This window comes from Streptosporangium sp. NPDC049376 (assembly GCF_044466505.1).
Classification (GTDB): Bacteria; Actinomycetota; Actinomycetes; order Streptosporangiales; family Streptosporangiaceae; genus Streptosporangium.
In genome coordinates this window covers 1-56,946 of record NZ_JBITMT010000013.1, presented here as the reverse complement: position 1 = coordinate 56,946, position 56,946 = coordinate 1, and the positions used below count along the sequence as shown (strand labels likewise).

Annotated in this window: 49 protein-coding genes and 1 pseudogene (1 of these 50 only partly in view); 28 read left to right on the top strand and 22 right to left on the bottom strand. The window is 70.2% G+C overall.

Features of this window, described 5'->3' with window-relative positions; translation table 11 throughout:
* Positions 1-735: the 5' portion of a LysR family transcriptional regulator gene (locus ACIBVQ_RS28055; RefSeq protein WP_399181050.1), read on the bottom strand. It extends 162 nt beyond the left edge of the window; the window shows 735 of its 897 coding nt (coding positions 1-735); the start codon lies at positions 733-735; its stop codon lies beyond the left edge, outside the window.
* 150 nt (positions 736-885) lie between these two features.
* On the opposite strand from ACIBVQ_RS28055, the gene ACIBVQ_RS28050 reads away from it, so the two are divergent.
* Together ACIBVQ_RS28050 and ACIBVQ_RS28045 are read left to right on the top strand one after the other, a co-directional pair.
* Positions 886-1,713, top strand: coding sequence for an NAD(P)H-binding protein (locus ACIBVQ_RS28050; RefSeq protein WP_399181048.1), 828 nt, complete (start codon positions 886-888; stop codon positions 1,711-1,713).
* A gap of 17 nt (positions 1,714-1,730) precedes the next feature.
* Positions 1,731-2,345 (top strand): DUF1772 domain-containing protein, encoded by a 615-nt coding sequence (locus ACIBVQ_RS28045; protein WP_399181046.1) that lies wholly within the window; start codon positions 1,731-1,733, stop codon positions 2,343-2,345.
* A 27-nt stretch (positions 2,346-2,372) separates the two neighbouring features.
* On the opposite strand, the gene ACIBVQ_RS28040 is transcribed toward ACIBVQ_RS28045, so the two are convergent.
* The 8 genes from ACIBVQ_RS28040 to ACIBVQ_RS28005 form a co-directional block, all read right to left on the bottom strand.
* Entirely contained in the window at positions 2,373-3,638 is a 1,266-nt protein-coding gene (locus ACIBVQ_RS28040) for an MFS transporter (protein ID WP_352015029.1), read from the bottom strand.
* Positions 3,635-4,990: a hypothetical protein gene (locus ACIBVQ_RS28035; protein ID WP_399181044.1), complete on the bottom strand. Its 1,356-nt coding sequence runs from the start codon at positions 4,988-4,990 to the stop codon at positions 3,635-3,637. The genes ACIBVQ_RS28040 and ACIBVQ_RS28035 overlap by 4 nt, the downstream gene beginning before the upstream one ends.
* Entirely contained in the window at positions 4,987-6,816 is a 1,830-nt protein-coding gene (locus ACIBVQ_RS28030; RefSeq protein ID WP_399181042.1) for a phenylacetate--CoA ligase family protein, read from the bottom strand. The genes ACIBVQ_RS28035 and ACIBVQ_RS28030 overlap by 4 nt, the downstream gene beginning before the upstream one ends.
* Complete coding sequence (locus ACIBVQ_RS28025; RefSeq protein WP_399181040.1) at positions 6,813-8,084, bottom strand: acetyl-CoA carboxylase biotin carboxylase subunit family protein; 1,272 nt, start codon at positions 8,082-8,084, stop codon at positions 6,813-6,815. Before ACIBVQ_RS28025 ends, ACIBVQ_RS28030 begins: the two co-directional genes overlap by 4 nt.
* Positions 8,081-9,043, bottom strand: coding sequence for a 3-oxoacyl-[acyl-carrier-protein] synthase III C-terminal domain-containing protein (locus ACIBVQ_RS28020; RefSeq protein WP_352015033.1), 963 nt, complete (start codon positions 9,041-9,043; stop codon positions 8,081-8,083). Before ACIBVQ_RS28020 ends, ACIBVQ_RS28025 begins: the two co-directional genes overlap by 4 nt.
* Positions 9,043-9,885: a TauD/TfdA dioxygenase family protein gene (locus ACIBVQ_RS28015; RefSeq protein WP_399181038.1), complete on the bottom strand. Its 843-nt coding sequence runs from the start codon at positions 9,883-9,885 to the stop codon at positions 9,043-9,045. The genes ACIBVQ_RS28020 and ACIBVQ_RS28015 overlap by 1 nt, the downstream gene beginning before the upstream one ends.
* Before the next feature lie 30 nt (positions 9,886-9,915).
* A complete protein-coding gene (gene hemA, locus ACIBVQ_RS28010; RefSeq protein ID WP_352015035.1) occupies positions 9,916-11,115 on the bottom strand; it encodes a 5-aminolevulinate synthase in 1,200 nt (399 codons plus the stop codon).
* 445 nt (positions 11,116-11,560) lie between these two features.
* Positions 11,561-12,430, bottom strand: coding sequence for an NAD(P)-dependent oxidoreductase (locus ACIBVQ_RS28005; RefSeq protein WP_386194883.1), 870 nt, complete (start codon positions 12,428-12,430; stop codon positions 11,561-11,563).
* A 125-nt stretch (positions 12,431-12,555) separates the two neighbouring features.
* On the opposite strand from ACIBVQ_RS28005, the gene ACIBVQ_RS28000 reads away from it, so the two are divergent.
* The 8 genes from ACIBVQ_RS28000 to ACIBVQ_RS27965 all read left to right on the top strand — a co-directional run bounded on the left by ACIBVQ_RS28000 (position 12,556) and on the right by ACIBVQ_RS27965 (position 23,774).
* Positions 12,556-14,115, top strand: a complete 1,560-nt coding sequence (locus ACIBVQ_RS28000; protein ID WP_352015037.1) for an MFS transporter — start codon at positions 12,556-12,558, stop codon at positions 14,113-14,115.
* Positions 14,116-14,564: 449 nt separating this feature from the next.
* Positions 14,565-15,845 (top strand): hypothetical protein, encoded by a 1,281-nt coding sequence (locus ACIBVQ_RS27995; protein WP_362915656.1) that lies wholly within the window; start codon positions 14,565-14,567, stop codon positions 15,843-15,845.
* Positions 15,846-15,874: 29 nt separating this feature from the next.
* Entirely contained in the window at positions 15,875-17,632 is a 1,758-nt protein-coding gene (locus tag ACIBVQ_RS27990) for a hypothetical protein (RefSeq protein WP_399181035.1), read from the top strand.
* Complete coding sequence (locus tag ACIBVQ_RS27985) at positions 17,629-19,584, top strand: hypothetical protein (protein ID WP_399181033.1); 1,956 nt, start codon at positions 17,629-17,631, stop codon at positions 19,582-19,584. Before ACIBVQ_RS27990 ends, ACIBVQ_RS27985 begins: the two co-directional genes overlap by 4 nt.
* A gap of 35 nt (positions 19,585-19,619) precedes the next feature.
* Positions 19,620-20,612: a MinD/ParA family protein gene (locus ACIBVQ_RS27980; RefSeq protein WP_352015041.1), complete on the top strand. Its 993-nt coding sequence runs from the start codon at positions 19,620-19,622 to the stop codon at positions 20,610-20,612.
* Positions 20,612-21,367 (top strand): hypothetical protein, encoded by a 756-nt coding sequence (locus ACIBVQ_RS27975; RefSeq protein WP_352015042.1) that lies wholly within the window; start codon positions 20,612-20,614, stop codon positions 21,365-21,367. Before ACIBVQ_RS27980 ends, ACIBVQ_RS27975 begins: the two co-directional genes overlap by 1 nt.
* A 17-nt stretch (positions 21,368-21,384) precedes the next feature.
* Positions 21,385-23,022, top strand: coding sequence for a hypothetical protein (locus ACIBVQ_RS27970; protein WP_399181030.1), 1,638 nt, complete (start codon positions 21,385-21,387; stop codon positions 23,020-23,022).
* On the top strand, positions 23,022-23,774 hold the full coding sequence (locus ACIBVQ_RS27965; RefSeq protein WP_362779564.1) for a glycoside hydrolase family 16 protein: 753 nt from the start codon (positions 23,022-23,024) through the stop codon (positions 23,772-23,774). The genes ACIBVQ_RS27970 and ACIBVQ_RS27965 overlap by 1 nt, the downstream gene beginning before the upstream one ends.
* 2 nt (positions 23,775-23,776) lie before the next feature.
* On the opposite strand, the gene ACIBVQ_RS27960 is transcribed toward ACIBVQ_RS27965, so the two are convergent.
* Together ACIBVQ_RS27960 and ACIBVQ_RS27955 are read right to left on the bottom strand one after the other, a co-directional pair.
* Complete coding sequence (locus tag ACIBVQ_RS27960; RefSeq protein WP_352015045.1) at positions 23,777-24,346, bottom strand: NAD(P)H-dependent oxidoreductase; 570 nt, start codon at positions 24,344-24,346, stop codon at positions 23,777-23,779.
* A 221-nt stretch (positions 24,347-24,567) separates the two neighbouring features.
* Positions 24,568-25,062: a GNAT family N-acetyltransferase gene (locus ACIBVQ_RS27955; RefSeq protein ID WP_399181258.1), complete on the bottom strand. Its 495-nt coding sequence runs from the start codon at positions 25,060-25,062 to the stop codon at positions 24,568-24,570.
* 331 nt (positions 25,063-25,393) lie between these two features.
* On the opposite strand from ACIBVQ_RS27955, the gene ACIBVQ_RS27950 reads away from it, so the two are divergent.
* The 3 genes from ACIBVQ_RS27950 (at position 25,394) to ACIBVQ_RS27940 (ending at position 30,922) form a co-directional block, all read left to right on the top strand.
* On the top strand, positions 25,394-26,722 hold the full coding sequence (locus ACIBVQ_RS27950) for an LCP family protein (RefSeq protein WP_362915666.1): 1,329 nt from the start codon (positions 25,394-25,396) through the stop codon (positions 26,720-26,722).
* A 24-nt stretch (positions 26,723-26,746) separates the two neighbouring features.
* Complete coding sequence (locus ACIBVQ_RS27945; protein ID WP_399181027.1) at positions 26,747-29,446, top strand: AAA family ATPase; 2,700 nt, start codon at positions 26,747-26,749, stop codon at positions 29,444-29,446.
* A gap of 114 nt (positions 29,447-29,560) precedes the next feature.
* Positions 29,561-30,922, top strand: a complete 1,362-nt coding sequence (locus ACIBVQ_RS27940) for an ATP-binding protein (protein WP_399181025.1) — start codon at positions 29,561-29,563, stop codon at positions 30,920-30,922.
* A gap of 6 nt (positions 30,923-30,928) precedes the next feature.
* Here the strand turns inward: ACIBVQ_RS27940 and ACIBVQ_RS27935 are convergent, their stop codons facing one another.
* Positions 30,929-32,008 (bottom strand): peptidoglycan-binding protein, encoded by a 1,080-nt coding sequence (locus tag ACIBVQ_RS27935; RefSeq protein ID WP_399181023.1) that lies wholly within the window; start codon positions 32,006-32,008, stop codon positions 30,929-30,931.
* A 101-nt stretch (positions 32,009-32,109) separates the two neighbouring features.
* Here ACIBVQ_RS27935 and ACIBVQ_RS27930 point away from each other — a divergent pair, with 101 nt between their 5' ends.
* On the top strand, positions 32,110-33,105 hold the full coding sequence (locus ACIBVQ_RS27930) for a helix-turn-helix domain-containing protein (RefSeq protein WP_362779553.1): 996 nt from the start codon (positions 32,110-32,112) through the stop codon (positions 33,103-33,105).
* Here the strand turns inward: ACIBVQ_RS27930 and ACIBVQ_RS27925 are convergent.
* Positions 33,077-33,445 carry a metalloregulator ArsR/SmtB family transcription factor gene (locus tag ACIBVQ_RS27925; RefSeq protein ID WP_352015051.1) on the bottom strand — a complete coding sequence of 123 codons (369 nt, stop codon included), beginning with the start codon at positions 33,443-33,445 and terminating at the stop codon, positions 33,077-33,079. The genes ACIBVQ_RS27930 and ACIBVQ_RS27925 overlap by 29 nt on opposite strands.
* Positions 33,446-33,538: 93 nt before the next feature.
* On the bottom strand, positions 33,539-34,981 hold the full coding sequence (locus ACIBVQ_RS27920) for an MFS transporter (protein ID WP_352015052.1): 1,443 nt from the start codon (positions 34,979-34,981) through the stop codon (positions 33,539-33,541).
* A 424-nt stretch (positions 34,982-35,405) separates the two neighbouring features.
* Between ACIBVQ_RS27920 and ACIBVQ_RS27915 the strand changes: the two genes are divergently transcribed.
* On the top strand, positions 35,406-35,924 hold the full coding sequence (locus ACIBVQ_RS27915) for a hypothetical protein (protein WP_362915676.1): 519 nt from the start codon (positions 35,406-35,408) through the stop codon (positions 35,922-35,924).
* A gap of 402 nt (positions 35,925-36,326) precedes the next feature.
* On the opposite strand, the gene ACIBVQ_RS27910 is transcribed toward ACIBVQ_RS27915, so the two are convergent.
* Genes ACIBVQ_RS27910 through ACIBVQ_RS27900 form a run of 3 tightly spaced genes read right to left on the bottom strand, consistent with a single transcriptional unit; the run spans position 36,327 to position 39,135 of the window.
* Entirely contained in the window at positions 36,327-36,629 is a 303-nt protein-coding gene (locus tag ACIBVQ_RS27910; RefSeq protein ID WP_362915678.1) for a hypothetical protein, read from the bottom strand.
* Positions 36,626-37,222: a hypothetical protein gene (locus ACIBVQ_RS27905; RefSeq protein WP_399181020.1), complete on the bottom strand. Its 597-nt coding sequence runs from the start codon at positions 37,220-37,222 to the stop codon at positions 36,626-36,628. The genes ACIBVQ_RS27910 and ACIBVQ_RS27905 overlap by 4 nt, the downstream gene beginning before the upstream one ends.
* Positions 37,219-39,135, bottom strand: coding sequence for a hypothetical protein (locus ACIBVQ_RS27900; RefSeq protein WP_399181018.1), 1,917 nt, complete (start codon positions 39,133-39,135; stop codon positions 37,219-37,221). The genes ACIBVQ_RS27905 and ACIBVQ_RS27900 overlap by 4 nt, the downstream gene beginning before the upstream one ends.
* 576 nt (positions 39,136-39,711) lie before the next feature.
* On the opposite strand from ACIBVQ_RS27900, the gene ACIBVQ_RS27895 reads away from it, so the two are divergent.
* From ACIBVQ_RS27895 to ACIBVQ_RS27875, 5 genes are read left to right on the top strand one after another with little or no spacing between them, the layout of a single operon-like run.
* Entirely contained in the window at positions 39,712-40,671 is a 960-nt protein-coding gene (locus ACIBVQ_RS27895) for a ketoacyl-ACP synthase III (RefSeq protein WP_352015057.1), read from the top strand.
* 14 nt (positions 40,672-40,685) lie between these two features.
* On the top strand, positions 40,686-41,417 hold the full coding sequence (locus tag ACIBVQ_RS27890) for a glycosyltransferase (RefSeq protein ID WP_352015058.1): 732 nt from the start codon (positions 40,686-40,688) through the stop codon (positions 41,415-41,417).
* Positions 41,414-42,535, top strand: coding sequence for a cytochrome P450 (locus ACIBVQ_RS27885; RefSeq protein ID WP_386194910.1), 1,122 nt, complete (start codon positions 41,414-41,416; stop codon positions 42,533-42,535). The genes ACIBVQ_RS27890 and ACIBVQ_RS27885 overlap by 4 nt, the downstream gene beginning before the upstream one ends.
* Positions 42,532-44,229 (top strand): class I adenylate-forming enzyme family protein, encoded by a 1,698-nt coding sequence (locus ACIBVQ_RS27880; protein ID WP_399181015.1) that lies wholly within the window; start codon positions 42,532-42,534, stop codon positions 44,227-44,229. Before ACIBVQ_RS27885 ends, ACIBVQ_RS27880 begins: the two co-directional genes overlap by 4 nt.
* A gap of 47 nt (positions 44,230-44,276) precedes the next feature.
* Positions 44,277-45,194, top strand: coding sequence for an NAD(P)-dependent oxidoreductase (locus ACIBVQ_RS27875; RefSeq protein ID WP_352015061.1), 918 nt, complete (start codon positions 44,277-44,279; stop codon positions 45,192-45,194).
* Here ACIBVQ_RS27875 and ACIBVQ_RS27870 read toward each other — a convergent pair.
* Positions 45,159-46,046, bottom strand: a complete 888-nt coding sequence (locus ACIBVQ_RS27870) for a hypothetical protein (protein ID WP_362915690.1) — start codon at positions 46,044-46,046, stop codon at positions 45,159-45,161. The genes ACIBVQ_RS27875 and ACIBVQ_RS27870 overlap by 36 nt on opposite strands.
* A gap of 218 nt (positions 46,047-46,264) precedes the next feature.
* Between ACIBVQ_RS27870 and ACIBVQ_RS27865 the strand changes: the two genes are divergently transcribed.
* The 5 genes from ACIBVQ_RS27865 to ACIBVQ_RS27845 all read left to right on the top strand — a co-directional run bounded on the left by ACIBVQ_RS27865 (position 46,265) and on the right by ACIBVQ_RS27845 (position 51,145).
* The gene (locus ACIBVQ_RS27865; protein ID WP_399181013.1) at positions 46,265-47,641 is read left to right on the top strand and encodes an LCP family protein; all 1,377 of its coding nucleotides are present in this window, start codon (positions 46,265-46,267) and stop codon (positions 47,639-47,641) included.
* A gap of 319 nt (positions 47,642-47,960) precedes the next feature.
* Positions 47,961-49,037 (top strand): ABC transporter substrate-binding protein, encoded by a 1,077-nt coding sequence (locus tag ACIBVQ_RS27860; RefSeq protein WP_399181011.1) that lies wholly within the window; start codon positions 47,961-47,963, stop codon positions 49,035-49,037.
* Positions 49,038-49,075: 38 nt separating this feature from the next.
* Positions 49,076-49,867, top strand: coding sequence for an ABC transporter ATP-binding protein (locus ACIBVQ_RS27855; protein WP_362779524.1), 792 nt, complete (start codon positions 49,076-49,078; stop codon positions 49,865-49,867).
* Positions 49,857-50,747, top strand: a complete 891-nt coding sequence (locus tag ACIBVQ_RS27850; RefSeq protein WP_352015066.1) for an ABC transporter permease — start codon at positions 49,857-49,859, stop codon at positions 50,745-50,747. Before ACIBVQ_RS27855 ends, ACIBVQ_RS27850 begins: the two co-directional genes overlap by 11 nt.
* A 5-nt stretch (positions 50,748-50,752) precedes the next feature.
* Positions 50,753-51,145, top strand: coding sequence for an Rrf2 family transcriptional regulator (locus ACIBVQ_RS27845; protein ID WP_352015067.1), 393 nt, complete (start codon positions 50,753-50,755; stop codon positions 51,143-51,145).
* Between the two features lie 436 nt (positions 51,146-51,581).
* Here ACIBVQ_RS27845 and ACIBVQ_RS27840 read toward each other — a convergent pair whose 3' ends face one another.
* Both ACIBVQ_RS27840 and ACIBVQ_RS27835 read right to left on the bottom strand, forming a co-directional pair.
* Entirely contained in the window at positions 51,582-51,896 is a 315-nt protein-coding gene (locus ACIBVQ_RS27840; protein ID WP_399181008.1) for a hypothetical protein, read from the bottom strand.
* Positions 51,787-52,140 carry a TetR/AcrR family transcriptional regulator gene (locus tag ACIBVQ_RS27835; protein WP_399181006.1) on the bottom strand — a complete coding sequence of 118 codons (354 nt, stop codon included), beginning with the start codon at positions 52,138-52,140 and terminating at the stop codon, positions 51,787-51,789. Before ACIBVQ_RS27835 ends, ACIBVQ_RS27840 begins: the two co-directional genes overlap by 110 nt.
* Before the next feature lie 55 nt (positions 52,141-52,195).
* On the opposite strand from ACIBVQ_RS27835, the gene ACIBVQ_RS27830 reads away from it, so the two are divergent.
* Positions 52,196-53,224, top strand: coding sequence for a fatty acid desaturase family protein (locus tag ACIBVQ_RS27830; protein ID WP_399181004.1), 1,029 nt, complete (start codon positions 52,196-52,198; stop codon positions 53,222-53,224).
* Entirely contained in the window at positions 53,221-54,753 is a 1,533-nt protein-coding gene (locus tag ACIBVQ_RS27825; protein WP_399181002.1) for an MFS transporter, read from the top strand. Before ACIBVQ_RS27830 ends, ACIBVQ_RS27825 begins: the two co-directional genes overlap by 4 nt.
* 100 nt (positions 54,754-54,853) lie before the next feature.
* On the opposite strand, the gene ACIBVQ_RS27820 is transcribed toward ACIBVQ_RS27825, so the two are convergent.
* Together ACIBVQ_RS27820 and ACIBVQ_RS27815 are read right to left on the bottom strand one after the other, a co-directional pair.
* Positions 54,854-55,408, bottom strand: coding sequence for a TetR/AcrR family transcriptional regulator (locus ACIBVQ_RS27820; protein ID WP_352015072.1), 555 nt, complete (start codon positions 55,406-55,408; stop codon positions 54,854-54,856).
* A gap of 221 nt (positions 55,409-55,629) precedes the next feature.
* A complete protein-coding gene (locus tag ACIBVQ_RS27815) occupies positions 55,630-56,034 on the bottom strand; it encodes a carboxymuconolactone decarboxylase family protein (protein ID WP_399181000.1) in 405 nt (134 codons plus the stop codon).
* Positions 56,035-56,467: 433 nt separating this feature from the next.
* Between ACIBVQ_RS27815 and ACIBVQ_RS27810 the strand changes: the two are divergent.
* A pseudogene (locus tag ACIBVQ_RS27810) lies at positions 56,468-56,946 on the top strand (ATP-binding protein); the annotation flags it as partial.

The window sequence follows — 56,946 nt, the reverse complement described above, 5'->3', positions numbered from 1 at the left end:
GTACTCCGCGGCGTGGGTGGGGACGGGGAAGACGCCCTTGCCCGCGCCGACGAGCGCGCACATCTCCTGGATGGTGCTGAAATCCGGTCCGCGCTCGATGAGCGCGCCACCGGGCGTACGGCGCGGCACCAGGGCCTCGTCGGCGAAGTCGGGCAGCAGGCGGGGACGCAGGACGTTCTCGTGGGCGAGGTCGTCGAGCGTGACCGCGTCGCGGCGGGCGAGGGGATGGCGGGCGGAGACCGCGAGCAGCGGTTCCTCCCGGAACAGGACCGGGCTGGCGCTGAGCCCCGAGCCCTCCTGAGGCGAGAGCACGGCGACCAGGAGGTCGATCCTCCCCTCGTCGAGGAGGGTCGTGCCGTCGCTGTAGGCGTTCTCCCTGACCTGGACCTGGCAGGTGGGGTTGCGGGTGTGGAAGACGTCGGCGACCTCGTAGACGAACCGGCCGACGGCGGTGCCGATGAACCCGACGGTCAGCACTCCGTCGAGGCCCCGGCCCGCGGCGACCGCCCTGGCCACGCCGTCGAGGATCTGCTGGTAGGCGGGGGCCAGGTCCTCGTGCAGGCGACGGCCTACCGGGGTCAGCTCGACCCTGCGGCTGGTCCGTTCGAACAGCCGGACCCCGATGCGGCGTTCCAGCTGCCTGATCGTCTGACTGACCCTGGCCGTGGACACCCGCAGGTTCTCGGCCGTCCGCCCGAAGTGCAGCTCCCTGCCGAGCTCCAGGAAGATCTCCATGTCCCGCCGCTCCACCGCGAACCCCCGTTCGTGAACCTGTGTGTTAACGAACGTTGCATAACACGGCATTGTTCCGGGTTTCAGAGTGAATGATCCTTAAGAGGTCAGCACGTTTCGGAAGACCGAAAAGACCACGGGGAGACGGGGAACATGGGAGAGCACACGCCGACACTGGTGCTGGGCGGCACGGGCAAGACGGGCAGCCGCGTCGTGCGGCGGCTGACGGAACGTCACCTGCCCGTGCGGATCGGCTCCCGCTCCGGTGGGGTTCCCTTCGACTGGGAGAACCGGGAGACCTGGACTCCCGCGCTCCAGGGAGTGCGAACGGTCTACGTGTCCTACCACCCGGACCTGGCGGCCCCAGGCGCGCCCGAGGCGGTCGGCGCCTTCGCCGAACTGGCGGTCGCCCAGGGCGCACGGCGGCTGGTGCTGCTGTCCGGCAGGGGCGAGGAGGAGGCTCAGGCCGCGGAGGAGGCGGTGCGGGCGTCGGGAGCCGACTGGACGATCCTGCGGGCGAGCTGGTTCGCCCAGAACTTCAGCGAGGGGTACCTGCTCGACCCGGTGCTGGCCGGTCAGGTCGTACTGCCGGTCGGGCAGGTGCCCGAGCCGTTCGTCGACGCCGACGACATCGCCGACGTCGCCGCCGCCGCGCTCACCGAGGACGGGCACGTGGGTGAGGTCTACGAGCTGACCGGCCCGAGGCTGCTCACCTTCGCCGAGGCGGTCGCCGAGATCGGCGACGCGTCGGGACGCCATGTCGGCCTCACCCAGGTCTCCGCGAGGGAACACGCCGCCGCGATGCTCGCCGAGGGTGTCCCCGCCGAGGTCGTCGACCTGCTGACCTACCTGTTCACCACCGTGCTCGACGGCCGCAACGCCCACCTGGGCGACGGCGTGCGGCGCGCCCTGGGGCGGCGGCCCCGCGACTTCGCCGACTACGCCCGCGCGACCGCCGCGACCGGCGTCTGGAACATCTGAGACCGGGAGACAACACCATGATCAAGCTTCTGCAGACGGTCTCCCTGCTGGCCGCGACCCTCACCACCGGCCTCATGGCCGGGCTGTTCGCCGCCTTCTCCTACGCGGTGATGCCCGGTCTGGCGCGCTCGCACGACCGCACCTTCGTCGAGGCGATGCAGCGGATCAACGTGGCCATCATCAACGGCTGGTTCATGGTCTGCTTCCTGGGCGGTCTCGCGTTCACCGTCGCGGCGCTGGTGCTGCACCTGAGCACCGGCCGGGAACTCCTGCCCTGGATCATCGCGGCCCTCGTCCTGTACGCGGTCATGTTCGTCGTCACCAGCGCCGTCAACGTGCCGCTCAACGACCAGCTCGCCAAGGCGGGCCAACCCGGTGACATCGCCGACCTGGCCGCCGTACGGCACGCCTTCGAGGCGCGGTGGGTCACCTGGAACATCGTCAGGACGGTCGCGAACGTCGCCGCCTTCGCCGCCCTCATCTGGGCGCTCGTCCTGCACGGCCGGGTCACCGCGACCCCGGCCCCCACGCCGGCTCCCGGCGCCGCCGGGGCCACCCAGGCCGCGCCGTACGGCCAGGCCGTGCCGTACACCCGGGCCGCGCCGTACGGCCAGGCGCCCGGCGCGCGGTGACGCCGGCGGCGGGGCCGTCCGCGGCGGTCAGGCCGGGGGCGCCTCGATCACCGAGGGCCAGCGCAGCAGGGCGGGCAGCGTGAGCAGGGCGACGGTCAGGTGCACCACCCCGCCGACCACCCAGGGGGCCGTCAGGCCGTAGGCGGCGGCGACCAGACCTCCGGCGAGGGCGCCGAGCGGCAGCGCGCCGAAGGCGATCATCCTGGTCGCGCTGCCGACCCGGCCCATCAGCCGGTTGGGGACCAGCCGCTGGCTGAGCGACTGGGCCATCACGTTCCATACGGACAGTCCCGCCGACCAGACGCCGAACAGCGCGACCACCACCACGGGCTGCCTGCCGAACAGGCCGATGGCCACCAGGCTCAGCGCGCTGGCGACCGAGACCCCGATGACCACGGAACGGGTGCCGAAGCGGCCGACGACCCGACGGCTGACCAGGCCTCCGGCGACCCCGCCGATCGCCATCGCGGCCACCAGGACGCCGTAGCCCGCGTCCCCCACGCCCAGGACGTCCCTGGCGAAGAGCACGGTGACCGACTGGGCCATGAAGACGCTGAAGTTGCTGGTCGCGGCCAGCAGGACGACGACACGCAGCACCCGGTGCCCGGCCAGCCAGCGCACGCCCTCCATCATCTCGGCCACCACCCCGCGCCGCCCCTCGGCCGCCTCCGGGGCGGGAGGCACCCTGAAGTGACCGGCCGCGTTGCGGATCCGGGAGATCAGCACGATCGAGACGACGTAGGTCGCGGCGTTCACCCACAGCGGCAGCGGGATGAACAGTACGAACAGCACCGAACCGAGCGCGGGCCCCAGGAACATCCGGCCGAGCGTCTCGGCCGTCACGTTGCGCCCGTTGGCGGTCTCCAGGTCGGCGCCGCGCACGACCGTGGGGATCAGCGCCCGGCTCGACCCCATGAAGAGGATGTCGCCGACGCACAGCCCGAACGCCAGGATGTAGATCATCCAGATCCTGGTGCCGCCCAGCGTCACGATCAACGCGACCGTGACGAGCAGCAGCGTCTGCGCCGTCTGGGCGCCGATCATCAGCAGGCGCCGGTCGTAGCGGTCGACGATCACGCCGCCGACCAGGGCGAGCAGCAGCCAGGGCAGCTCGGTGGCCAGCGGCACCCAGGAGATGAGCCGGGGGTCGTCGGTGAGTTTGCTCGCCAGCAGCGGCAGGGCCGCGATCACCACGCCCTCGCCGAGCGTCTGGATCGAGTAGGCCGAGAGCAGGTAGTTGAAGTTGCGCCCCAGGCCCCCTTCCGCCCGCCGTACGGCCGTGTCCTCGGTCACCACGAGCCGACCCCCTCAACCGCGTCGGGGTAGGTGAGGACGCCCGCGACCTTGGTCTTCGTGCCGGGCCCCAGCGCCCTGATGTCCACCTGGCCGACCTTCTGGAAGCGGCAGCCGCCGCCCGCGTACCCCCCGGCAGGGGTGTAGTAGAGCCCCCAGCAGGCCTCCCACGGCTCGACGCGGCCGGTCACCGGATCGACGACCGGTTCGTGGCGCGGCACGACCCGTTCCTGCACGATCGCGCCCGTCTCCGCCCCGTCCCGCAGGGCCCGCAGCCACTCGCGTTCGCCGACCTCCCAGCCCGCGACGATGCCCCGCCCGCTGTAGGCGTCGTTCGGCTTGAGGATGAGACGCTCCCTGCGCTCCACGCACTCCTCGAACAGGCCAGGCTCCCCAAGGGAGCGGGTCCAGGGCAGCACACGGTCGATCAGCGCCCGTTCCTCGGCGGAGAGCCGTACCCCGAGACCGGGGTCGGACAGCAGCGTCATGCAGGCCTTCTGCCGGTAGATCTCCGTCTCCAGCGGGGTCCAGACGACCACGCTCCCCTCCTCGTGCGCGGCCAGGAGCCGCTCGGTGAGCCGGAGGCCCTCCGGGTGGTCGACGACCTGGTCCACCTCGAAGACGCGGTAGACCACGTCGACCGGGGTGCCACGGAACAGGACCCGGCCGCTCCCGAAGCCCAGGTCGGTGATCTCGCCCAGACGGCAGTCGAGGCCGAGGTCGCGCAGGAGCCGGTGCAGCGGGCGCCAGGCCACGCCGTAGTCGGCCAGCCCGCCCTCCCCCTCGATCAGGGCGACCACCGGATCCCGGCCCCCGGTGACGGCCGCGCCCGCCTCGCGCAACGCCTCGGCCACCTTCTCCGGGGCGTCGACGAAGCCGAGGCGGTGCCGTTCGGCGAAGGCGCGCAGCGCGTCGTGGTCGAGCATGGCCCTGGTCGCGGGACCGACCCATTCGAGGCCGCCGGTCTCGCTGGTCGCGTTGAACTCAAGGATCTTGAACGACTCACCGTCGTGGTAGGCGTCGATCCGGCCGAAGCGGTACGGCCTGGCCCCGCCGAGACGGCGCATGAGCCGGGCCCTGCGCGGTTCGATGCCCAGGGTCCGGCAGAGCCGGTCGAGGTCGCCGTCGTAGAGCCGTTCGGGCAGCGACATGAGGATGTCCACGGCGCGGACCACGTCGTCGGCGAACCGGTTCAGCTCCCCCTCGCCGACGAAGACGGGCCGGTTCAGATACCGGCGGTCGATGCCGGCCAGGTACGGGAAGCGTTCCTCGTCGTGCAGGTCGATCTCCGCGAGGGGGCTGCCGCCGCGTAACAGCTCCTCGTTGTACAGCTCCGTGACGCGATTGGTCATGAGACCGCTCCGGATCCGACGCGCCGGTCGATCACCGGTCTGACCTTCCCGCTCACCGGGTTCCTCGGCAGGCCCCCCTCGGGGTGGCACTCGACGAGCAGCCGGAACACCTCAAGCCCGTCGCCGAAGGCGTGCCGGTCGCTCAGCGCCTCGAACTCGCTCCCCAGCAGGTGCCGTACCTTCTCCGGGTCGAGGTCGAGCGGCGACTCGGTACGGACGACCACCGTGTCCGTGCCGTCGCTCGAAGTGATCTCGACCTGGAGCCGGGAGACCTGGAAGACCGCCAGCGCGGTGAGGATCTCGTCGTACAGGACCGTGCGGGCCTTGACCTTGATCAGGCCGTCCGACCTGCCGAGGTACTCCAGGATCCTGCCGGGGGTCCCGCAGCCGCAGTCACGGCCGGGCAGGACGCGGCCGACGTCGCCGATCCGGTAGCGGACCAGCGGCCCCTCGAACTTCTGCAGGGCGGTGACGAGCAGGTGGCCGGGTTCGCCGTCCGGCACCGGGCGGCCCTCCTCGTCGACCACCTCGATCAGGTTGTAGTCGTCGCACAGGTGGTGCAGCGTGCCGTCGAGGCCGGGGCACTGGTAGCCGAGCTGGGCGCCGTCGTTGGCCGCGAGGATGCTGGAGATCACCCGGACCCCGAGCCGTTCGCGCAGCCACGCCTTGTCGGTCTCGGTCATCGCGGTGCCGCCGTAGACGACCTTCTCCAGGCGCAGGCCGGGATCGCGGGCCGCGGCCTCGCGCAGCAGGGGCAGGATCAGCGCGGGCTGGCCGACGACGGCGTTGACGGAGAAGTTCCGCACCAGCGTGAGCAGGTCGTCGACCGTGATGTGCTGGCCGGTCGTGTAGCACTCGATCGGCATCCGCGACAGCTCGCAGCTGCTGGTGATCAGGCCGCCGTAGAGGCTGCCGCCGAACAGGGCGTTGACCAGCCGGTCCCCCTTCTCCAGGCCGACGCCGTACAGCATGGGCACGGCCTCGCGCACCATGTTGGACCAGTCGGTGAGGGAGTAGACGATGTAGCGCGGCTCCCCGGTGGTCGCCCCGCTGCGCAGGATCTCGCCGCTCGGCGGCGCGTCGCTGGACATGTCCCGGCTGACCGGCGGCGTGTGGGCGTCGAGGACCGTCTTGTCCAGGATCGGCAGCCGGGTCAGGTCCTGCCGCCCGGTGACGGCGGGCAGGTCCCGGTAGTACCGGGTACGGCGGGCCCGCCCGGCCAGGTAGCGAAGCTTCGCCCCGATCCGTCCTGGTTCCTCGGCCGCGTCCCGGCCCCGGGCCACGGCCAGGGAGACACCGGCCAGGTGGTCACGGGTGAACAGCCGCCCGACCCACCCGGCCCTGGCGTCGGCGGCCAGTTCGGCGGCCTGCCTGGCGGCCTCGGTGGGGAAGGCACCCCGGACCCGGGGCGGCGGGACCTCCACGGGCGGCCCCGCCGTCCGGTCGTCCCGGTCCGTCACCGTGACGTCGGGCAGGGGCACGCCCGCCCCGGTCAGCAGGCCGGTCACCGCGAGCCACAGGTCCCGGCGCCCGGTGCGCACGACGACCCGGTTGCCGGTGGCCAGGCCGTACAGCAGGCCGCGCAGGGTGGCCCCCGGCTCCTCGTCGTCCAGCGGCACCGTGCCGACGGGGGCGAACTCCTCGACGTCGCCGTCGGGCAGGGGCCGCCACGGATACCGGCCGAGGCCGTCGAACAGCTCGTCGAGGGCCTCGGTGAGCGCGGTGCCGTTCAGCAGGCCGGTCAGCCCGTGTTCGGCGAGCGCCTCCACGGGATGGCGTTCGGCGTGTTCGACGGCCAGCAACAGGTCGGTCGGGTAGTGCCTCACCGCACGCCCTCCGGCCTGACGAGCGGGCCCTCCGACCGGACAGGCGGGCCCTTCGGCTCGGTGGAAGGGCTTCCCGGCCTCACCGGCGGGCCTCCCGGTCTCACGAGGGGGGCCAGGACGAACTCGCCGAGGATCTGCCTGAGCACGCCGGGGTCGGGGTGTGAGGCCTCGATGAAGACCGGGATCTCCCACTCCTGGTAGGAGATGTGGTCGGGCAGCGGCTGCCTGCCGTCCAGGCTGTGTACCTTGTCCACCCACGGGTGGTTCCTGATGTGGTCGGGCACGTCCACCGTGTAGCCCTCCGCCGGCTTCAGGTGGTGGCCGGGGAAGATGGCGAAACCGTGGTAGCGCCCGCTCGCCGGGCGCGGTCGCGGCCTGGGCCAGCCGAGCCGGATGGCGATCTCGTGCGAGGGCAGGTGCACCCCGGTGTGGCGCAGGTGCGAGGTCACGATGCCCGCGCCGCCGAGCCGGTTGGCGACCTCAAGGAAGACCAGCTCCTGTTCCTTGGTCTCGAAGAACTCAAGGTGGACGCAGCCGGTGTCGATCTCCAGGGCCCTGAGCACCCGTTCGGCGAAGACCCGGTGGCGTTCGTCGTGCTGGATCTGGTGCGAGGCGATCGGCGTCCCCTGCGCGAAGTCCAGCGGCGTCCGCACACACCTGCTGAACACGACGTCGACCAGCTCGCCGTCCTGGACCAGCCCGTCGGCGTGCAGGACGTCGCCGTCCACGTACTCCTCAAGCTCGAACCCGCCGGGGTCGCCGAGCGCGCGGCAGGCGGCCAGCGCCGCCTCGGCCGTCTCGTGGATGACGACCTCCTGGCTTGAGGCGCCCTGCCGGGGTTTGAGGACGGTCCTGCCGCTCCACGGCAGCGAAGCGGGTACGGCGTCGGCCGCCACGAAACGCGGGTGACGAACCCCCGAGCCTTCGAGCGCCTCCTTCATGCTGACCTTGTCGCGCACCCGGCGCAGCCGGTCGAGGGAGGGGCCTTCGATCCCGAGGTGGCGCCGTACCCGCCAGGCCAGCAGGACGCCGTCCTCCGACAGTGACAGCAGCTGCTCGAACCCCTCGGCGGGGGAGACGTTCTCGATGATCCACCCGGCCAGGTCGTCGGCGGGGCCGACCTCAAGTCTCCGGCAGCGCAGTCCCTCGGGCAGTTCGGCGATCCGCTCCGCGCGGCCGACGTAGGTGACGTCGTGGACCTCGTGGTCGATGGCGAGGTGGTAGTCGATCTTCCGGTAGGGAACCTGGTGGACGACCAGAATCTTCATCGCGCGTACTCCAATGCGGTGACTCCCCAGCTGAAGCCCATGGCGCTCGTGGCCAGGAGGACCAGGTCCCCGCGCCGCAGCGCCCGCCGTTCCCTGAGCCCGTCCAGGGCGATCAGGGTGTCGGCGCCTCCCATGTGGCCGAGCCTGTGGTAGTTGAAGACGCTCTTCTCCCGTGGCAGCCCGAGCTCCCGCAGCAGTCGCTCGTGCATCCTCCGGTCACCCTGGTTGATCAGGAAGTGGGCGACGTCGTCCCGTTTGCCGCCGACGGCCCGCAGGGTCTCCTCGACCAGCCGGGTGAAGTTGTCCACGTAGGCGTCGGCGAGCCCGGAGCGGTGCGGCCCCCTGCGGATCACCAGGCGCCCGTCCCGCTGCTCGCCGTGGTAGTAGTCGGCCCAGCTCGGGTCGGTCCGCACCGCGGTGTGCAGCACCTCGAAGACGGCCTCCCGCCTCGACAGCAGTACGGCCGCCGCCGCGTCGCCGAAGTTGAACAGCTCCTTGGACCCCGGGTCGGCGTGGTCGACCAGCTGGCTGAGCCGGTCGGCGACGAGCACCAGCGCGTACCCGTCGCCGCGCTGCCCGGCGAGCCGGTCGAGGGCGATCCTGATCGCGGTCGTGCCCGCGTTGCAGAAGTTGGCCACCTCGAAGCAGTGCGCGTCCTCGACGCCGAGTTCCGCGGCCACCCGCGCCGCCGGTGACCAGAACGGGACGTCCCACTCACCGGAGCCCGCGAAGATCACCTGCCTGACGTCCCCCGGCCGCACCGCCGTACGGCCGAGCAGTGCCCTGGCCGCCTCGGCGGCGAGTTCCCAGGACTGTTCCGTCTCGCCCAGGACGGGGAACTCCTCGGTGTGCGTGATCTCCCTGATGGCCTCGACCGGCACGCCGGAGGCCCGGTGCATCAGGTGGACGGCGGCCCGTCCCCTGGGGAGACGGACCTCGAAGTCGACGATGCCGCCCATCAGTCACCGGACTGGATGCTGACGCGGTGCACCGTCCGCCCGACGCCCGGCTCGACGGCGGTCGCGCAGTGGTAGGTCGTCGCGGTCTTCCAGATGACCAGGTCGTTGGGGGTCCAGCGGTGGGTGTAGACGTGCTCGGGGTCCTGGACGAGCTCGTCGACGATCGCGAAGAAGGCCGCGTTCTCGTTGGCGTCGAAGCCGACCACCGAGTCGAGGTACTCGGGAGAGCCGTACAGGTAGGGGCGTCCGGTGAAGGGGTCCTCGCGCACCAGGGGGTGCTCGACCTTCGGGTGTTCGATGTCGATCAGCGCGCGGAACTCGGCGACCGACAGGCCGACGTGCTCCTTGCCGATCCGCAGGCGCTTGTTGACGGTCGCCAGGGCGTTCCTCCCGGCGATCTTTCGCTTCCACTCCTCGGGGAGGCGTTCGTAGACGTCCACGGCGCTGGCGTAGAGCGTGTGCCCGCTGGTCGAGGGCACGTTCACGCCGTGCAGCATGGTGTAGGGCGCCGGGTCTGCGACGTAGGAGGAGTCCTGGTGCCAGAAGTTGCCGACCCTGGCCACCCCGACCGGTTTGTTGTTCCGCACCTCGTTCGAAGAGATCATGATCTCTTCGAACTCCGGATGGCGATACTCCCTGAGCAGGAAGGGGACGGGTCTGCCCAGGCGTCTGGCCAGGGTGATCTGCTGTTTCGGGGTCAGCTCGACACCGCGCACGACCACGAGTTCGCGCCGTCGCAGGTTGTCCACGAGCTGGTCGAAGAGTTCGGGGCGTTCAAGGTCCTCGTAGGTGACGCCGGTCAGCTCGGCGCCGATGAACGGGGTGATCTCACTGATCGTCATGGTTGGCCCTCTTGTCGGATTCTGAGGCGTTCAGGAGTCCAGGCTCTTGCGCAGCGCGGCCACGAAGTCGTCGATCTGGCCGGAGGTCCTGAAGGGCGGAACGGTGATCCGGAAGCGCTCCGCACCCCTGGGCACGGAGGGGAAGTTGATCGGGGTGACGTAGACGTCGTGTTCCTCGAAGAGCACGCGCGCCACCCGCCTGACGCGTTCGGCGCCGGGCACCAGCACCGGGACCAGATGGCTGTCCGCGTCGAGGAAGCCGATCCCGGCGGCGCGCAGCGCCTGTTTCAGGTGACGCACGTTGTCGGCCAGCGCGCGTCTGAGGGCGTCGCCGTCCTGGATGAGCTCCAGGCTTCTGAGCGTGGCGTCCAGGCTGGAGTGGGGCAGCGAGGTGGTGAAGATGAACCCGGGCGCGTGGGAGCGGACGTAGTCCAGCGCCGCGTCGGGACCCGCCACGTATCCGCCGACCGTCCCGAAGGCCTTGCTGAAGACGCCCTGCACGAAGGTCGGCCTGTTCTCCCCGGCCTCCTCGCACACTCCGGCGCCCGTCGGGCCCCTGGTGCCCACGGCGTGCGTCTCGTCCACGAAGGTCAGCGCGTTGTACTTCTCCGCGAGGTCGCAGATGGCGCGCACCGGGGTGACGTCGCCGTCCATCGAGTAGACGGTCTCGAACACGATCAGCTTGGGACGGTCGTGGTCGTACTGGGCGAGCGCCCTCTCCAGCTCGTCGAGGTCGTTGTGCGGGAAGATGTGTTTCGCGCATCCCGTACGGAGGATTCCCTCGATGAGGGAGCGGTGGTTCTTGGCGTCGGAGAAGACGACGATGCCGGGGAGCGCGGAGATGACGGTGCTCAGCGTCTCGAAGTTGGCGATGTAGCCGCTGGAGAAGACCAGCGCGCGTTCCTTGCCGTGCCAGGCCGCGAGTCTGGTCTCCAGTTCGACGTGGGCCGCGCTGGTGCCCGCGATGTTGCGTGATCCGCCGCTGCCCGTGCCGTGTTCCACGGTCGAGTCGAGTTGCGCCCGGATGACCTCGGGGTGCTGGCTGAGTCCGAGGTAGTCGTTGCTGCACCAGACCTGGACCCGGCCCGCACCGTCTGTGCCGTGTACCGCGTGGCCACGTTCGGCGGCCAGATGGGAGAAGGGGACGAAACTGCGATAAAGCCCGTCCTTTTTAAGTTCTTCGATTTTCTTGGGAAATATCCCCAGCAGCGTGTTCGTGTGCTCCGTCAACGTCCGCATGATGATTCAACCCCGGTTTCTGGAGGAGTCGGCCCAACCTTCGGCCTGTGGCGACGGCGCCCGTGAGACGGACACGGCGATCCGGCGGCCCCGGCCCCAGGGGCACGCGCCACGGAAAACGAAACGGGTCAGCCGCTGCGGCGGCCCCCGGCCTCTCAGCTCTCGGTACAGGTCCGACAGGTGGTGGGCGTGCCACCAGGCTCCGTGCGGGACGTCGCCGCCCCGCGTGCGCCGGAAAGATCAGCTCTCGTTCTTGCCATCGATCTCGTCGCCCCTATCGCGAGAGTGGCCACGGAAGTGCTGTCCCGCACAGACCCTAATCAGGGATATGTGCGCTATTTCCTGTATTACCTACACAGACAGTAGGGATGTTGGGAATTCCTGTCAAGCCGGGGTTTATCAGCGTTTGAAGGAAATCAGCCGTGTTTTCCGGCCGTCACCTGGGGGGTTCCGGACGGCGGCGAACCAGCTCGACGACCGCCGCGATGTCGCGGTCCGCCCAGCCGTTCTCCGCGGCCTCCTCGTAGCGTCGCTCGACCAGCCGGGCGACGGGCAGTTCGAGGCCGAGGGACTCCCCGAGCTCGACGGCCAGCCGTACGTCCTTGGCGCCGAGCGGGGTGGTGAACCAGCCCTTGTGGTCGCCGTCGAGGACGTCGTCGAGCCGGTTGTGCAGGGCGGGGGCCACGGTCGGCCAGCGGCTCAGGAAGTCGCGAAGCCTCTCCTGGTCGAGCCCGGCCGCCTGACCGGTCGCGACCACCTCACCGAGCACGGCGAGCCCGGCCATGAGCAGGTAGTTGCTGAGCAGCTTGAACGTCAGCGCGCCGCCAGGGTCCTCCCCGCAGTAGTGCTGGACCGCGAACAGGTCGCACCAGACGGGGTCGAGGTCGCGGGCGTACTCCCGCTCGCCGCCGATCAGCACCGTGGCCTGTCCCTCGACCACGGCCTGCGGCGCCCCGATGACCGGCGCGGCCACGAAACGGCGGCCGGGCGCGATGTCCCGCAGCTCACGGGAGGTCGAAGGGGAGACGGTGCTCGTGTCGGCGATGACCGTCGCCTCGTCCTGCCCGAGGGAGACGAGCCGTCCCATCACGTCGCGGCTGGCCCGGTCGTCGGCGAGGGACAGCAGCACGGCCTCGGCGTCCAGCGCGGCGTCCAGCGGCGAGTGGACCTCGGTGGCGCCCGCGTCGACCACCTCGGCGGCCCTGCCCGGCGTACGGTTCCAGACCCGCACCGTGTGACCGCGGGCGAGCAGTCGCTGGGCCATCGCCCTGCCCATCCGACCCATCCCGAGCACCGCTACCCGCATTGCCTTCCCCTCCGTCGTCCCCGTTCCCGCCTACCGGAGGGCTTCCCTGATCCACGGAAGCGCAACCGGACGGGCCGTCAGCGTCCGGTCAGCGTCCCGTCAACGCCGTCACCGACGCTCCTCCCATGATCTCCTCCTCCCGCCGGTGGGGCACACTGGCCGTCGCCTGTCTCGCCGTACTGCTCCTCAGCATCGATCTGACCGTGCTCCACCTGGCCGCGCCGAAGCTGACGCGGGACATGCGCCCCTCCGCCACCCAGTTCCTGTGGATCGTCGACGTGTACGGCTTCGCCCTGGCCGGGCTCCTGGTCACGATGGGCAACCTCGGCGACCGGATCGGGCGCAGGAGGCTGCTGCTGGCCGGGCTCGTCGCCTTCGCCTGCGCCTCCGCGCTGACGGCCTACGCCCCGACGCCGGAGCTGCTGATCGCCGCCAGGGCGCTGCTCGGCGTCGCGGGCGCGACCGTCATGCCCTCGACCCTGTCGATCATCCGCAACGTCTTCACCTCCCCCCGCGAGCGGGCCACCGCGGTCGGCGTCTGGAGCAGCGTCTCGGCGCTCGGCTTCGCCCTCGGCCCGGTGATCGGGGGCCTGCTGCTCGACCACTTCTGGTGGGGGTCGGTCTTCCTGGTCAACGTCCCGGTCGCCGCGCTGATCGTCGTCGCCGGCGCCCTCGTGCTCCCCGAGTCGCGCAACCCGAACCCGGGGCGGATCGACCCGGTCAGCGTCCCGCTGTCGATCGTCGGGGTGGTCGCGGTCATCTACGCGGTGAAGAACGCCGCCCACGACGGGGTGACCGCGCCCGGCGTCCTGGTCGCGGCGGTGGTCGGCGTGGTGGTTCTCGCCCTGTTCGTCCGGCGTCAGCGGCGGCTGGCCGAACCCCTCATCGACGTGCGGCTCTTCCACCACCGCGCCTTCTCCGGCGCGGTCGGGGCCAACGTCGTGTGCATCTTCTCCATGCTGGCCGCCTCGCTGGCCTTCGCGCAGTACTTCCAGCTCGTCCTGGGGTGGTCGCCGCTGGTCTCGGGGCTGGCGAGCCTGCCCGGCGGACTCGGCGCGGCGGTCGGCGGCGCCCTGGCGACCCCGCTGGTCGGCCTGCTCGGCAGGGCCCGGGTCGTGGCCCTCGGGCTGGCCCTCGGCGCGACGGCGTTCGTGCTGTACAGCCGGTTCGGGACGGACACCGGCTACCCGTACATGCTGCTCGCCATGGTCCTCGCGGGGTTCGGCAACGGGTTCGCCTTCGCCGTCACCGGTGACACCATCCTGGCCTCCGTCCCCAGGGAGCGGGCCGGGGCTGCCTCGGCCATCGCGGAGACCGGTCAGGAGATGGGCGGCGCGCTGGGCATCGCCGTACTGGGAAGTGTGCTGAACGGCGCCTACCGCGACGGCCTGCGACTGCCCGCCGGGGTGCCGGACCGGGTGGCCGGGCAGATCGGGGAGTCACTCGGCGGGGCGCTGCAGGTCGCGGCCGGCCTGCCCGCCCAGGTCGCGGAGGCCGTCGGGCGGGCCGCGAGGCTGGCCTTCCTCGACGGCATGCGGACCACGCTGGTGACGGGGGCCGCGCTGCTGGCCGTACTGGCGGTGGCCGTGCTGTTCACGCTGCGCGGTGTTCCCAAGGAGATCCCGGAGGTGGTCCTCGACGACGCGGGCCGCGCACAGGACGACGAGCCCGCGCGGATCGGCTGACCGCGCCGGGAAACCCTCGCGCGTTCGGGAAAAGGGACAGCCCCTAATTGTCGTGTTCAGCTCGCCCGATCGGGCGCCTCGAAAGGGCGTGGGCCATTCCGTCCGGCCGCCGGGGGGCCGGGGCGGCGCCTCGGGGCTGGAAACGATTTCCCCCTCCCCGCCCCTACCCTCGGAAAACGGAAATACAACGCAAGGAGAACGGAAACCCCGCTTCAGGGAAATATCAGATCACCAGCAAATAGCGCAGACCAGCGCAAACCTCAGGCCGCGAACCTCTCCAGAGAGGTTCCGGCACCCCCCGTACGGCCTCGACACCCGGCCGCAAAGGAGGGGTTTCGGACAGCACATATCTATGATTATGTATTATTTATAACTTAATAACCATAAGTGCCGATTACCATTGCGCTTTACCTTCCCAATGGATCACGGTCAGTCTAATATTTGGACCTATGTCATGGCGTGCATCAGATTTCCCAGATGAGGAAGCCTGGCCTCCCGGTCGTGGCGGCGCTTCCACCGGAGACGAATCTGAGCACGAGTCCGACTGGCACCCCGAGAGCCTGCCGACGTTCAACTGGCGCCGTGCCGTACTGTTCGGAACCCTCTCCGTGGTCGTCGCGGGCGCGGGCGTCTGGCTGATCAGGGCCAACTCCGCGACCCCGCAGACCCTCGTGGCCGACCCCTCGCCGCAGACGTCGAGCGCGGGCTGGGGAGCGGCGTCGCGGAGCCCCTCGGACACCGACGCCGGCAAGCCCGCCCCCTCCGCCTCGGTCTACGTCGACCGGAGCGGCGCCGGGGACGGCGCCTCCGCCACCGCGCCACCGGGCAAGACCGCCATCGGGACGACCGCGAAGCCCGAGGAGTCCCCCCAGCTCACCGTCCGGCAGGCCTACCGCATCCACGGCTCGTACCAGAAGAACCTGTCGGCGGTTCAGACCCGGATGGATTCGGCGGCCATGGGCAAGCTCGAAGGCGGACTGGCGGTCGAGATGACCCGGGCCAGCTTCAAGACCGCCAAGATGCAGGGCGAAACGGTCGCCTCGGGCACCTGGCCGAACCCGCAGGTGTGGGTGCCCCGGCATGTCGAGGGCTCCCCCGACTGGTTCGTCGCGGTCGCCCACGAGACCGGCATCGCCCGGGTCGTCGACCTGATGAGCTCGACCCCGGCGGGCTGGCGCCTGGTCGCCTCGGGACTCGACACCCGCGCGATCCTGCCCGCCTTCCCCAAGATCGCCACGGACGCCGAAGGCTACGCCACGAGCCTTCCTGAGAACGCCACCGGCCTGGTCGCGACCCCGCGCCAGATCGCCGAGGAGCATCTGGAGAGCCTGGAGAGCGCCAAGCCCGACCAGAGATTCGAGGACGGGCCGTGGACCAGCGAGACCGTGAAGTTCTGGCAGCAGGAACGCGCCCAGCTTGAGGACGCCGGATGGATCCTCAGCCTGACCTACCGTCAGGAGGGCCCGATCCGGGCGCTGCGAACCGGGGACGGGGGCGCCCTGGTCTGGTACTCGGCGCGCTCAACCGACACCCGCATGGCCGAGCGCGCGGGGGCGAAGGTCACCCTGAAGGGTTCCGCCGCAGTCCGCACGCGCAACAAGGCGTTCACCCACTCGGCGAGCGCCACCTATGGACGGATGTACGTGACATATGTACCCCCCGCCGGCTCCACCGACCCCGTCCGTGTACTGGGCGAGTGGAGTGAGGTCCTGGAGAGCCACGGCGACTGACGTCCCACCGGGAGAAGAGGAACGCCCATATGACACCTTCACGTAAGCCCTCACGTGCGACGGTGATCACCGCGAGCATCGCGATCGGCGTGTTCGGTGCCGGCGCCGGGCTGGGAACCGTCATCGCCGCCCGTTCCCAGCCCCCCGCCGAGCAGTCCGTACGGCTGGCCGCGGGGACCTATCACCTGGACGAACTCGCCCAGGCGTGGAAGGCGGGCGAGGCCCCGTCGCTGTCCGGCTCCGACGCGGGCAGCACGATCAGCAAGAAGGGTCCCCTCGGCACGGCCCTGGCCGGTGCGAAGGTCTGCCTGACCGCGACCGCCGACGGGCACGCCGTCTCAGGAAGCGCGGGAGGCTGCATCGGCCTGCCCGTGCTGGCCAGTGCCACGGCCCCGCTCCAGCGTCCCAGCAACCCCAAGTCCGGGACGGCCAAGGACACCAAGGACGCCAAGGACACAGCGCCGAAGGCCGCGCCGCAGCCGACGGTCAAGCCCGTCAAGAACGACGCCCCCCCGAAGAGCAACACGGGCGGCGGGGGCGGAGGTGGTGGAGGCGGCGGCACCACGCAGAAGGCACCCGTCTCCGCCCCGGTCCAGCCCCCGAAGACGAACACCAAGGCCGACCCGCCCCCACCCCCGCCGACGAAGAAGGTCAGCGGGGGCATCTCGGACAACGGCAGCGTGATCGACAAGCCCGCGACCCTCGCGGAGAAGCCGAAGCTCGGCATCGGCGCGGACGCGCCGAAGGTCGCCGACCGTGACGAGAAGCCGCAGCCGGACTCTCCCAAGCCGCCCAAGGCCGACAAGCCGACCGGCGCCCTCAAGCCCGCCCTGCCCAACGGCACGGCCAAGCCGGTCACGCCGCCCAAGACAACCGCCAAGCAGAAGCCCCAGAACCCGGTCAACCAGCCCCAGGACGCCGCTCCCAAGTCCTCGGACGCCGCTCCCAAGTCCTCGGACGCCGCTCCGAAGTCCTCGGGCAAACACCACCCGGACGCGCAGTCGGCGCCCGAGACGACCGACGAGAACGGGGAGGCGTTCACCCCCGAGCAGGAACCCGACCAGACCGTGCTCCAGCCCGCCCCCATGGGAGCGGGAGTGGAGACGCTGCCGGTCTTCAAGGACCCCGAGCTGCTCAAGCGGGCCCAGGAGGCCCTGGGGCTCGACAAGAACATGCGCTACACCGACGAGAACGGCGTGTGGGACCTCAACATCGCCCCGCCGGGAACCCCGCCGTGCCGTGACTACACCGAGGACGAGCTGCGCGAGCTCGGCGCCGACCAGGACGGCGCGGTCATCCCCCGCGACTCCTGCCGGTGGCCCGCCTTCGTCCGCTGGCTCTACGCCGAGCCCGCGCCCGGCGAGGTCAGCAACTGGACCAAGTTCACCGGCCTGCCCGAGCGGAACCTGGAGTTCGTGGTGACGGACCAGGCCCCCGCCCAGTCTCCGCAGGCCCCCGCGCAGCCCGAGCAGCAGCAGCCGGACCAGAACGACCAGTACGACCCCTACGGCCAGGACGACCAGCCCGGTCAGCAGGGCCAGCCCGACCAGCAGAACCAGCAGGGCCAGAACGGCGAGTACGGCCAGCAGCCCCCGGCCCAGCCCGACAAGCACGACCAGTCCGGCGGCCTCGTACCCGCCCAGCCGCAGCCCGACCAGCAGACGAGCCACTCCAAGCAGCAGCGGCGGGAGACCCCGTCCGACGCGGGGCCGTACGAGACCCGTCGCTACATCAAGAACGGCCCCGGCCAGGTCGAGCCGGACCAGGACGGGCCCACCGGACCATGAGCACCTCCACCGGCGCCGGGCGTGTCACGCCCGGCGCCGGCGGCGAGGGGGCGGCGTGGGTGAGCGAACACGGCGCGCACCTGCTGGACTACGCCGCCTCCCACCTCGCCTCAGGCCGGGCGTTACCCGCGGTCGCCTCCGTGCTGACCGCGTGCCTGGCCGAGCCGTCCCCGCCGGAGGGGGTCGGCATCAGAGGACGGCTGTTCTCCGCCCTGCGGCGTGACTGCCTGGCGTCCCCCGACCACCGGGAGATCTACGTCCCCGACACGGGGCCCGGCATGCCGGACGAGGAGGTCACCGAGCGCGTCTGGTCGCTCGTCGAACCGCTGGGCACCGAGACGCTCAGACTGATGTACCGCCACGGACTCACCACCGAGGACCTCGCGCACGTCCTGGCCATGCCGGTCGAGGAGGTAACCAGGCTCGCCACCCGCACCCAGGACCTGCTGGAGATCCTGGCCAGCGGGCTCGACGCCCTCGCCAACCACCGCCGCACCTGCCCCGAGCTGGGCCCCCTCGTCGAGCGGATCTTCCCCGAGGAGGAGTGGACGGCCGCCGACATCGACGCGGAGGCGCGGGGGGACCTGATCTCCCACATGCTGAAGTGCCCGGTGTGCGCGCGGCCGATCAACATCCGTTACACGGTCCCGCAGATGGTCTCCCATCCACGCATCCGCTCGCTTCCCCCGCAGGTCCGGCGTCAGCTCCTGGACGCCCTGCCCGAGCCGCCGCCGTCCCCGCCGAAGCCCCCGGCCAGGCGTTCCCCGGGCATCGCCGGAGCGGGACCGCTCGCCGCGCCCACAGCCGTCGCGGAAACCGGCGCCGAACCCGCCGCCGGGCCCCCCGCCGCCGTGGACCCCCGGACGCGTCCCGCCAGGCAGGACCGCTCCACGATGCCCTACCGGACCGTCCGTCCCGAGGGCGTGAGCCGTACCGGGCCGAAGCAGAGCCCTGACCGCCGGGATCGTCCGGCGCCCGAGACCGAAACCGACCGGCGCAGCCGCCGGGACCGCTCCATGCCGTACGGCCCGGCCTCGGGAGATCGCTCCCCCACGTCCTCCGGGTCTCCCAAGTCCTCCGAGACCCCGAGGTCCCCCGAGCGGCACGGGGACCGTCCCACGCTGCCGTCCCTGCCCGTGCTGTCCACCCCGGGGCCCCCGGTGCCCTCGGGGCCACCACTCGCGCCGCCCGTCCCCGGGCAGAACACCCCGCTCTACGACGCCCTGTTCACCCAGGCGTGGGCGCGGAACACCGCCGAGCGCGAGACGGACGCCTCGGCCACCATGCCGTCCCTGCCCGCCGTCGCCAAGTCCTCCCAGAAGTCCCCCCAGAAGCCCGCCCCGAAGCCCGCGACGGGACGCGAGCCGGACGATACGGAGGGGTATCCCCTCGGGGTCCGCGTCCTGGAGGCGCTCGCCCCCCTCGGGACGTGGCTCAGGAACACCACCGTCAAGGTCGTGATCGTCGTCGTCGCGGGCGCGACGGGCACCCTGCTGGGGATGAACCTCCTGGCGCCCGTGATGGGGTCGCGGGACACGGTGACCTCCCTGCGGACGACCACGCAGAGCCAGACACCCGACCGGCCGACGGCCTCGCCCCAGCTGACGTTCCCCGGGGCCGAGTCGTCCGGGTCCGCCTCGGGAGAGCCGGGAGGGTCGGGGGAACTCGCCAAGCGGGTGCGCGTCCCGCCCCTGGTGACGCTCGACGAGTTCGGTCAGGGGAACATCCTCCTCACCGTGACGGGCTCCCCCCTGCGGTGGCGCGTCACGGCCCCCGGCCTGACGGTGCGCCCGTCGAGCGGCACCACACGGCCGGGCCGCCCCGACGTGATCGCCCTGCGCGCCCACCGCATCCGCCACTGGTGCGGCACGCCCTTCACCGCGACGACCTCCCTGACCGTCCACGGACCCGACGACTCGATCACCACCACGGTGCGCTGGCAGACCTGCTGACCTCCCGCGCTGCCCTCTGTGAAAGGACCCTGGCCATGACGGAGACGTCCCCCCAGATCCAGGCTTCGCCGCCCCCGCAGGGCGAACCGTTCCAGGAGACGGTCCCCCTCACCGCCGAACACCTGCTCATCAACCGACGTCCCGAACCGACCGGCGGCTGGCGCCGCCTGGTGTGGCAGGTCTCCGGCGGGAGGATCACCCCCGCCGAGTCGAGCGCCGAACTGGAACGCCGCACGCTGATCGCCCAGGCCCAGACCCCGGTGGCCAGCGGCCACCACCGGATCGCGGTGATGAGTCTCAAGGGCGGGGTCGGCAAGACCACCACGACCGTCGCCCTCGGCAACACCCTGGCCTCCCTGCGGGGCGACCGGGTGATCGCCATCGACGCCAACCCCGACCGGGGCACCCTCGGGCTGAAGGTCAAGTCGGAGACCGCGGCGACCATCCGCACCATGCTCGCCGAGGCCCCGCACATCATGCGTTACGCCGACGCGCGCGCCTTCACCTCCCAGTCGCCCGCCCGGCTTGAGGTCCTCGCCTCCGACAGCGACCCGGCGGTGAGCGAGGCGTTCGACGCCGACGACTACCGGACGGTCGCCGGGCTCATCGAGCGTTACTACTCCATCTGCATCACCGACTGCGGGACGGGGCTGCTGCACGGCGCCATGGGGGCGACGCTGGAGCTGGCCGACCAGATCGTGCTGGTCAGCCTCGTCGCCGTCGACGGCGCCAACTCGGCCGCCGCGACGCTGGACTGGCTGACCGCCCACGGCCACTCCGACCTGGTCAGGAACGCCATCGTCGTGCTCAACGCCGTCGAGCCCAAGTCCGACGTGGACGTCAGCCTGCTCGAACGGCACTTCGCCGCCCGCTGCCGCTCGGTGATCCGCGTGCCGTACGACCCGCATCTCAAGGAGGGCGCCGAGGTCGACCTCGTACGGCTGCGCCCGACCACCAGGGGCGCCTACCTGCGTCTGGCCGCCGCGGCGGGCCAGGCGTTCGGCCAGCGCCAGGACCGGAGCCGCTAGTGGCCAAGAACGGCGACCTGGACTGGGACCTCGGCCCGCCACGCAACAACCGCAGGATGCTCCTCGTCGTCGTCTCCATGGTCGGGGCCATCCTGCTGGCGGCCGTGATGTGGCGCGTCGTGGGAGGCGGCCAGGAACCCCAGGTGGTCTCGACGGTCTCCACCGCCGAGGACGGAGGCGGGGGCGTCGTGCTCGCGCAGCCGTCCGGCTACGAGAGCGAGGCGGGTTATCCCGTCGGGTTCCCGCACACGGACCTGGGGGCGGCCTCGGCCGCCGCCGCCGCGCTTGAGGGCGCCTGGACGCTGGACGTCGCCCAGGCCGAGCACGCCGCCGTCCTGTACGCCCCGCCGGAGCAGCGGGACACGGCCCTGGCCGGGGCACGGGCGGCGGTCGCCGGATGGCGGCAGACCCTCGGCCTGCCCAGGACCGGGCCGCTGCCCGAGGACGCCGCGATGCGGACCAGGACGATCGGCGTCCAGTGGCGTTCCCGCTCGAAGGACCTGGTCCAGGTCTCCGTCCTGGTCCAGGTGACCGCGACCAAGGGCGTCGGGGACACCGACCCCACCTATTCGAGTCCGTACGCCATGAACCTGCTCATGAGCTGGAACCCCACCATGCGTGGCCCGAGCCAGGGTGACTGGGTCAACATCCCCGACCCGGTCACGACCACGGTGCCCCAGGTCGCCCTGCCCGGCAGTCCCGAGTTCACCGCCGCGGGCTGGAAGCCCATCGCCGGTTCCGACCCCACCCCCTAGATCGAGGAGGACCGCCCATGCCCCGACGCATCCCGTCCCGGCGCGTCACCCTGATGTCAGGCCTGCTGCTCGCCGGGGTCTCCGCGACGGCGGGAGCGGTCGCCGCCCACCCGTGGAGCGCCCTGGCCGAACCCACGAGTGAGACCTCGACCACCTCCCAGACGGCTCCCGAGACCGAGTCGGACACCTCCGCGCTCTCCGACTCGGAGGGCTCGTCGATCTCCAAGGACTCCGGGGGGTCCGGGGACGCTGAGGGGTCCGGGAGCTCCGGGGGGTCCAAGGACTCCGGGGGCTCGGAGGAGGCCGGGGAGGTGGCGCCCGCCGAGGAGTCCGACCCCGACGTTCCGGAATCCGACCAGCCAGCCGATCACTCCGACGGCGGTTCCACCGGCGACTCCGACGGCGGTTCCGACGGCGACTCCGGTGGTGGCTCTGCCGGTGACTCCGACGGTGGCTCCGCGAAGAAGCCCGCCAAGAAGCCCGCCAAGGTGTCCGAAACCGGCAAGGGGACCTCCTCGTCGAAGCCGCTCGCGCGCCCCAAGGCGGCACACAAGGAGCCCTCCTCCGACACGGACGTCCCCACGACGCAGGAGACCCCCGCTGTCACGGCGCTGAAGGCACCCGCCGGGAAGACGAGTGACATCGATTCACTCTCGATCGACGATCCGGCCTCCCCGGTTCCCGCTCCCACCCCGGGTCTCGGCAAGCCCGGCAAGGGTGAGGTTCCGCAGGTGGCCACGACGCCGCCCGCCCCGGCCACGGCGCAGAAGCCGGGCGACGACCTGACCGCCTCCCCGAAGCCGCCGAAGAACTCCACCGGCGAGAAGCCCACGGCGAAGAAGCCCGGCGCGAAACACGACGAGAAGAAGGACCAGGGAAAGAACGACACCGCCAAGAAGGCCGGTGACAAGAAGGGCGGTGCGAAGGCCGGCGCGAAGAAGAGCGGCGGTGAGAAGGCCCACGAGAAGGCCCGGAGGAAGACGCGGCAGAAGGCGAAGACCGGCACGAACCCCGAGTCGACGACCAAGAGCCCCCCGGTCTCCGTCGCCTCCCCACCCGAACCGGTCCCGCCGACCCCGACCCCGGTTCCGACCTCGGCCCCGGCTCTGGCCCCGACCGCCGTACCCACGGCCACGCCGGACGCGGCCGCCGTACCCACGGCCACTCCCGCTGTGCCGGCCACAGTGCCGACCACGGTGCCGACCGCGATACCCGCCACCGTGCCGTCCGAGGTGCCCACCGTGACACCGACCGCGGCACCCGCCACAGCACCGTCCGAAGTGCCCGCCTCCGGACCCACTGCCGGATCCACCACTGGGCCCGCCGCTGTGCCCTTCCCCTCGTCCCCCTTCTCCGTGGTCGTCGTCCCGTTGCCGCCGTTGCGGCACTCCATCGGTTCCGGGGTCTGCGGCGCCGACCAGCTCGCCGCGTGCTGGAGCCTCGGGCCGTGGCACAGCCGTACCTCCGAGTTCCCCACCGCGGCGGCGAACACGCCGTGGTCGGCGGCCGTGACCTCCCGGTGGGCCTTCGGGCCACCCGCCGGGCGTGAGGGCCGTCCCGCGAACCCGTCCGGGACCTGGTCGCCGAAGGCACCGGGTTGCTGGAGCTTCAGTCCTTCCGCGCTCTGCGCCAGACCACAGGAGCGGCGATCCTGATGTCCAGGTCGAACCTACGATTAGCCGTGCTCAGCCTGGTGGCCGCGCTGGCGGTGAGCACCCTCACCGTCGCGCAGGGCCAGGTGCTGTCCGGTGCCGACTGCTCCCCCTCGGAGAACGCCGAGGCCCTCGGCTGGGGCGCGCCCACCTGGTGCGCCGAGTTCGACGACTACCTCGACGAGGACGAGTGGGTCGTCTACGACTCCCCGGGACACGCGGGCAACGGCCGCCGCTCCCCGGACCAGCTCTTCCTCGGTGACGGCGCCCTCTACCTGTACGGCCGCGCCGACGGCACGACCGCCGGGCTGGCCGCCCGCCACGTCCAGACCTACGGTCGCTGGGAGACGCGCATCCGGCTGTACCCGGGGGCCGGGTCCTACCACCCGGTCGCCCTGCTGTGGCCGCAGGAGGGCGGCGGGAACGTGCGCAGTTCCACCGGGGAGGAGATCGACTTCCTTGAGGTCATCAACGACCCGCAGCGGCAGCGCCCCAACTTCTTCCTGCACACGCCGCAGGGCCAGGAGCAGGCGCACGCCCAGGTGGACATGACCGACTGGCACACCTACGCCGTGGAGAACACCTCGGAGGGGGTCGTCGGCTACCTCGACGGTCAGGAGTGGTTCCGCTCGCCGAACGCGGCCCGCAGCCCCATGTCGGTCTGCCTGCAACTGGACTGGTTCCCCGGCCAGGGCGACCAGGGCGAAGCCTGGATGGAGGTCGACTGGCTACGCGTCTACCCCCTGGAGTCCTGAGTTCAGGGCGTGTACGGCCTGGCCTGGCGGCCCTGTTTGAGGGTGGTCGCCCACCAGATGAGCTGGTCGAGCATGATCTTGACCGCGCCGTCGGCGCCGTCGCCCCCGGTCGGTCTGTCCTCGGCGTCGAACAGCACGGGGGTGTGGTGGAAGCTCACCGTCTCGCGCAGGGACACCACGTGCAGTTCGGCGAAGACGAGGCGGAGCTGTTCGACCGCGCGCAGGCCCCCGGAGCGACCGCCGTACGAGACGAACCCGACGGGTTTGGCGGCCCACTCGTGGCGGACCGCGTCGATCGCCAGCTTCAGGCAGGCGGGGTAGGCGTGGTTGTACTCCGGGGTGATGACCACGAAGCCGTCGGCGGCGGCGATCCTGGCGGCCAGCGCGGCGGCCTCCTGCCCGGTGTCACCCGTCAGGGACGGCTGGGCGGGGGGAAGCGGGGTGCGGCTCAGCTCCATCACGTCGAGGCGCAGGTCGGCCCGGCGGCCGGCCTGCGTGAGGAACCATCGGCCGATCGTCGTGCCGACGCCGCCCTCGCGGGGACTGGCGATGATCACTGCGATGTCCAGCACGGTGGCCTCCTCGGGGTGCACGGCTCGTACCCCCAACCGTGCAACCTCAAGCTGACTTGAGGTCAACCGCGACTTCGGTCACACTCCCGTCCGCAGGACCCGTTCCATGTGTCCAGGTCACGCCTCACCAACAGGCCCGTTCCGCGGGGCCAGGTCACGCTCCCGTCCACGGGAGCCGCCCAGCATGCCCAGGTACAGCCCCGTCTACAAGCGTGTCCAGGTCACAGCCTCATCTGCAGGACCTGCCCCGGCCACGCGCCGACCGTGAACGGCTCGGCCCTGGTGAAGCCCTGACTCTCGTAGTAGGCGACGAGACGGCCGTCGTCACCGGCGTAGCAGTCCACCCGCAGCAGTACGGCCCCGCCTTCGAGCGCCTCCTCGCGGGCTCTGGCGAGCAGGGCCGCGCCGACGCCGTGGCCGCCGAAGCGGCGGTCGACCACCAGTCCCTGGACGTAGAGCTCGGGTTCCGGCGCGGGTTCCACGTACTCGACGGCGTTGCCGAGCACGAGGCACCCCGCGGGCTCGCCGTCCACCTCGGCCACGCGCATTCCGCCGGAGAGCGCCCAGGAAGTGATCTTCTCGACGCGGGCCGGGTCCTCGGAGAAGGGCCGGTCGCCCCACTGTCCGGTACGGCCCCGCGCCGTCAGCCATGCGACCGCGCTGTCGAACATCGCCAGGACCGCGGGGACATCCTCCGGCAGTCCATCACGGATCATCACCGGCGGATCGTAACAGGACATCTCCCGCCGAAGGTTCTACGGAAGCCACCGGTCCACAGGTCATGGAGCGTGCGCACGCGCTACCCTGCCGATCGACGGGCAGGCCGGGGCGCCCCACCACTCTGGGCAGATGGGGTGATTCCCGGTTCTTATCCCACCCTTACGGAGGATTAGTACACTCAGCGACGGCCGGGAACCGGCTCCACGGTCATGGGCGTGTCCCTGACCCATCCTCCCCGGGAGACACGTGAGTAGCGGGCTGACAGAGGCGCCCACGAAGCCGGAAGGCCAGGCCCCACGGCGACGTCGCAAATGGCTGTGGTGGCTGGTGTCCATCGTCACCACCGTCGTCGTCCTGGCGGTGGCGACGGTCGCGGGTGCCTACCTCAGGCTGAGCGGCAACGTCAAACACATCGAGGTCCCCGACGAGGAACTGGGCGCCCGTCCCGTGAAGGTCGCGACCAAGGCGCTGAACGTCCTGGTGGTCGGCTCCGACCAGCGCGGCGGCAAGAACGCGAAATACGGGAAGTTCCCCGGCGAGCGCACCGACACCATCATGCTCGCGCACATCTCCCCGAAGCGGGACAACGCGATGGTCGTCAGCTTCCCCCGCGACTCGATGGTCCAGCTCCCCGACTGCAAGGCGAAGCCGGGGCTCACCGGCCAGCGGGCGCACCTGGGCATGATCAACGAGTCGTTCAACTCGGGCGGGATCACCTGCACCTGGAAGACCATCGAGACGCTCACCGGCATCCGCATCGACCACTTCGTGAAGGTCGACTTCACCGGCTTCAAGGACATGGTCGACGCGGTCGGCGGGGTCGAGGTGTGCATCCCCGAGCCGATCCGCGACAAGAAGGCCCTGCTCACCCTGCCCGCGGGCAAGCAGACGCTCAAGGGCGAGCAGGCCCTCGGCTACGTCAGGGCCCGCTACAGCCTGGGCGACGGCTCGGACATCGGGCGCATCCAGCGGCAGCAGATGTTCATCGCCTCCATGATCAAGAAGGTGATGAGCGGCGAGACGCTCACCGACCCGGCCCGGCTCTTCGGCTTCCTCGACGCGGCCACCAAGTCGGTCACCACCGACCCCGCGCTCACCCCGAGCGTGATGAAGGACCTGGCGACCAGCGCCCAGGGCCTGGCCGCCGGGCAGATCCACTTCATCACCACGCCGTGGCGCTACTCCGTCACCTATCCGGGCCGGGTCGAGTGGGTCGAGCCGCAGAGCAGGAAGCTCTTCCAGATCGTCGCCAAGGACACGGCCGTCAAGGGGTCCGGCGTCAGGGGCGGCCAGGCCAAGGTCTCCCGGTCGAAGATCCAGGTCGAGGTCCGCAACGGGACCGCCAGGAAGGGTCTCGGCTCGCTGGTGGCCGTACAGCTCGAAGAGCGCGGTTACCACATCGCCAAGATCACCGACGCGCCGCACAAGCCGTACCCGAAGACCACGATCGCCTACTCGCCGAACGGCGCCCCCGCGGCACCGACCCTCACCCGGGACGTGCTCAGGTCCTCGGGCCTGCTCGTACGGCGGGCGACCACGCCCAGGCTCGTCCTCACCATCGGCGACGACTGGAAGGGTCTCAAGCCGCTCAAGCAGGACGACCTCGACAGCCTGAAGGGCTTCGACGCCACCCACGACTCCTGTGCGGGCACCTGATCCTGGTTGAGTAGGGTTCGGGGCATGTTGTACGGGCGGGCCGCCGAGCAGGCCGTGATCGACCGGCTGCTCTCCGAGGCCCGCGCGGGCCGTAGCGGCGCCCTGCTCGTACGGGGCGAACCCGGCATCGGCAAGACCGCGCTGCTCGACCACGCCGCGACCGGGGACGCGCGGGTGCTCCGCGGCACCGGGATCGAGTCGGAGGCCGAGCTGCCCTTCGCCGGGCTCCACCTGCTGCTGCGGCCGGTGCTCGACCGGCTGGACGCGCTGCCCGAGCAGCAGGAACGCGCCGTCAGGGCCGCCTTCGGGCTGGCCGCCGTACAGGCCGGGGACCGGCTGCTGGTCGGCCTCGCGGTCCTCTCCCTGCTGTCCGAGCTGGCCGAGGAGGGGCCGCTGCTGGTGCTCGTCGACGACGCCCAGTGGCTCGACCGGGCCTCGACGGACGCGCTGCTGTTCGCCGCGCGACGGCTGGACGCGGAGGGGGTCGTGCTGATCCTCGCCGCGCGTGACCCGTTCACCGCCCAGGGAATCGACGAGCTCGTGCTGGGCGGCCTCGACGCGCCCGCCTCCGCGGCCCTGCTCGGCCCGGAGATCGACCCCGTCACCCGCTACCGCGTGCTCGCCGAGGCGCGGGGCAATCCGCTCGCGTTGATCGAGCTGCCCAAGGTCGCCGCCGGAGACGGTACGGCGCCGGCGCTGACCGACCGGGTCCAGAACGCCTTCCTCGGGCAGGTCAAGCGGCTGCCCGAGGCGACCCAGGGGCTGCTGGCCGTCGCCTCGGCCGAGGACACCGGTGACCTGCGCGTCGTGTTGCGGGCCGCGGCCACGTTCGGGGACTTCCTCGAAGACCTGCATCCGGCGGAGAGCGCTGACCTGGTCAGGGTCCAGGCGGGCACCGTGACCTTCCGGCACCCCCTGGTCAGGGCCGCCGTCTACCAGGGGATCCCGCCCAGCCTGCGGCTGGCCGTACACCGGGCGCTCGCCGAGGCCCTGGACGGCCGGGAGGACGCCGACCGGCGCGCCTGGCATCTGGCGATGGCCGCGACCGGCCCCGACGAGGAGGTGGCGGCCGAGCTTGAGCGTACGGCCGCGCGGGCGAGCGACCGCAGCGGGTACGCCGCCGCGTCGAGCGCCTACGAGCGGGCCGCCAGGCTGAGCCTCCGGCCGGACACCCGGGCCGCGCGGCTCACCCTGGCCGCGGAGACGGCGGCGTGGGCGGGCCAGCTCGACCGGGCGGGGACGCTCGCGGAACAGGCCGCCCGGTTGCTGGCCGTACTCGCCGCGGAGCCGGGAGAGCACGCGGAGCCGGGAGAGCACGTGGGCCCGGGGGAGCACGCGGAGGTGGGGGAGCGTGCGGGGACGGCGGCGCTCGGGGCGCGGCTGACGCACGTCCGCGCGACCGCCGACTTCCTGCGCGGGACCGTGCGCGCCGCCTACGAGGCGCTGGTCGAGGGCGCCGCCCTGACCGGGGGCACGGAGGCGGCGCGCATGCTGTTCCAGGCCCTGCACGGCGCCTGGTACATCGGCGCGGCCGAGGTCGACCACGCCGCCGCCCGGCTCGGTGCGCTGTCCCTGCCGGACGGTGACCCGCTGGCGCCGGTCGCCGCGTTCGTCACGGCGACGCTGACGCGGAGCGGGACGGCGCCCTCACTGGCCAGGACGATCGCCGAGGCCCGCGAGGCGGGCGCGCGCCCGGGTGACCTGGTCCAGGTCTGCGGGATGGGGCTGGTCGCCGGGCAGGACGAGGAGGTCGGCGAGACGGCCAGGGCGCTGGTCGCCGAGGCCAGGTCGACGGGCGGCATCGGGACGCTGCCCACGCTGCTGTTCTTCCTCGCCGAGACCGAGATGTTCCACGGACGGCACCGCGACGCGCTGACCACCGCGACCGAGGGCCTGCGCATCGCGCGCGACACCGGGCAGACGCAGTGGGCCGCTCAGCTGGGAGCCTTCCTCGCCTACCTCGCCGCGCTCGAAGGCGACGAGGAGCGCTGCCGCGCGCTGGCCGACGAGGCGCTCGCGGCGGGACCGGCGGGCCACGGGTGGGCGACCTGGGCGCTCGGCGTCCTCGATCTCGGGCGGGGCCGGATCGAGGCCGCGCTCTCGCGTCTCGAACCGGTCGCGGGCGGCTACCAGGTGGCCGGGAAGCGCAGCGTTCCCGACCTGGTCGAGGCGGCGGTACGGTTCGGCGCCCCCGAACGGGCGGCCGAGGCCCTGGACGGCTTCCGCCGGTGGGCGCTCGACATCGGGCAGCCGTGGGCGTGCGCCCTGCTCGCGCGCTGCCAGGCCCTGCTCGACGACTCCGAGGAGCACTTCGCCGAGGCGCTGCGGGTGGAGGGACGGCCGTTCGAACGGGCCAGGACCGCGCTGCTGTACGGGGAGTGGCTGCGCCGTACGCGCAGGAAGGCCGACGCCCGGCCCCACCTGCGCGCCGCGCTTGAGGTCTTCGAGCGGCTGGGGGCCACGCCGTGGGCGGACCGGGCGAGGGCGGAGCTGAACGCGACCGGCTCAACCGCCCCCGCCACCTCGGCGCCCGGCCTGCTGGCCCTGCTCACCCCGCAGGAACTGCAGATCGTACGGCTCGCGGCCCGTGGACTGTCGAACCGGGACATCGCCGCCCAGCTCTTCCTGAGTCCGCGCACGGTCGGCTACCACCTCTACAAGGCCTATCCCAAACTCGGGGTCGCCTCCCGTGGGGAGCTGGCGACGATCGCCCTCTCCGACTGATCGACCATCCGATTGCTGCACCCGCTTAAAAGGACATAAGGGCTATTTCGCCTTTGCCCTCCTATGAAGATCCACAACCTATAAATAGGAGAAGAGGATCTTTTGGGGGGAAGCGTGGCTTCATGGCGAAGGCCTCGCTCGATCCGGGCCCGGGCGACGCTCACCACGGTCATGATCTTCGCGGTGATCCTGGGGATCGGCTCGGCCGCGACGTCGCTCGCCATACGCGCCTGGCTCTCCGACCGGGCCGTGCAACTCGTCTCGCAGGCCGCCCGGCAGGCGTACGAGGTCAACCGCAGGGTGAACGACGACATCCTGCCGACGCAGCAGGTCAGGCGCCTGCAGGTCGTCGCCCGTGACGGCCGGGTGCTCGCGGCCAGTCTGGCGATGAGGGGCCGTCCCGCCATCACCAGGGCCTGGCCTCCGGACAACGACAACCGGGTGGAGACCAGGTCGTGCGCCACCCGGGCGGGCGAAAGGACGTGCTTCGTCGTCGTGGGCCTGCTGGACACGAACGCCCCCGCCGGGGGCGTCATGGTCTACGCGGCGACGCCCGAGTCCGCCCTGGTCACGGGCCACACCCTGGAGTTCGGGCTCGCCGGTCTGTCCCTCGTGCTCCTGGCGCTGCTCGGCTGGGGCACCTGGCGGGCCGTCGGACGGACCCTGGAACCGGTCGACGAGATGCGCGAGGAGATGGCCTCGATCAGCGCCTCCGACCTCGGCCGCCGGTTGACCGTCGGCGACGACGAGACCGAGTTCTGCGCGCTCACCCGGACCATCAACACCACCCTCGAACGGCTCGACCAGGCCGCCGAACGCCAGCGCCGCTTCGTCTCCGACGCCTCGCACGAACTGCGCACCCCGCTGACGGGACTGCGCACCAAGCTCGAACTCGCCCTGTCCGACCCGGAGTTCGAGGACCACTCCCAGACGATACGGTCGGCGCTCAACGACGCCGAACGCCTCCAGGCGATCGTGAACGACCTCCTCCTGCTCGCCCATCTCGACGCCGGGGTCACCGGCGACCCCGAATCCATCGACCTCGGCGAACTGGTCGCCGGTGAGGTACGGCGCCGCCCCTCCCGGCACGAGATCCGCACGCACCTCGCCCCGGACGTGGTCGTCAGGGGCGACAGGCTCCAGCTGACGCGCCTGCTGACCAACCTCCTCGCCAACGCCGACCGTCACGCGGCCAACAAGGTCGACGTCCACGTCGCGCGCCAGGACGGGGACGCCGTCATCGAGATCTCCGACGACGGACACGGCATCCCGCCCGAGGAACGCGAACGGATCTTCCAGCGGTTCGCCCGCCTGGACTCGGCCCGCAGCCGCGACGCCGGGGGGACCGGTCTCGGCCTGCCCATCGCCAGGGACATCGCCTCGGCGCACCAGGGCGTCCTGTACGCGGCCACCAGCACGAACGGTCAGGGCGCCAGGCTCGTCCTCAAACTCCCCCTGTCCCTGGCGACGCCGTGACGGCTCTCAGCCGTGGCGGACGTACACCGGGTCACCCGGCTCGACCAGGCCGAAGAGCCGCTCGGCGACGTGCGTGGGAACCCGGACGCACCCGCGGACCGCGGACGCGGCGGGCTCCGGGCTCGCCTGCGCCCGGACCTCGGGCGGGACGGACCGTACGGCGGGGGCCCGGCTGATCGGCCCGATGTCGATCGGTCCGACAGGGGGCCCGACGGGGGGCTCGGCGGGGGGCCGCAGATGGAACGGCCCGGCGGTGGGGACCGGGCGGATCGGCTTGACCGTGGCCATCGGGTAGACGGGCTTGACCGTGGGGGCCGGCCTGACCGGCGCGACCGTGTTGATCGGGTAGGACCGCCGGACCGTCGGCCGGGGACGGGGCGTTCCGTCCGGGAGGGGGACCTCCCCCATCCGGCGCACCGGCCTGACCTCGGACCCGCCACCGCTCGGCCTGGCCTCGGGCCTGTCACCGTCCGCCCCGGCCTCGGGCCTGTCACCGCTCGGCCCTGCCCCGGGTCCGCCGCCCGGTCCGGGTCCGCCGCCGCCCGGTCCGGAGGCCGCGAAGGAGAACGTCTCGTAGATCGGGGCCAGCGGATCGACCCCGGGGCGCGGAAGGCGTTCGGCGACCTGGAAGTCCCCCGTCGGAGCCTCCTCCGCCGAGCTGAGGCCGTTCCGGCAGAAGGCGGGTCCGGCGCCGGGGGAGACGTGGGAGACGAGTGCCCGGTGACGGCCCCGGTAGACGGTGAGGAGCTGACGTTCCAGGTCGATCTCCACCCGCCGCGGCTCACCGCCGGGCACCATCGGCGCCGGGACGCGCGGGTGGGCCAGGGCGCGCCAGGTCCGCCTGCCGACCCTGTCACGCGGCACGAGCCCCTGTGACTTCTGGAAGGCCCAGACGGCGGCCTGGGTCTCCGAGCCGTAGTAGCCGTTGACCAGTCCCGGCGCGAACCCCTGCCTCAGCAGTTCCTGCTGCAGCCGTTTCACGGGCGTGGCGAAGTCGCCGGGGCGCAACGAGCCGCCGGGCGTCGAAGCCGCGAAACCCAGTGCGCCGAAGGACAGAGCCACCGTCCCCGCCAAAAACTTGATCACATGGCGATAAGTACCCCCACTTTCCGGAGGGGCGAGGTGACGAAACGCAAAGAATCACCCAGCCATGGTGGCCCGAATCATTTGTGTGTAAGGATCGGGTCATGCACAGAGTCGTGGTACTCGCCCTGGACGGTGTCATCCCCTTCGAGCTCGGCATCCCGTCCCGGGTCTTCGGCATGGCCAGGAACGCCGCGGGAGAACACCTCTACGAGGTGCTCACCTGCACCCTGGACGGTGGCCCCGCCGAGACGGACGCCGACTTCTCGATCTCCGTGGACCACGGGGCCGAGGTGCTGGCCACCGCCGACACCGTGGTGATCCCGGCGACCCACCGGCTCGGCCCGATCGCCGTGGAGGGGGTGCTGCCGCCTCCCCTGGCCGACGCGCTCGCCCTGATCAGGCCGGGCACCAGGCTCGTCTCGATCTGCACCGCCGCCTACGTGCTCGCCGCCGCCGGACTGCTCGACGGACGGCCCGCGACCACGCACTGGAGCTGGACCGAACGGTTCCAGAAGCTGTTTCCCCAGGTGAAGCTGGACCCGGACGTGTTGTTCGTCGACGACGGGGACGTGCTGACCTCAGCGGGCGTCGCCGCCGGGGTCGATCTGTGCCTGCACATCGTCCGTCGTGACCACGGCAGCGAGGTGGCCAACCGGGTGGCCAGGAGTTGTGTGGTCCCGCCGTGGCGTGACGGCGGCCAAGCCCAGTTCATCGAGCGCCCGGTGCCCGAGGAGGCCGCGGCGACGACCGCCACGACCAGGGCGTGGGCGCTGGAACGCCTGCACCTGCCCCTGTCTCTCGTCGACCTCGCCACCCACGCCAGGATGAGCCGCCGTACGTTCACCCGCCGCTTCCGCGACGAGGTCGGGCTCAGCCCCGGCCAGTGGCTCGTCCTGCAGCGGCTCGAACTGGCCCGCCGCCTGCTGGAGACCAGCGACCTGGCCGTGGACGCCGTGGCCGCCCAGGCCGGTTTCGGCACCGCCGCCTCGCTGCGGCAGCACATGCAGAGCACGGTCGGGGTCTCACCGATGGCCTACCGCCGCACGTTCAGGCCGACGGCGAACGGCCTCAGCCATGCCGTAGGTGCTCACGGCTGAGGTCGAGGAGCATTCGGACATGGACGTCGGCGAGCCGGTAGTAGATCATCCTGCCCGCCCTGCGACTGGCCACGATGCCCGCGGTCCGCAGCAGTCTCAGGGCGTGTGAAACGGCGGTGTCGCTGACCTGGACCGTCTCGGTGAGGTCGTAGACGCACAGTTCACCGGCTTCGAGCAGGGCGTAGAGAAGCTGGGCCCGGGTCGGGTCTCCCAGCAGCCGGAACAGCTCCGCGAGCTGGGTGGCCTCCTCCGCGGTGACGATCCGCTCTCGCGTCGCCCCCGCCTCGGCCTCGTCGAGCTCCATGGTGGGGTGTATGTCGGGCGCGGTGGCGACATCCATGGGCGAACTCCTGAACAGATGCTCAAATGATAATCACTATCATATCAAGTCCCCGGTCCGGATTATGGAACGTTCTTCGTCCGAATTGCACCGTCACGTCGGTGTGGCGGCGCTCAACGGCTCCGCGATGTCCTCAAGCCCCCTGCCCTCCGCCTTGACGCCGAGGAACACCTCGACCAGACCCGCGGCGATCATGAGGACTGCGCCGATGCAGAAGGCCAGCGCCGTGTCCCCGACCTGGCCGCTGCCCACGAGGTTGGCGAAGACCAACGGGCCGGCGACGCCTCCGACGAAGGTGCCGATCGCGTAGAAGAACGCGATGGCCATCGCCCTGGTCTCCATCGGGAAGATCTCGCTGACGGTCAGGTAGGCCGCGCTCGCCCCCGCCGAGGCGAAGAAGAGCACCACGCACCAGCAGGCGGTCAGGGTCACCGCGGTCAGCACCCCCTGGGAGAAGAGCCAGGCCGTACCCAGCAGCAGCACACCGGAGCCGATGTAGGTCGCCGAGATCATCGGGACACGGCCGACGGTGTCGAACAGGTGCCCCAGCAGCAGGGGACCGAGGAAGTTGCCGATCGCGATGACCGCGAAGAAGTAACCGGTGGTCGTGTCGATCTTGAAGAACGTCGACAGGATCTGCGCGTACCCGAAGGTGATGGCGTTGTAGAGGAAGGCCTGCCCGATGAACAGGGAGAAGCCCAGGATCGTGCGCTTGGGGTAGCGGGCCACCATGGTGTGGGCGATCCGCCCGAACCCGATGGACGTGCGCTGGTGGATGGTCATGGACCGCTCAGGCTCGTCGAGGCGCGTCCCCTTCTCCTCCTCCACCTGGGCCTCGATGCCGTCGACGAGTTCCTCCGCCTCCCGGTCCCGGCCGTGGATGAACAGCCATCGCGGGCTCTCCGGCACGTGCCGCCGGACGAGCAGGATGCCCAGGCCGAGGACGACGCCGAGACCGAAGGCGATACGCCAGCCGATGTTCACCGCGAAACCGTTGAGCAGCGGGACCGTCAACAGGGCGCCGCCCGCGGCCCCCAGCCAGTAGCTGCCGTTGATGACGATGTCGATGCGCCCCCGGTGGCGGCTCGGGATCAGCTCGTCGATGGCGGAGTTGATCGCGGCGTACTCACCACCGATACCGAACCCGGTCATGAAGCGGAACAGGAAGAACCACCACGCCGAGAACGAGAACGCGGTCGCGGCGGTGGCCACCAGGTAGACGACCATCGTGATGATGAACAGCCGCTTACGGCCGAACCTGTCGGTCAGCCAGCCGAAGAACAGCGCCCCGAGACACGCTCCGGCCACGTAGAGGGCGGCGGCCGTACCGGCGACCTGGGTCTGGGTGATCTCCAGGCCGCTGCCGGGCTTGGCGAGCTGGGCGGAGAGGTTACCGATGATCGTCACTTCGAGGCCGTCGAGGATCCAGACGGTTCCGAGGCCGATGATGATCATCCAGTGCCACCGTGACCAGGGCAGCCGGTCCAACCTCGCGGGGACCTTCGTGGTCACCGTCCCCGTCTGAACGTCGCTCATGCCTCCCCGGCTACCCCGAAGAGATCACCTCATGCCCCGCCCCGGCACCCCTGCCCTGACGTTTACGGTCGTTGCCCGGCCCACCGGACGGCGGGGTCCCCCCGGTTTCCCCGGCGGCCGGACCGGAGCGTCCCCACGGAAACGGCTTGTCATGACGAGCATTTCCGGAATCACCGGAAAGGCAATAAAGTACCCCACCGCCACAATAACGACCAGCCGCTTTCTCACGCGAAGAAATAATCAGTTTGTTCATCCGTGGAACGTCTGCTTATGCTCTCCCTGCGGAACTGGTCGCCCTGCCGACCAGATCTGTCTTTTGGTCGGCGATTCAGGCCGGACCATGTGTCCCGAAGGCCGGTGCCGACCCTGATCACTCGCAGCAAGACCCTCTCCTCCAAGAAGGGAATTCACGCAAGTGACAATCATGAAAAGGATCGGAGTCGTTCTGTCCGCGGCGGTGCTGGTGGCCGGTCTCGCCCCCGCCGGGGCGGACGCGAGCACCACCGGCACGACGGTGAGCACCACCGGCGCGGCCGTCGCCTCGCCGGACGCCCCCGAGGCCGCGGGCGCGACCGGCGGCCAGGTCAGGCGCCCGGCCGCCCCTCCCGCCACGTCCGCCCTCCTGGCGAACCCTCCGACGGTCTCACCCTCCGCCGGCTACGCGGAGTACGACCCCGGGACGACCATCACCTGTCCGAGCGGCAATCTCTGCCCCGAGGCGTGGAACCCCGTGACCAACAAGTGGCGGCAGTTCCGGCTGTACACGTGCGCCAGGTACAGCCTGTCCTACTGGAAGGGCGAGGGCTTCTACACGAACAACCAGACCGGGGGCGTCACGTCGTACTTCTACGGGCAGGCGGGTGAGGTGCTGCACTCGTTCACTCCGGATTCGGGCGTACACGACTACAACTGGGAACCGGTGTGGTCCATCCGCAACTGCTGACGTCGAAGACGCCTGACGACACGTTCGCCACCTGCGCCGTGAACCGCTGACGTTTATACCCGGCGCACCGCCCGAGGGTGCTTTTCGCCCCTCGGGCGGTGGCGTGGAAACGCCCTTCGCCCACCGGTCTTCGGTTCACAAAATTCGGCGTTCATGTGAAATCGGTACCCGCGGAGCGACGAGCCGGCACGAGCGGGTACGGCCGCAGGCCTCCCCGACACGGCCACCGGACCTCATGACACCCAGCGGACCGCACGCCGGGCGTCCCCCGGTTTCCGGAAGGCCGAAACCACCTCCACCACGATCTTGAGGATTTCAGTCCGCCCCTCGCCCACCTGGCCGACCTCGATCGTGACGTTTCCAGGTTCGACGTCTCCGGCCGCTGAGGCCTCCGCCCGGTTGTCAGGGCAGGCCGTACCGTTTCCTGATCGCCGTGGCCTCCTCCTCGGACACCTGGCGCGGCGTGCGGGCCAACGTCTGCCGCAGATCAGCCAGGATCCTGTCCGCCGACCCCCGAAGGCGCGTACGGTGACCGACGAGCTGCTCGTCGAAACGCTTCGCCGCCGGCCCCGTCCACACTCCGCCGGAGTGGAACGCCTGAAACGGCGTCTCGAAACCGCTCTCGACCTCCTGGACCAACGGTTCGATCGTCCGCAGCGCGTCCTCCAACGCGGCATGAAGCGGATTGGGCACCAACCTGGTCATGAGCTTCTTTTCGAGGAGGACGGACCCGCGCTCGCGGACGGGGCACCGGCATCGGTGATGAGCCTCGGCGCGATCAACTTCATCAACGCCAGCACATCAGCGGCGTTGTCACGCCCTGCGACGCCTCTTTCCAGCTGGATGTTGAGCTCCGCCTTGCCACGCACGAGCATGGCGTACGCTTCCCCGTCCTCACCGTCGGCAGGTTTGAAGTAGTAGCCGATGGCTCCGGGAACGATTTCCGGCAGGGGCAGAGCACCCGCCTTCAGCTGTTCCTCGATTCTCTCCGTGTAGCCTCCCGGCGTAAGGTCGATCTGCAGCACCTCAAGTTGATCACCGTCTCGCTGATAAATCGCACAACTTCCATCGTCGAGACCTTTCGGATAACTTAGGTCAAAATGACCACGCACCAGCGGATTACTCACGCCGGTCATCAACTCGACCGCCCTCTGCGGAATATGCCCACACAGATATGGCGGCGCAGCGGCCTCCGGAAGCGGGGAACGATCAAATTCCCTACTGGAAACCTGGCAGGCGGTTGAGGAAACCAGGGCGCACATCAGCACCGCCACCAAGACGAACGACGACCGCTTCATGATCCGTACTGGGCAAAGCCATTGGAAAATCCTTGATCAAGGCGATCCTCTATGTCCAGCCACTTTCGCCCCGCCAGTCCCTCGTACAACCATCGATCATAAGCCTCGACTCGCCGATATTTGTCGGTGTTGTTTTTGGCGTTTTTATCAATCATCTCATCCATGCTCATAAGTGTTCGACCGTCACTTTTAAGGAAGTTGTTAGGGTTGTCAACAGGATCATCTCCTTTTTTGAGCCCCTCCAGCGATGCCCACGGGTGAGCGGCCGCAGCGGGCTTGGCCGAGCCGAACACGCCATGTTTGAGCATCGCGCGAGCGGCGAGGTCATGCACGAGGCGCCGAGACTGATCAACTGCGGTGTTGGCGTCTTCGCGCGCCCTGGTCTCCGAATCCCCCTTGACCCTGTCTTCGATGAACCCTGTCCACGCCCCGACGACTCCAGCCGCGATCGGCCATCCTGGCGTCTGAGGAATCGCGAGTGCGGTATTCACCGCTCCCGTGAGCAGCTTCATATTCCGCGCCTGTTTATCGTCCAACTCCTTCCCCTCCTCGACTTTAGCCAGCCCTGCGGCATCAGTGATCATTCCGAAGGTCGCACCGATCTGCTTGGCGTTCGCTCGAAGAGTTTCGTCACCCTGCCCTTTGGCGATCCTCATCGCATCGTGGTCGAGAACCCAGTCGGTGAATCTCGTTTGAGCAGCCAGAACAGGAGCAAGCGCTTTGGGGTCAGCAAACGCCTCCCTCATCACACTTTGCAGTTCTTTCTTACCGAACTGCGCCCCCCATGGTTCACGGCCGGCTGTACCGGGTTTATCCGCGTCCCGGACCCCGTCCACAATGACATCGCGTCCCGTCTGAGCGACACTGTTGATGTCGCTGATGTATCCGGCGAGGATGCGGCCAACTGTGACAGGCTTCAGGAATTCCTCTATGGAATCACCGGACTTGATCTGCTGAGCCCTCAGGTGGACGAACTCCGAGGCGAGTTTGGCCGACAGGTAGCCCCGTGACGGATGTTCTGGGGAACCGTCGTGGTCGCGGAAGGTGAGCGTCGCAGCCTCCAGGGCCTTGCCCAGTGCCTCGCCTCCGTCAGTCATGCTCCACTCCGTCAGGAAGTGCTTGAGCGCGGTCGGATCGCTCGCGAAGAAGTCCTGGGCCACTGCGGGGTTACGGCTGAGGGCTTCCATCAGCGGCACCATGACGTTCGAATTCGTACCCGGCGGATACGGCGTACGGTCCCAGGCGTCAACCTTCTTCGCGACCGCCAGTAGAAAGGGGGCGGCGAAGGTCCCGTTCTTGAGAGCCAGCGTGATCGCGTGGTACTCCCGCTCTTGCCACCCAGGAGTGAGATTGGACGTGAGTTCGTCGCGCCAGGCGTTGCTCAGCTTCGAACTCGCCGTTCCCAGGGTCTTGCCGAGGGCGGCCTGCAGGCGTTTCGCCTTCTTGCTGTCGCCCTGTTCCACCGCCTTCGCCATCAGCTCGCGGAACCCCGTGGCGCCGAGGGTGGTCATCAGGCCGAGGGCGAATGTCTTGTCGCCGGTGCGTTTCTCCAGTTCCGCCAGGGTCCTGTCGTCGGCCTCGCCCTTCTGCGCGGCCTCGGTCAGTTTGAGGGTGGCGGCGTAGACGTCGGGGTCGTGGGCGGCCTTGCCGTACAGCTTCTCGTCGAAGGTGGGCAGGCCGAAAGGGGTCGTGTCGAGGGAGGAGGAGGTTCCCCAGGCGGTACGTTCTGCGCGGATCGTCTCACTGCGGCGCCGCAGGTCGGGGCGGCTGGTCTCGATCCAGCTCCGTATCTCGCGCAGGGCGTTCAGGCCCGAGGTGTCCAGGTCGAGTTTCTGCAGGGCGCTGCGAATGCGGGGCTCGTTCCTGCCGAGGGTGTCCTGTGCCCTGCCGAGCCCCCGTTCGAAGTCGTCCATCGAGGTGGGGTCGATTCCCGAGTACTCCCCGTTGACGCCCGGGGCCGGATGCGGCATGGGTACGGGAGCGGCGGCTTTCGCCTGGGACTCCCCGGCCTGCTGACCGGTGGACGGCCGAGGCGGCGCTGAGACCGCCGGCAACGGCGAGGGCGTGGGATATGGATGAGCCATGAGAGGGGAGGGCTCCAACGCGGTCGGCAGAATACGGCGACTACGGCAACAAGATTATTTTCCATCCACTTTTAAGTAAAGATCTCCGCAATATGGAGCACGTCTACCACCGTCCTGTGAAGTCAGGGAAAATCACAGAATCCCTCTCACATAATCCGATAAATCAAGACATCACTCCGTAAAACACCCAACCCACCACGGGAGGGATTTCTACCAGTCGAGCCCATGATTTCCAGAGGACCGAAACCCACCCCGCCGGGCGCCCCCACCACGATCTTGAGGGTTTCGGCCCGTCCCTCACCCACCCGGCCGGCGGCTCCCCGCCCCGAGCTGACCAGGACAATTACCCATATTTTCGGTACATTGCCCCGATATGAGGAAGAGGTGACACCACCTAGGGGGAGCATGAAGGCCCGGATCACGGGCGTCGCGACGTATCTGCCGCCACGGACCATGTCCAGCGCGGAGGTCGAGCGACGGATCGAGGGATACGTCCCCCACCGAGGTGTCATCGAACGGATGACCGGCATCCGGTCACGTCACGTCGCGGAGGACGGCCAACAGGCCTCCGACCTGGCCGTCGAGGCCGTGAGGAGGCTCGACCACACCGACGTCGACCTGTTGATCTTCGCCTCCGCCTCGCAGGACATGGTCGAGCCCGCGACCGCGCACATCGTGGCCGCCAAGCTCGGGCTCTCGTGCCCGGTCTTCGACGTCAAGAACGCCTGCAACAGCGTGCTGAACGGCATCCAGGTGGCCGAGGCGCTGATCCTGACCGGGGCGCACCGCAGGGTGCTGGTCTGCTCGGGCGAGGTCCCCTCGCGGGCGGTCCGCTGGCGGGTGCGCGACCACGCCCAGTTCGCCGAGTCCTTCGCCGGATACACGCTGTCGGACACCGGGAGCGCCGTGATGCTGAGCGCGGACGACGAGCGCGGCATCTTCTACCGCGACTTCACCGCCGACTCGACCGCGTGGGCGATCGGCACGCTGCCCGGCGGCGGCTCCGCGCATCCGCGCGACCCCGAGTACTCCTACTTCCGCGGTGACGGGCGGCGTCTGAAGGAGGCGTTCGAGCTGGCCGGTCCTGACGTCTTCCTCAACGCGCTCAAACGCACCGGCCTGGGCTGGGAGGACTTCGCCCTCGTCGCGGTGCACCAGGTCGCGCTGCCGTACCTGGACCATCTGGCGGCCACGCTCGGCATCCCCCGGGACAGGCTCGTGGTCAGCCTCCCCGAGCACGGCAACTGCGCCTCGACCACCCTGCCGTTGCAGCTCGCGCTGGGCGACTGGCGACCGGGGGACATGGTGGCGCTGCTCGGCCTGGGCGGCGGGATCAGCACCGGCGTGATGCTGGCGGAGATGTGAAAGAACCTGACGCGATGAACCTGTGGGTGGTCGTCCCGGCCTACAACGAGGCGCGGGGCATCGAGGCGACGCTCAGGGCGCTCGACGCGCAGGACGACCGTGACTTCACGCTCGTCGTGGTGGACAACGCCAGCACCGACGGAACCGCCGAGATCGTCGAACGGCACGGCGTCCGGGTGATCACCGAACGGCAGAAGGGCACCGGCGCCGCCTCCGACACCGGCGTACGGCACGCCATCGCCAACGGCGCCACCCACATCGCCAGGACCGACGCCGACTGCCTGCCCCGCGCCGACTGGGTGCGCGGCGTCAGGCGCGCCTTCGACGACGGGCTCGAAATGGTCGGGGGCAGGCTGCTGCCCAGGACCGACGAGTTCCCGCTGAAGTTCTGGGAGCGGCGGTTCATCCCGTTCGTGGTCGACGTGGCCGCGACGTTCGGCCGTTTCAGGCCGGGCAACCGGTCGCCGGAGTACCTCGGCCCCTACGTGATGATGCCGGGCTGCGCGATGGCCATCACGGCATCGCTGTACGAGCGGGCGGGCGGCTTCCCCAGGACCGCGATCGAGGAGGTCCACGAGGACCGCGCCCTGGTCAACCAGGTCCGCAGGATCACCTCCGCGTACGGCTCCCGCCGCGACGTGGTCGTCTACGGCTCGGTGCGCCGCCTGCGCGCCTACGGCCTGGCCGGGACCCTGGCGTGGTACGCCGACCACCGCTACCGCCCCGACGTGGTCGACATCCGGTGAACCACGAGACCAGGCTCCACCTGGCCGCCCACCCCTTCGCCTATCCGCTGGTGCGGCTGCTGGCCCGGCTGGGCCCCGTGGTCCGCGTCCCCGGTCTCGGGGTGGTGGTCAACGACACCGCCACGGCGCGGGCCGTGCTGACCGACGGGCGTTTCCGCAAGGACGGCCCCGGCTCCCCCGGTGAGCTGTGGACGCCGGTGCTCGGCCCCTCGGTGCTGCTGAACATGGAGGGCCCCGGACACGCGGCGCTGCGCAGGAAGCTGATGCCGCTGTTCACCCCCGGGTACGTCTCGGAGCTGGTCGCCGACGTGCTCCGGGAGCCGCTCGACGACCTGTCCGCGCGGCTCGGACGGGGTGAGACGGTCGATCTGGTCGACGTCATGCGGACGATGGCCGGGGCGGTGATCTGCCGGGTGATCGGCCTCGGCGAGGTCTCGGCGGCCAGGGCCAGGGAGCTGTTCGCCGAGGGGGAGCGGGTCGTCTCGATGGTCTCGCTGCGCTCCCGGCGGCTGAACGAACGGCAGGTGGCGATCGCCAGAGGCGTGCTCGACCGGATCGGGGACATCGCGCAGGCCGCCTACGAGGCCGGGGACGAGTCCACGGTCATGGGCAGGATGCGGGCTCAGGAGCTGTCGGCCGCCGAGGCGAGGGGGGCGGCGGGCGCGTTCTTCCTGACCGGGACGGAGACGGTCGCGACCTTCGTCCCCCGGCTGGTCGCGCTGCTGCACGACCACGGCACCCGGGTGGACGACCTGGACCGGGTGATCGACGAGGCCATGCGGGTCACCACCCCGACCCCGGTGATGCTGCGCTCGGTCGGTGAACCGGCCAGGGTCGGGCGGCTGGCCGTACGGCCCGGCGACCGGGTGGTGATCGTGACGCACAACTGCGCCCGTTCCTACGGCCCCTTCGACCCGTCCAGGAGACATCCGCCGGAGCTGCGGCGGATCTGGTTCGGCGCGGGGGCGCACTTCTGCATCGGCTACCCGCTCGCCCTGGCCGAGATCAGGGCGGTGGCCTCGGTCCTGCTCTCCCACGACGTCCGTGTCGTACGGCGGCGCGCGGCCAGGGGGGTCCTCATCCCCACCTACGAACATCTGTGGATCAAGGCGGCATGAACGACATCATCACCGGGATCCTGGAGACCGCCCGGCGGGAGCCGTACCGGACCGCCCTCATCGACGGGCGCGGGCGGGAGATCACCTACGGCGAGCTGGCCCGCAGGGTCGAGGCCGTGCGCGCCGCGATGACCGGGACCGCGCCGGGGCGGGGCGTGCTGTTCGCGGTACGGCCCGGCGTCGACGCCGTGGTGCTGGCGCTCGGCTCGGTCGCGGCGGGCGGGACGCTCGTGCTGGCCGACCCCGGGCTCGCCCCCGACGTGCTCGCCGCCCGGATGACCGCGACCCGCCCCGGGTGGGTGGTCGCCGAGTCCGTCCTCTACACCCTGAGCGGGCCGCTGCGGAGTCTGGCCCGCCGCCGGGGCCTGCTGCTGCCGAACCTGCGCGACCCGCTTCCCGGCCACGCCGTACGGCACCTGCACACGGGGCCCTGGCTGCCCGGTGTGCCCAGGGGCGCCCTGAGCCTGTCACGCGTTCTACGGGGGACCGTTCCCGAGGACCGGGCGGAGCCCGTGAAGGGCGGAACCGGTTCCCAGGCCGAGCCCGGCACGGCCGGGTCCCGCCGTCCTGGGGGAGCGGGTGGCGAACAGACCGGTGAACAGCATGAGAACCGCTCCGAGCGGCTGACCGGAGGACAGGCGGAGAACCGGGCGGGGGAAGAAGACCGTGACCTTCCGCGAACCCCCCAGCCGGATATGTCCGGCGCTACCGCGCCAGACATATCCGAAATTTCACCAGATCAGCCTGCGGCAGTGATCTTCACCTCGGGAACGACTGCGCGTCCCCGGGGCGTGGTCCACACCCGGGGGTCCCTGGCGGCCGGCCTTGAGCTGTTCCGTGAGGCCTTCCCCCTCGGCCCCGGCGACGTCGTGCACACCGACCAGTTGATGCTGGGGCTGCCCGCGCTGCTCGCCGGGGCGACCTGGTCGCTCCCCGGGGGCGGCGACCTCGCCGAGGAGCTCGCCGCCAGGAGTGCCACCCACACCTTCGCCGTCCCCGTCCACCTGGACAGGTTGCTACGCCGTACGCCGAGGCTGCCGGAGACCCTGCGCTACCTGCTGCTCGGCGCGGCCCCCGCGCCCGCGGGCGTGCTGCGCAGGGCCGTCGAGTCCGGGCCGCGGGTGCTCTCGGTCTACGCGATGACCGAGGCGCTGCCGATCGCGATCGCCTCGGCCGAGGAGAAGCTGGCCCACTCGGGGGGCGACCTCCTGGGCGCGCCGCTGCCCGGGGTCGGCGTGCGGATCGCCGACGACGGAGAGCTGTTCGTCTCCGGACCGCACCTGGCCCAGCGCTACCTCGGGGAGGAGCCGCTCACCGAGATCGCGACCGGCGACCTGGCCCGTGTCGAGGACGGCAGGCTGGTCCTGCTCGGCAGGAAGAAGGACATGATCCTGCGGGACGGGGTGAACATCTACCCCGGCCTGTACGAACCCGCGATCGCCGCGCTGCCGGGGGTCGCCGAGGCGGCCGTCGTCGGGATCGCCGACGCGGAGACCGGTGACGAGGAGGTCGTGCTCGCCGTCGTCCCCGCCGAGGGGTACGACGAGACCCTGCTCAGGAAGGCGCTTCCCGAGATCGTCGACGCCCTCGCCATACCCACCCGTATCGAGACAATCGATGCCTTCCCCCGCTCGGGTCGTGCTGACAAACTCGACCGCGCGGCCCTTCGCGAACTGGTGGCCCGCCGCCCGTGAACGCCGCCCGTGAACGCGCCTGAGCAACTGCCGAAAGGGGTGATCCGATGAGGATCGGGGTCACGGGGGCCTCCGGGTTCGTTGGCGGAGCGGTCTGCCGGGGCGCCGTGGACGAGGGCTGGCAGGTGTGGGCCTTCGGCAGACGCCCCCGCGTCGATCCCGAGCACGTGGGCGGCGCGCCGTACACCTCGTGGGACCTCCTGGGGGCCCGTCCGCCGCTGCCCGAGGTGGACGCGGTGATCCACTGCGCGGGAAGCGTCACCGACTGGGGCGCGTCCCCGGCGATCTGGGCGGCCAACGTGGACGGCACCCGCAACGCCGCCGCCGCCTTTCCCCAGGCCAGGTTCGTGCACGTGAGTACGGCCAGCGTCTACGACCCGTTCAAGCCGACCGTCATGGCCACCGAGGACGCGGCTCCGATCCGCCGGTACGCCAACGCCTACGGCGCCTCGAAGGCCGCCGCGGAACGGGCACTGGACACGGCGGTGATCCTGCGGCCGCACGCGATCTACGGCAGGGGCGACACCACGTTGCTGCCCCGCGTTCTTGGAGCGGTCCGGGGGCGCAGGCTCCTGGCCGTCGGGGACGGGCGCCAGCGGATCAGCCTGACCTCGGTCGGCAACCTGGTCCAGGCGTGCTTACGGGCGGCGGCGGGTCCGGTGAAGTACGGCGTCTTCAACGTGACCGACGCCGAGCCCGTGGTCCTCGACGAGGCGCTGCGGGAGCTCATCGCGGAGCTCGGCATCGACGCCGAGCCGTACTATCTGCCTCTGGCGCTCGCCGAGCCCGCCGCCGCGATGGCCGAGGCGGTGTTCCGGATGCTGCGGCGTCAGCGTCCGCCACGGCTCACCCGATACGCCGTCGGTCACCTGGCCGTCGAACGGACCCTGGACATCACCGCGGCCAGGACCAGGCTCGGCTACCGCCCCTCAGCCACGTCCTTCACGGGCGCCGCCACCTGGTGAACCGGAGCCGCCGCCCGGTGGACGGGCGCCGCCACCTGGTGAGGACCGGACGTGCCTGACGGCGAACGCGACGGCCGCGACGACCAGGCCGACGGCGAAGAGCACACGTAGCCCGGTCCACAACGACCTCGTCAGCGCGTCGAAGACCGTGACGAAGACCCGCCCCTGCGCGCCGTCGTCCGTGACGTCGGACAGGGCGGTGTCCCGGACCACGACCAGCAGTACGGCCAGCACCGTCATGCCGCCGGCCAGCCCGAGCCCGACGCCGACCAGTGCGCACAGCCGGTCCCCGGCCAGTGCCGTGCCCACCGCGAGCAGGACGATCGACAGGCTCAGCGTCGCCCATCTCCAGGGGACCAGGACGTCCCGTACCGTCACGACCCTGACCAGGTCGGTCGCGGAGAGCAGCTCGATCTCCGGGTGCAGCGCGGGCAGGCGCGTGGCCGCCGGGACGCCCTCGTGCTCCAGTTCGCCCTTGGCCATCTCGTAGACGGGGGTGAGGTCGAGGACGAGGTTGCCGCCCTGTGGGTCGCCGGACATGCGCCGGTGCGCCACCTGGTTGGCCCACCTCCAGATCCCGGGGAACCGGTCACCCGTGACGACCTTGTCCACCGCCATCCGGGCGGTGTGGTCGGGCACCGAGGTGTCCAGTTCCCGCATCGGCTCGGCGATCGCGGCGGTGACCCGGTCGGCGACGTCGTCCTGGATCGTGGAGTTCTCGGCGAGCGGGTCCACCGTCTCGACGTAGCGTCCGGTTCCGACGGCCCGGTCCGCCATCCAGAAGCCGACGAGGGCGAGCGGCGCGCAGACACAGCCGAGCACGACGAGGACCGCGCTGATCGTCCTTCGCACATAACCGGGAATCCCCTTTCTCGCCCGGGAGATCCCGCGGGGAACCGTTTTTGACCGCGATTTGGAAGACCCGCAAACCGCTGCAACCAGCGGGAATGCGTGCACCGAATCTTGACTCAGGCTTCTCAGCGCGTCGCGGGGGTACATAGGCCATTCACTCGAAAACCATCACTAACCTGCGGACACGGGGGGCCAGAGGGACGGGAGATGTCGACCAGATGGCAGGTAACAGGGATCGCTCGGGAATCGGACGGGGTCTGGCTCTCACCCTGGGCTCCGCCGTGCTGTGGGGCCTGGCGCATCTGTGGACCGGAAGGCGTGTGACGGGCGCGCTGCTGATGGGGACGTACCTGACCGTCGTCGGGACGGTCGCCTCCGCCCTCGTCACGGGCAGGCCCGAGGTCCTCTCCCTGATCGTGCAGCCCGGCTGGCTGTGGGTCCTCACGCTGGGCGCGATCCTGTTCGCCGTCGCCACGGTCGCCGTGGTCGTCCGGTCCTACCGGCTGGTGCGGCCGGAGACGCTGTCCGGCCCCGCCCGTTACCTGTCGGCCCTGGCCGTCGGGGGGCTGTGCGCGCTGGTGGTCGCGCCCATGGCCTACGCGGCCCGGCTCGCCTACATCTCCCAGGAGGTCGTGACCTCGGTCTTCACCGAGAGCGCCACCCCGATCCCGGTCGATCCGTGGAAGGGTCGTGAACGGCTCAACATCCTGCTGATCGGGGCGGACGCCGCCGCCAACCGGACCGGGGTGCGCACCGACAGCATGACCGTGGCCAGCATCGACACCCGGACCGGTTCGACCGTGCTGTTCGGCCTGCCCAGGAACCTGGAGCACGTCCCGATGCCCGAGGGGCCGCCGCGCGAGCACTTCCCCTTCGGCTTCGGGGGCGAGCCGCCGTACTCCCCCGGCCTGCTCAACGAGGTCTTCCAGTACGCCGAGGAGCACCCCGACATGGTCCCCGGGGTCCCCGCGGGCAAGCGCGGCCCGGCGTTGTTGAAGCAGACGATCAGCGACTTCACCGGCCTCGACGTGACCAACTACGCGATGGTCGACATGTTCGGCTTCGCGAAGATCATCGACGCGATGGGCGGGGTGAAGGTCACCATCAAGGACCCCATCGTGTACGGCAGGCAGAACGAGGGCCTGATCCCGGCCGGAACCCGCAGGCTGTCCGGCGAGGAGGCCCTCTGGTTCGGCAGGTCCCGCACCTACGGCGACGACTACGTCCGGATGGGCAGGCAGAAGTGCCTGATGAACGCCGTCACCAAGCAGGCGGACCCGGTGACGGTGCTCAGGAGCTTCGAGAGGCTGGCCGACGCGACCGCGCACGCCGTCTCGACCGACATCCCGCGTGAGCTGCTGCCGAACCTGATCGAGCTGTCCGAGAAGGTGAAGGATTCGAAGATCAGGAGCTTCCAGTTCGTCCCGCCGCTGATCGACACCGGCGACCCCGACTACCGCCTGATCAAGCACAAGATCGCCGCCATTCTCGCCCGGCCCGAGGAGTCCTCGGCCACCACGGCCTCAGGACCGAAGAGGACCGCCCAGCGGCACACCGGCGACGGCCCGGCCACTCTCGACGCCGTCTGCGGCTGATCTCCCGGGCCCTGCCGTGCCGGAACCCGTTCCAGGACTCTCCGTGGCGGGCGGTGTAACGAACGCGGGGAACGCGACACAGATGCGGTGAACCCACCCCGTTCGGGCTCAGGGAACCGGATATCCAGGCCACAGGAGCCTCATCAGCACCAACGGTGAACATGCGCCCCATGGGCCCCAGAGAGCGTCACCGAACCCACACACAAGAACACGAAGCGGTAACAGTGCCCACCCCTTCAGGTGATCGGCTTGACACAAACCCCCGCCGAACCCTTATATACACCTAACCGACTTATTAAGTAGGAATTAGGGAGTAGTCATGAAAGCTCGCGGGGCACGCGGGGTGGTGGCGGCACTCGCCGTACTGGCGCTCACGACCTTGGCCGCGGCCTGCGGGAGCTCGGGAACGACAGGGACGTCTGGAAGCGGGGGCTCCAGCAGTGGCGGAGGCAAGCTCGCGGAGGTCCGGCTCGGATACTTCCCGAACATCACTCACTCAACGGCGCTCGTAGGCGTCGAGAAGGGCTTCTTCGCCAAGCACCTGGGCGGCACCAAGCTCACGACCACCACCTTCAACGCCGGCCCGGCCGCGATCGAGGCGGTCTTCTCCGGCGCCATCGACGCCACCTACATCGGCCCCAACCCCGCCATCAACGCCTGGGCCAAGTCCAAGGGCAAGGCCATCAAGATCATCGCCGGTGCGGCCTCCGGAGGCGTCTTCCTGGTCGTCAAGCCTGAGATCAACGGCGTCGACGACCTCAAGGGCAAGAAGATCGCCACCCCGCAGCTCGGCAACACCCAGGACGTCGCCCTGCGCTACTGGCTGCAGGAGAAGGGCCTGAAGACCGACACCAAGGGCGGCGGCGACGTCAACATCGTCCCGCAGGAGAACTCGCAGACCCTGCAGACCTTCGCCACCGGCGACATCGACGGCGCCTGGGTCCCCGAGCCCTTCGCCAGCCGCCTGATCCAGGAGAGCAAGGGCAAGGTCCTCATCGACGAGCGCGACCTCTGGCCGAACAAGCAGTTCGTGATCACCCACCTGATCGTCCGCCAGGAGTTCGCCGCCCAGCACCCCGACGTCGTCAAGCAGCTCCTCGAAGGGCACGTCGAGGCCAACGCCGCGATCAACGCCGACCCCGCCGACGCCGCGAAGACCGTCAACGCCGCGCTGGAGAAGCTGAGCGGCAAGGCGCTCAAGCCCGAGGTCATCGACAGCGCCTTCAAGAACATCACCTTCACCAACGACCCGATCGCCTCCTCCCTGGTCGCCAGCGCCGACCACGCGGTCAAGATCGGCCTGCTTGAGCCCGTCGACCTGACCGGCATCTACGACCTCAAGCCCCTCAACGAGGTTCTCAAGGCCCAGGGGCAGTCCGAGGTAGCCGACAAGTAAGTCCCCACCACCCGATCCGAGTCCCCCAGGAGGGCACAGTGACAGCTCCGCTCACGGAGCGGGCCGCCCGCCGGGCCGAGGGCGACGAGCCCGCGGTCCGGCTGGACGGCGTCTCCAAGATCTACGGCCAGGGCAGGAACGGGCTGCTGGCTCTCGACAGCATCTCGCTCTCCGTGGCGCCCGGTGAGTTCGTCAGCCTGCTCGGCGCCTCAGGCTGCGGCAAGAGCACCCTGTTGTCCCTGGTCGCCGGGCTGGACAGCCCGACGGCCGGCACGCTGAGCGTCGGGGGACGCAAGATCGCGATGATGTTCCAGGAGCCCGCGCTGTTCCCGTGGCTCACCGTCGCCGCCAACGTCGAGATGGCGCTGCGGGTGCAGGGAGTGGCCAAGCGGGAACGGCGTGACCGCGCCGCGGAGTTCCTGGACATCGTCCACCTGGGCGGATTCGGCGCCAAGCGCCCGCACGAGCTGTCCGGCGGCATGCGCCAGCGCGTCTCCCTCGCCCGCGCGCTCGCCCAGGAGGCGGACGTGCTGCTGATGGACGAGCCGTTCGGCGCGCTGGACGCGATGACCCGTGACCTGCTCCACGACGAACTCGAACGGATCTGGCAGAAGCGCGGCCTCAGCGTCCTGTTCGTCACCCACAACGTCCGCGAGGCCGTACGGCTCGGCGACCGGGTCGTGCTGCTGAGCAGCAGGCCGGGCAAGGTCGCCGAGGAGTTCGAGGTGGACATCGAACGGCCCCGCCTCACCGACTCTCCCGAGGTGGCCGAGCTGGCCTCGACCATCACCGCCCGACTGCGCCAGGAGGTCCTGCGCCATGGCCGTTGACCAGGCACCCGCCGCCGGTCAGCCCTCCGACGTCCACGCCAGGCAGCTCGCCGGGCTCGACGCCCTCGAACTGGGCGGCGGCACCAGCAGCGGACTGACCTCCCGGGTCTGGGGCCGCGTCTGGCCGATGCTGCTCGCGATCTCCATCGTGCTGGCGATCTGGCAGGGCGTCGTGTGGAGCGGCCGGTGGCCCGAGTACGTCTTCGCGGGCCCGGCCGAGACCTTCGGCAAGCTGGGCGAGCGGTTCACCGACCCCGAGTACTGGCAGGCCATCGCGGTGACGATGCGCCGCGCGGTCACCGGGTTCGCGATCTCCGTGGTCATCGGCCTGGTCATCGGCGCCGTGGTCTCCCGGGTCAAGGTGCTCAGGGCGGCCTTCGGCTCGCTGATCACCGGCCTGCAGACCATGCCGTCGATCGCGTGGTTCCCGCTGGCGATCCTGCTGTTCGGGCTGACCGAGAGCGCGATCACCTTCGTGGTCATCCTCGGTGCCGCGCCGTCCATCGCCAACGGCCTGATCACCGGCGTCGACTACACCCCGCCGATCCTGCTGCGCGCCAGCCACGTGCTGGGCTTCCGGCGCCTGCAGCTCTACCGGTACGTGATCCTGCCCGCGTCGCTGCCGTCGTTCCTGGCCGGTCTCAAGCAGGGCTGGGCGTTCGCCTGGCGTTCGCTGATGGCCGGTGAGCTGGTGGTCATCATCGCCCACCAGTCCTCGCTTGGTGAGCGGCTCTACTACGACCGCGAGCTCGCCGACTCGGCGGGCCTGCTCGCCACGATGATCGTGATCCTGGTGATCGGCGTCGGCATCGACCTGCTGTTCGAGACCGGCGACAACGCGCTGCGCCGCCGCTGGGGCCTGCAGCAGGTGCGTAGCTGACCGACATGCGGCTCTCCGCCAGAACCCAGTACGCGCTGCGGGCGGTCACCGAACTGGCCGCGGCGCCTCCGGGCCCCGTCCCCGCAGAGAAGATCGCCGTCGCGCAGAACATCCCGAGGAGGTTTCTGGACAACATCCTGCTGCAGTTGCGCAGGGCCGGGCTCATCAACAGTCAGCGCGGCCCCGACGGGGGTTACTGGCTGGCCAGGCCCCCCGAGCAGATCACCCTGGCCGACGTGATCATGGTCGTGGAGGGCAATCCCGAGCAGTCCCCGCGCGCCGACTACCCCGGGGTGGCCAGGCCCCTGGCCGACGTGTGGAGCGCGTTGCGCGAGCACGAGGAGACGCTGCTGAGCGAGATCACCTTCGCCCATATCGCGAAGGACGCCCTCCCCTGACGCCCGCCCTGGCCATGGCGCGGACCACCGGGTGGTGGAAGGGCCGGATCACGCCGAAGTAGGGGTGCCACCGGAATACGGCGGAAACGGACCGCGCTGGGACGCTGACCGGACAAAACTCAGGTTCTGAGTGGTCGGTCTGCCAAGAACCCGGCCGCCGCCGGTCATCACCCGCGCCTGGTCATCGGCGACTGCGCCGAGGGCCGTCCCGACAGCGGCCCCTATGACCGGGCGCGCACCGCCTGCGGGGTGCGGACCGTATGTGTGGGCGACCCAGACCCGCCCTGGCGGCGCCGTCGTGCTGCCATGCTGACCCGGTTCTGGCATCAACCACGCGCTTCGACTGATCGTCATGCCAGGCGGTCGGTGGAGTACATACCGTTCACCGTGTCCACGACCAGCAGGGCTTGACGCAGGGTGAGTGAAGGTGTCGCCGTCATGCGATGGCACGTGCACGTACGGCACGCAGCGCCTCCGTCAGCGATTCTGCGGTGGGAGCGCGTTCTGGGTCGATGAGACGTTGCAGGATCAGTCCCGTCAGCAGGGTCAGATAGAAGGCGCCGACCGCCCGCCGCGTCGCTGGGGGCGACGTCCCTTCGGCGAGCCAGTGGGTCAGTTCCAGGCGTGCGGCCTCCTGAGCGTCAGCCAGTGCTTGGCGCAGCTGTGGCCTGCGCTCGGCCTGAGCGAAGGCTTCGATGCCGGCCACGAAGACCGGGCGGTGGAGCTCGATCGCCTGCTGCCTCCCCCTCACGTGGCACTTCGCCCGCCATGGCCTGACGCAGCTTGTCGGCCCACTCGGCGCTCTCCTCGACCATGACGTCGGCCGGCAGCGCGTCCTTCGATCCGAAGTGGTGGCCGATGGAGGCCAGGTTGGCGCCGGAAGTCCTGGCGATGTCGCGTGCCGTGGTGTGCGCGTAGCCGCGTTCCCGCAGGCAGCGTTTGGCGCCTTCGATCAGCTTGTCTCGTTCTTTCGCTCCGCCACCCTGTCCAAACAAGCGTCACAAACAGATGTTTTGCACAAATGTTTCAAACATGTGTATGGTCATCGGCATGGCACAAGCAACCGCAGCGGCCACGGCCGCGAGCGACTTCGGTCGCCTGGCCAGACACATCCGGCAGGCCGGACTCCTCGACCGGCGCCCCCGCTACTACCTGATCCGGATCAGCGCCGTCACAGCCGCCTACCTTGCAGGGACGGCGGCGTTCCTATGGCTGGGCGACTCCTGGCTCCAGCTCCTGCCGGCCGTCTACTTCGCGATCGTCTTCGCTCAGGTCGCCCTGGTTCTGCACGATCTGGCTCATCGGCAGGTCTTCGCCGATCGCCGCCCGAGCGAGATCCTCGGGCGGCTCGGCGGCAACCTCGCCATCGGCCTCGGCTACGGCTGGTGGATGAACAAGCACACCCGCCACCACGCCAACCCCAACCACGAGGAGCTCGATCCGGACGTCACACCCGACGTCCTGGTGTGGTCACAGGAACAGGCACGCAACGCGCGCGGCCTGGCCCGGCTCATCGGCGGCCGGCAGGCGTTCCTCCTCTACCCGCTGCTCCTGCTCGAAGGGCTCAACCTGCGCGTCGGCGGTGTGCGGGCACTGCGGCAGCCCTGGATGAAACAGCGCGTCCTGGAGGGCGCGCTGCTGTTCGCGCACTTCGCCTGTTACCTGGGTGGGCTGGCGTGGACCCTGTCACCGGGCAAGGCACTGGCCTTCTTCGCCGTCCACCAGGGGCTGTTCGGCGTCTACATGGGCTGCGTGTTCGCCCCTGGTCACAAAGGCATGCCGACCCTCACGGGGGAGGCCAAGCTCGACTTTCTGCGCAAGCAGGTCCTCACCACCCGCAACGTACGCGGCGGCCGGTTCATCGACATCGCCATGGGCGGGCTCAACTACCAGATCGAACACCACCTGTTCCCCAACATGCCCACCCCCAACCTGCGCCTGGCGCAACCCATCGTGCAGGCCCACTGCCGGCAACTGCGTCGGCCGTACCACGAAGTCAGTTTCGTCGCCTCGCACGCCGAGGCGCTGCGGCACCTGCACCAGGCCGGTGCTCCGCTCCGAGAGAAGGGCCGCTCATGAAAGCCGGACGCAAACAGTGGATCGGACTGGCCGTCCTGGTCCTGCCGGTGTTGCTGATCTCCGTCGACCTGCACGTCTTGTCGTACGCGCTGCCGTTCATCAGTGCCTCCCTGGCACCGAGCGGCTCCCAGCTGCTGTGGATCATCGACATCTACCCGTTCATGCTCGCCGGGCTGCTGCTGCCGATGGGCACGCTCGGTGACCGGGTCGGGCGGCGGCGGCTGCTGATGGCCGGGGCCGCCGCGTTCGGGGCCGCCTCCGCGGTCGCCGCGTTCTCTCCCAGTGCCGACCTGCTGATCGTCACCCGTGCCCTGCTCGGGGTGGGTGGCGCCACGTTGATGCCCTCGACGCTGTCGCTGATTCGCAACATGTTCCATGATGACGGCCAGCGCCGCGTCGCGATCGCCATCTGGACCGGCGCGTTCGCCGGCGGCGCGATGCTGGGCCCGCTGATGGGGGGCGCGTTGCTGGAGCACTTCTGGTGGGGCTCGGTGTTCCTGGTCAACCTGCCGGTCATGGTGCTGCTGCTGATCCTGGCGCCGCTGCTGCTGCCCGAGTCGCGTGACCCGCGTCCGGGCAGGTTCGATCTGCTCGGCGTGGCCCTGTCGCTGGGCGCCATCCTGCCGACGATCTACGGGATCCAGCACATCGCACAGGACGGCCTCGGCTGGGCGCCGGTGCTGGCCATCGTGGCAGGACTGACGCTGGGGGCCGCCTTCGTCAGGCACCAGCGCTCGATGGCCGATCCGATGCTGGACGTGCGCCTGTTCGGCAGCCGCGCCTTCACCGCCTCGATCGGCGCCAACACCCTCGGGGTCTTCGCGATGGTTGGCTCCAGCCTGTTCACGACGCAGTACTTGCAGATGGTCATGGGTGCCAGGCCGCTCGTCGCCGGACTGTACGCGCTGCCGTCGGCGGGCATAGCGATGTTCGCCGCCGGGCTCGCGCCGGTGCTGGTCCGCAAGGTCAGGCCGGGGCTGGTGGTCTGCGCCGGGCTGCTCGTCGGCGCGAGTGGGTTCATGCTGCTGTCCAGGCTGGACGTGACGGGACAGAGTGGTTTGCTGATCGCCGGGATCATGCTGATGGCCGGGGGCGTCACGCTCGTCCTGACGGTCTCCTCCGACCTGATCATCGCCACCGCTCCGCCGGAGCGCGCGGGCTCGGTCGCCGGGCTGTCGCAGGTGGCCACCGAGTTCGGCGGCGCGCTCGGCATCTCCCTGCTGGGCAGCATCGGCGCCGCCGTCTACCGGGGGCACCTCGGTGAGACGGGCGCTCCGTCAGCGGCGCTGGACACCCTCGGCGGCGCCCTGGAGTCGGCGCGGCACCTGCCGGAACCGGCCGCGACCTCGCTGGCCGCCGCCGCCCGCGAGGCCTTCACACAGGGTCAGCACTACGCCATGCTCGCCGCGGCCACCGCGTTGTGTGTGATGGCGGTGCTCGCTCCCGTCATGCTGCGAGCCGTACGGCAGGCGAAGGGCACCCCGGCGCCGCCACAGGACCAGCACGCCGGCCGCCACGCGATGCGCTGAAGAGGCCGCGTGCCACGGCAGGCGGAACGGGGTGGGCCGGAACGAGGTGCGCAGAACGGGGACGCTGGGCGAGGAGCCTGGAGTGGGGCGGCTGGAGCGGTCAGGCGGGTGCCGCTTCCCCGCCTCCCGCCGCCTGGACGACCGCGCGGAGGCCGGTGGCCAGGTCGCGGGCCGTCGGGGCGCTGTCGGGGTCGATCTGCCACCGCACCAGCAGCCCGATGAACAGCGTCAGCAGCACCTGGGCCCCCGCCTCGTCGTGCCCGGGCAGGCGCGCGCTCAGCTCCCGCTGGGCCAGCGCCTGCCCCTCGGCCAGCCGGGCCCGCACATCAGGCAGGTGAGCGGCCTGTGCGAGCGTCTCGACGTTGGCCCGCCAGACGGTCGGGTTGGTGCGGAAGGACTCGATCAGCTCACCCCAGAAGGCTTCGAACCACTCCTTGGAGTCGCCGGGAAAGGCCTTGAGGATCTCCGTGACCGCCTCGCCGGTCACCTCGATCATCGCCTGGGTGAGCAACGCGTCCTTGGAGCGGAAGTGGTAATTGATCGCGGCGAGGTTGCTGCCGGAGACGGCGATGATGTCGCGCACCGTCGTGCGGGCGTATCCGCGCTCGGACAGGCACTGCTTGGTTGCGGCCAGCAAATCCTCAGGAACTCCCACGTGATGATCCTACCAACGCCGCAAACAAGTGTTTCAAACAGCCGAAGACCCGCCCGCGTCGGCCGCGGGCGCGGGCAGGACGGTGACGGCCTGTTGATGCTGGGTGGGGTCGGTCTGCTGGGCGTGGTCACCGCCTCATTCGCCTCGTGGTTCGTCTCCCGCTTCGACGACCCACACGACCGCCCCCCAGACCCCGAAATATCAACAAATAGCGGGGTGTATCACTCGACCGGCAGCAGCCCGCGCTCGGCGAAGACCTTCTTCGCGGTGAGCGTCGCGTTCAGCGCCCGGGGAAAGCCGCAGTAGGCCGCCGAGTGCAGGAACGCCTCGATGATCTGCTGCGGCGTCAGCCCGACGTTGAGGGCGGCGTTGATGTGGACGGTGAGCTGCGGCTCGCAGCCACCGAGCGCGGTCAGCATCCCGAGTGTGACGAGCTGCCGGTCCCGGGGTTCGAGACCGGGACGGGAGTAGATCTCGCCGAACCCCCACGCGACGATCTGGTGACCGAGCTCCGGGGCGACGTCCTTGAGCGACTCGATGACGTTCGCGCCGGCCGTGCCGTCCACGGCGTCGAGCATCACCAGCCCGTGCTCGTAGCGCTCCTCGCGGGTCGTGCTCTCACCCATGGGAACTGCCCCCTTCTTCCTGATCCGTGCCCAAGCCCTACGTGGCGCCGGGACCGTGCCCCAGCCCTCACCTGGGAGAGTCCGGCGCTTCGGCGACCCCTTGTTCGCCACATCGAACAGGCTAGAAGTTAGAGCGCGCTCTAAGTCAAACCCTTCCCCCGAAAACCCCATAAAGTAGCACTAATTACGCAATCAGCGACATTCCTCCGAGTCGACGCATCACAGAGGCCCGTCAACCCCTGACCGATATATCCCATTTAGGTAGGAAAAAATACGAAGTGACTTATCGGAGGGAAAGTAGTGGTATCAGGCGCGCCATCACCTAACTCCTCGTGCCGTTCTCGTTTTTGCCGGCGTCGCCCGCCGTCCGGCGTGGCATGATTATCGCTCTCAGACCTTGCAATGATTTTCATAATCAGATTGGATCGTCGTCGTGAGGGTGGCTTTCGTCGGTAAGGGCGGCAGTGGGAAGACGACCGTGTCGGCGCTGTTCGCACGTTATGTGGCGAGCCGGGGGCTGCCGGTCGTGGCGATCGACGCCGACATCAACCAGCACCTGGGCATGGTGCTGGGGGTGGAGGAGGAGGCGCTGCCGCGGCCGATGGGGTCGCATCTGACGGAGATCAAGGAGTGGTTGCGGGGCGACAATCCGCGGATCTCCTCGGCGGGGTCGATGGTGAAGACGACGCCGCCGGGGCGGGGGTCGCGGTTGCTGGAGTTGCCGGCGGTGACGGGTGCCGATGTGTCGGCGGCGGGTGATCCGGTGCACGGGGGGTTTTCGGTGGCGGCGCCGTACGGGCCGTGGCTGATGGTGACGGGGCCGTTCGGGGAGGCCGACCTGGGGGTGGCGTGTTACCACTCCAAGGTGGGGGCGGTGGAGCTGTATCTGAACCATCTGGTGGACGGGCCGGG

Coding starts and splice junctions, on each gene's coding strand:
- ACIBVQ_RS27925 (WP_352015051.1), bottom strand. CDS start 33,445: ATGGATGTCGCCACCGCGCCCGACATACACCCCACCATGGAGCTCGAC.
- ACIBVQ_RS27980 (WP_352015041.1), top strand. CDS start 19,620: ATGACGGAGACGTCCCCCCAGATCCAGGCTTCGCCGCCCCCGCAGGGC.
- ACIBVQ_RS28035 (WP_399181044.1), bottom strand. CDS start 4,990: ATGACCAATCGCGTCACGGAGCTGTACAACGAGGAGCTGTTACGCGGC.
- ACIBVQ_RS28050 (WP_399181048.1), top strand. CDS start 886: ATGGGAGAGCACACGCCGACACTGGTGCTGGGCGGCACGGGCAAGACG.
- ACIBVQ_RS27845 (WP_352015067.1), top strand. CDS start 50,753: ATGCGGCTCTCCGCCAGAACCCAGTACGCGCTGCGGGCGGTCACCGAA.
- ACIBVQ_RS27825 (WP_399181002.1), top strand. CDS start 53,221: ATGAAAGCCGGACGCAAACAGTGGATCGGACTGGCCGTCCTGGTCCTG.
- ACIBVQ_RS27985 (WP_399181033.1), top strand. CDS start 17,629: ATGAGCACCTCCACCGGCGCCGGGCGTGTCACGCCCGGCGCCGGCGGC.
- ACIBVQ_RS28020 (WP_352015033.1), bottom strand. CDS start 9,043: ATGGGCGGCATCGTCGACTTCGAGGTCCGTCTCCCCAGGGGACGGGCC.
- ACIBVQ_RS27815 (WP_399181000.1), bottom strand. CDS start 56,034: ATGGGTGAGAGCACGACCCGCGAGGAGCGCTACGAGCACGGGCTGGTG.
- ACIBVQ_RS27900 (WP_399181018.1), bottom strand. CDS start 39,135: ATGGACGACTTCGAACGGGGGCTCGGCAGGGCACAGGACACCCTCGGC.
- ACIBVQ_RS27860 (WP_399181011.1), top strand. CDS start 47,961: ATGAAAGCTCGCGGGGCACGCGGGGTGGTGGCGGCACTCGCCGTACTG.
- ACIBVQ_RS27895 (WP_352015057.1), top strand. CDS start 39,712: ATGAAGGCCCGGATCACGGGCGTCGCGACGTATCTGCCGCCACGGACC.
- ACIBVQ_RS27945 (WP_399181027.1), top strand. CDS start 26,747: ATGTTGTACGGGCGGGCCGCCGAGCAGGCCGTGATCGACCGGCTGCTC.
- ACIBVQ_RS28025 (WP_399181040.1), bottom strand. CDS start 8,084: ATGAAGATTCTGGTCGTCCACCAGGTTCCCTACCGGAAGATCGACTAC.
- ACIBVQ_RS27955 (WP_399181258.1), bottom strand. CDS start 25,062: ATGATCCGTGATGGACTGCCGGAGGATGTCCCCGCGGTCCTGGCGATG.
- ACIBVQ_RS27880 (WP_399181015.1), top strand. CDS start 42,532: ATGAACGACATCATCACCGGGATCCTGGAGACCGCCCGGCGGGAGCCG.
- ACIBVQ_RS27850 (WP_352015066.1), top strand. CDS start 49,857: ATGGCCGTTGACCAGGCACCCGCCGCCGGTCAGCCCTCCGACGTCCAC.
- ACIBVQ_RS27990 (WP_399181035.1), top strand. CDS start 15,875: ATGACACCTTCACGTAAGCCCTCACGTGCGACGGTGATCACCGCGAGC.
- ACIBVQ_RS27865 (WP_399181013.1), top strand. CDS start 46,265: ATGGCAGGTAACAGGGATCGCTCGGGAATCGGACGGGGTCTGGCTCTC.
- ACIBVQ_RS27920 (WP_352015052.1), bottom strand. CDS start 34,981: ATGAGCGACGTTCAGACGGGGACGGTGACCACGAAGGTCCCCGCGAGG.
- ACIBVQ_RS27965 (WP_362779564.1), top strand. CDS start 23,022: ATGTCCAGGTCGAACCTACGATTAGCCGTGCTCAGCCTGGTGGCCGCG.
- ACIBVQ_RS27830 (WP_399181004.1), top strand. CDS start 52,196: ATGGCACAAGCAACCGCAGCGGCCACGGCCGCGAGCGACTTCGGTCGC.
- ACIBVQ_RS27875 (WP_352015061.1), top strand. CDS start 44,277: ATGAGGATCGGGGTCACGGGGGCCTCCGGGTTCGTTGGCGGAGCGGTC.
- ACIBVQ_RS27930 (WP_362779553.1), top strand. CDS start 32,110: ATGCACAGAGTCGTGGTACTCGCCCTGGACGGTGTCATCCCCTTCGAG.
- ACIBVQ_RS27970 (WP_399181030.1), top strand. CDS start 21,385: ATGCCCCGACGCATCCCGTCCCGGCGCGTCACCCTGATGTCAGGCCTG.
- ACIBVQ_RS27905 (WP_399181020.1), bottom strand. CDS start 37,222: ATGAAGCGGTCGTCGTTCGTCTTGGTGGCGGTGCTGATGTGCGCCCTG.
- ACIBVQ_RS28005 (WP_386194883.1), bottom strand. CDS start 12,430: ATGCGGGTAGCGGTGCTCGGGATGGGTCGGATGGGCAGGGCGATGGCC.
- ACIBVQ_RS27915 (WP_362915676.1), top strand. CDS start 35,406: ATGAAAAGGATCGGAGTCGTTCTGTCCGCGGCGGTGCTGGTGGCCGGT.
- ACIBVQ_RS28015 (WP_399181038.1), bottom strand. CDS start 9,885: ATGACGATCAGTGAGATCACCCCGTTCATCGGCGCCGAGCTGACCGGC.
- ACIBVQ_RS27890 (WP_352015058.1), top strand. CDS start 40,686: ATGAACCTGTGGGTGGTCGTCCCGGCCTACAACGAGGCGCGGGGCATC.
- ACIBVQ_RS27910 (WP_362915678.1), bottom strand. CDS start 36,629: ATGACCAGGTTGGTGCCCAATCCGCTTCATGCCGCGTTGGAGGACGCG.
- ACIBVQ_RS28000 (WP_352015037.1), top strand. CDS start 12,556: ATGATCTCCTCCTCCCGCCGGTGGGGCACACTGGCCGTCGCCTGTCTC.
- ACIBVQ_RS28045 (WP_399181046.1), top strand. CDS start 1,731: ATGATCAAGCTTCTGCAGACGGTCTCCCTGCTGGCCGCGACCCTCACC.
- ACIBVQ_RS27995 (WP_362915656.1), top strand. CDS start 14,565: ATGTCATGGCGTGCATCAGATTTCCCAGATGAGGAAGCCTGGCCTCCC.